This is a genomic window from Acidimicrobiales bacterium (assembly GCA_025455885.1).
Taxonomy (GTDB): Bacteria; Actinomycetota; Acidimicrobiia; order Acidimicrobiales; family Acidimicrobilacustridaceae; genus Rhabdothermincola_A.
This window is the reverse complement of the sequence record JALOLR010000018.1, coordinates 1-54971: the sequence shown is the minus strand read 5'-3', so window position 1 is coordinate 54971 and position 54971 is coordinate 1. Positions and strand designations below refer to the sequence as shown.

The following is a 54971-nucleotide window of genomic DNA, read 5'->3' as shown; positions in this document are numbered from 1 at the left end:
CGACAACTGCCCGATCGCCTCACCGGTGTCACGACGCCGCAACGCCGCGAACACCACCAACCCCGCCAACACCACGACCACGGGAACGACGATCACCAGAGGATTCATGACTGCTCCTGCGTCAGCACCATCAGAGCTCGAAGAACATCCCGCCCGTCCACGGGGCCACGAAGTTGAATCCGGGGCCTCGGAAGAACGAGCCGATGATCACGAGCACCGCCCAGAACATGAGTTGCACCGTGAAGATTGACACGGCGAACTTGCGGTCCTCGGGCTTGTTGGACGGGTTCTTGTCGATGTAGGGGGCGAGGATCAACAGGAAGATGCCCATGCCCGGGATGGTGACGCCCGCCACCATCGGGTGGAACATCGTGAGCAGCTCCTGCAGGCCGAGGAAGTACCAGGGGGCCTTCGACGGGTTCGGGGTCTCGTTGAGGTTGGCGAGGGCCAGCAGCGGGGCGTTCACGAAGATCGAGAAGATCAACGTGAAGGCCAGCACGGCCAGGGCGGCCACGAACTCGACGGCGAGCAGGTGGGGCCACGTGTGGACCTTGTCGACCGGCGTCGACTTCACGTCCTGGATCGATCCGGCCTTCACCACCGTGAGGAGGCGCTGGGTGTGACCGCCGGGGCCGGTGGCCATCGGCGGCGGCGCCGCTTCGGCGACGGCCGTGGCCACGCCACCACCCGCGGCGGGGGCCGCTGCGACCTCGGCGCCGGCCTTCTTCGACTTGGCCGACTTGGAACGCTCGAGGAGGTGGGCGGGGATCTTGCTGGCCTCGCCGCTCGGCGCGGCGGCCTCGGCAGGAGCCTCGGCGGTCGCGCCGGCGTCGTCGGCGGGCGCCGCGGCCTGCTCGGCAGCCTTGGCGCGGGCGGCCTCGGCCCGCTTGCGGAGGTGTTCGGGGATCTCGGTCATGTCCGGTCCTTTCCGATCACAACGGCCCGGAGATGCCGCCGTCCTTGCGCACCCTCCAGAAGTGGATGGCAAGGAAGATCACGGTCACGAAGGGCACGAAGAGCACGTGGAGGACGTACCACCTCAACAGCGTGTCGGTGCCGATCTCGCGTCCCCCGAGGAGGACGAAGCGCACTTGGTCGCCGAAGACGGGGGTGTAGCCCATCATGTTCGTCCCCACGGTCACCGCCCACAGGGCCAGCTGGTCCCACGGCAGCAGATAGCCGGTGAACGACAGCAGCAGGGTGAGGGTGAGCAGGATGACGCCGATGACCCAGTTGAACTCCCGGGGCGGCTTGTAGGCCCCGTGGTAGAAGACCCGGGCCATGTGCAGGAAGACGGACAGCACCATGAGGTGGGCCGCCCATCGGTGCATGTTGCGCACCAGCAGGCCGAAGGTCACCGAGGTCTGCAGGGCGTAGATGTCGTTCCACGCCTGCGCGGCGGTGGGCCGGTAGAAGAACATAAGGAAGATGCCCGTCACCGTGAGCAGGATGAAGAGGAAGAAGCTGAGCCCGCCGAGGCAGAGCGTGTAGCTGACCTTCACCGCGTGGCGCTTCACCTTCACCGGGTGCAGGTGGTACAGCACGCTGTTCATGATCACGTAGGAACGGTTCCGGGGGCTGTCGGTGTAGCCCTTGCGGAAGACCGAACCGGGCCGGAAGATCGAGTTCCAGGCCTGCGAGCCCTGCGTCTTGTCGACGATGTCGCTGAGTCGTTGCCCTGGCGTCTTCTTGTCGCCGGGGCTCTCCATGGTCTTGGCCAAGGGTCTTGCTCCGTTGCTCTCGTGACCGAAGGGGTGGCGGGTGGGGTGGGGAGAGGGCCGTCAGCCGAGGCGCATGCCGTAGCCGTAGCCGTAGGTGGTGGTGCGCTGGTGGGGATCGCCGTCGGCGGGGGCGTCGCCGACCTTGCCGAGGATGATCACCCCGGTCGGACAGCGATCGACGCAGAGGGCGCAGCGGGTGCAGACGTCGTCGTCGATGAGGAAGACGGAGTGGTCGCCGGGGTCCTCACCGGGGAGCTCGGTCCCCTCGGCCTCGTCGATGGCGGTGGTGGTGACGAGGTGGATGCACTTCCAAGGACAGATGTCGACGCAGCCCTCGCAGGTGATGCACTCCGACTGGTCGATGTGGATGAACTGCTTGGGCTTCACCGCCTTCGAGAGCCACGCCGCGTCGACCTCCTGGAGGACGTAGTCGTCGCGGAACTCCGGCATCGGCGGGTTGGCGTCGGTGCGGGCCACGGGTCAGGCCTTCCTCACCAGCGGTCGACCGAAGTCGGACTCGACCACGGCCGGCACCGCGGACTCGGCGGCCTTCTTGCCCCGGTTCTGCCAGACCGCCCAGAGCCAGATGTTGATGCCGAGGAACACGACATAGATGCCCACCGCGACGAGGTCGCGGAGCACGAGGTAGTTCAGGGTGATCGGGTTCCAACCGCCGAGGCTCTGCGGCTCGAGGATGGAGCCGGGTCCGAGCAGCAGCTTGTCGGGGCGCCACCCGAGCTCGTTGTCGGCCCAGGTGAGCCAGAGGTGGGGCACCACGCCGTAGACCCAGAACCACAGGAAGAACACGTAGGTCGCCGCCACCATGGCCTCGCCCCAGGTGAGCATCGTGCCCACGGGGCGCCGCTTGCGGTAGGGGAAGATCACCGCCACCAGCACCACGCTGAGGAGCAACGACAAGACGAACGCGACCACCCGGCTCGGACCTCCTTCGTGAACTCGATCACAAACGACGTGGACACCGACCGAGCAGCCCACGGCGCTCGATCACGAAGATTGTCTACCACCCGTCCCGCCGCCGGAGCACATCCGGGGGACCCCTGATCCGGCGGAGGACGTCGCTCCCCGTACTTGGTGCCCGCACGCGCCGATCGTTTAGGGTGACCGACGCACGGTCGCACGACCGGACGCCTGACTCACCGCCGCCCTCGGAGGAGCTGTGACCGAAGTTCCCGAGCACCTGCTCAAGCGCTCCCAAGACCGCCGTGCCGCCCTCGGGCTCGGGGGCGGGGGGGCCGGTGGTGACGGAGGGCCGCCGGCGGCGGCCGCAGCTGCTGCCTCGGACGAGCCGACGCCCGGGAGCGCGGTGACCCCTGCGGCGGGGGCGACCGCCGCGGCCCGTCCGGCCGCCTCCGTGCCGGCCGAGGTCGAAGCCCCGCCGCCTCCCCCTCCGCCCTACGTCCAGGCCGCGCTGACCCGCAAGAAGATCCCCATCTGGGCCATGCCGATGCTGGCGTTCCTGCCCGTCTGGGCGATCATCTACGTGGGCGGGCTCTCCCCCGCCGACACCGGCGAACCCACCCAGCTCGAGCTGGGCGCCGAGATCTACGCGGCCCGCTGCGCGAGCTGTCACGGCGCGGGCGGGGGCGGCGGCGTGGGCCGGGCGTTCACCGACGGCGAGGTCGTCAAGACCTTCCCCGACATCATCGGCCAGCTCGACTTCGTCTGGCTCGGGAGCACCGGGCTCGGCCCGGGCGGCACGCCCTACGGCGACCCTGCACGCGAAGGCGGCCCGCACCTCACCCTCAGCTACAACGGCAACCCGATGCCCGCCTTCAAGGACGTGCTCACCCAGGAGGAGCTCCTCGCGGTGGTCCGCTACGAGCACGAGGTGCTCAGCGGGCAGCCCGCCGACCCGGCCGACCTCGACGCCGACGGCAACCTCCTCCGGGAGGGGGAGCCGCTCCTCGACGCGGAAGGCAACCTCGTGACCCCCGAGGGCGAGCTCCTCATCGGCCCGGACGGCGCGCTGACGATCGCACCGAACTACAGCGCCGGCGGGACGCCCGCCCCCTGAACCAGCGTCGGCGCCCTTGACCGCGGTGTCAGGGCGTGACGATCGGGAAGGTCGGATCACCTCGGTCGACGAGGGCGCGAAGGCGGTCGAACACGTCGATCGGGCCGTCGACGGAGGCATCGCCGGACGAGACCAGGTCGGCCAGCGAGACGAGCCCGAGCAGCAGCGCCCCGAAGCGGTCAGCGGGCACGGCGACGGTGGCGTCGACCTCGTCGTCGTGGCGCCCGACCACATGGGTGAGCACCCCGTTCTGCAGCCGCAGCAGGTAGCGCTGGCCGGTGTCGCTCGTGGTGAGGTTGACCCGTAACCGGACGTCCCACGCCCGGGGGCCGTCGATGCGGACAGCCAGGACGTCGATCATCTGGCTGATGGTGAGCTGGCTCAACATGTCGAGCGGAAGGGTCGCCGACGACGGGACCGGCCCCTCCCGCAGCTCCTTCGCGCCCACCAGGAACACGTTGCGCCAGGTGGCGTTCTCGGCGCCGTAGGCGAGCTGCTCGAACGTCGCGGCCAGCAGCTCGCGCGCCTCGACTGGGCCCGGGTCGGCGAACACGGCGTGGTCGAGCAGCTGAGCCGCCCACCGGAGGTCGCCCTCGGCGATCGCGGCGCGGGCCCTCGCGACCACCGCGGCGTAGCCGCCCATCGCCTCGACGTAACGCCGGGCGGCCGCTTCCGGCGGATGGGGCCAGAGGCGGGCGGGATTGCCGTCGTACCAGCCCATGTAGCGCTGGTACACGGCCTTCGAGTTGTGGCTCACCGAGCCGTAGTACCCCCGGGTGTGCCAGCGCTCGGCGAGGCTCGGGGGCAGCTCGAGGACCTCGGCGATCTCGGGTCCGGTGAGCCCTCGGTTGAGGAGGCGCACGCTCTGGTCGTGGAGGTACCCGTACAGGTCGCGCTGCTCGCCCAGGAACTCGAGCACGCGGTCCGACCCCCACGTCGGCCAGTGGTGGGAGGCGAAGAGCATGTCGGTGTCGGCACCGAACAGCTCGACGGACTCGTCGAGGAAGTGGGCCCACGCCCGGGGGTCGCGGACCAGGGCGCCACGCAGGGTCACGATGTTGTGGAGGTTGTGGGTGGCGTTCTCGGCCATGCACAACAGGCGCTGTTCCGGGAAGTGGAAGTTCATCTCCGCCGGCGCCTCCGTCCCCGGCGTCAGCTGGAACACGATGCGCACGCCGTCGAGCACGACCTCCTGACCGGTGTCGGTGATGTCGACGTTCGGCACGACGAGGGAGATCGTGCCGGTCGAGTTGTAGGGCCCGAGGCCGCTCGTCATCTGCCCGAGCGGACCCTTCTCCAGGTCGGCGCCGTACATGTACGCGGCCCGCCGGGCCATGGCGGGGCCGGCAGTCAGGTTCTCGCTGACGGCGTGGGCGGTGAAGCCCTCGGGCGCCAGGATCGGGATGGCACCGGGCTCACCGCCGGGCAGCACGCCCCGCGCCCCGCCGAAGTGGTCGACGTGGCTGTGGGTGTAGACGAGCGCGGTGACCGGCCGGTCGCCACGCACCGACCGGTACAGCGCGAGGGCCGACGCCGCCGTCTCGGTGGAGATGAGGGGGTCGATCACGATCACGCCCTCGTCGCCCTCGACGATCGTCATGTTCGACAGGTCGAGGCCGCGCACCTGGAAGAAGCCGGGCGCGATCTCGAAGAGGCCGTGCAGCAGGTCGAGCTGTGCCTGGCGCCAGAGGCTGGGGTTGACCGACGGCGGGGCCTCCCCCGTCACGTCGCCGTACGCGGTGAGGTCCCACACGATCCGCCCGCCCGTCCCCCGCACCACCGGCTCGTCGAGCGCCGCGACGAACCCCCGCCGGGCGTCGTCGAAGTCCCGGCGGTCGTGGAACGGCAGCGTGGCGCGCAGCGCCTCGTTCGCCCGTCGTACGTGCGCTCCCGCGGTCATGGCCGTCCTCCCCGGTCGTCGGCGTCGTCGCGCTCCCGAAGGTAGGTCCTCCCCCGAGTGGCGAGGGGAAGCGCCAGCGACCGAGCCACACCGCGTCCCGAAGAGGCGTCAGCCAAGGAAGGCGCCGAACATCACAGCGGTTCGTGCCAGCCGCCGTACGCCGCGGCGACCGCCTCGGCCTCCGGGGGGCCCCACGTCCCGGGGTGGTACAGCCGCGTCGGCGGCGGCTCGTCGAGCACCCGCTGAACGATCCGCCACTGCTCGTCGACGCTGTCGTGGCGGCCGAAGCGCCGGGCGTCGCCCGCCATGGCGTCCTCCAGGAGGCGCTCGTAGGGCTGGGCGGTCGCGCCGACCAGCTCGTCATGGGTGACCTGGAGGTCGACGGGCCGGCTCACCAGCCGGTCGCCGGGGACCTTGGTGTGGAGCTGCATCATGATCCCCGCCTCGGCGCCGAGCCGGAAGCGCAGGTGGTTGGGGTGGGGTGCCGGGGCGCCCTCCGGGGCGAAGAGCATGCGGGGCGGCGTGGTGAACTCGACGATGGCCTCGGTGGCGCTCATCGGCAGGTTCTTGCCGGCCCGGATGAGCCACGGCACGCCCGACCAGCGCCACGACTCGATCTCGAAGCGCAGGGCCACGAACGTCTCGGTGTCCGAGCCCGGGGCCACCCCGGGCTCGTCGACGTAGGACCGGTACTGGCCCCGCACCACCTGGGCCGGGTCGAACGACGGGATCTGGCGGAAGACCTTGGCCTTCTCGTCGCGCAGCGCGTCGGCGTCGGCCGCCACAGGCGGCTCCATGGCCAGGAGGGCGACGATCTCGAGGAGGTGGTTCTGCACGACGTCGCGCACCACCCCCGCGGTGTCGTAGAACTTCGCCCGTCCCGAGGTCCCGAAATCCTCGGCCATCGTGATCTGCACGCTCGAGATGAAGTTGCGGTTCCACACGGGCTCGAGCAGCGAGTTGGCGAACCGGAACACCAGGAGGTTCTCGATGGCGTCCTTGCCGAGGAAGTGGTCGATGCGGAACACCGAGGTCTCGGGGAACGCCCGCCCGAGGACGGCGTTGAGCTCCTGTGAGGAGTCCCGGTCGCGCCCGAAGGGCTTCTCGACCACCACCTTGGCCCCCTCGGTGAGGCCGGCGGCGAGGAGGCCCTCGACCACGTCGTCGAAGAGGGCCGGTGGGATGGCCAGGAAGAAGAGCGGGTGCTCGGCGCCGGAGAGGCGCTCCCGGAGCCGGTCGTAGGTGGCGGCCTCGCGGTAGTCGCCGCTGACGTAGCAGAGCCGGTCCGAGAAGGCGGCCCAGGTGGCCGGGTCGAGCGGTCCGTGCTCGGCGAGCGACTCGCGGGCCCGCGTGCGCAGGTCGTCGTCGGACCACGGTGAGGTGGCCACCCCGACCACGGGCATGTCGAGCAGACCACGCTCGGCCAACGACCCGAGGGCCGGGAAGATCTTCTTGCGGGCGAGGTCACCGGTGGCGCCGAAGAGGACCAGCGCGTCGGTGTCGTGCACGGCGGGCACCGGCGCGTCCGTCGGGGGCATCGTCAGGGGGTCACGGATCCGGCGACCGCCTGGGCCGCCTCGCGGGCCGCTCCGGCGATGGCGTCGAGCACCTCGTCGTCGTGGGCCAGGCCGGGGAACATGATCTCGTAGGCACCGGGGGCCATCGCCACCCCTCGATCGAGCATCGCGTGGAAGAACGCGGCGTAGGCCGCCTCGTCGGTGGTGCACGCCGTCGTGTAGTCGGTGGCCGGCTCGGCTGCGAAGCGGAGGCCGAGCAGCGGCCCGAACCGGGGCACGACCGCGGGGATCCCCGCGGCCCCCAGCGCGGACGAGAACGCCCCGGCCAGGCAGTCGGCGCGTGACTCGACGAGCGCGTAGGCGTCGTCGTCGAGGAGGTCGAGGACGGCGAGCCCGGCGGCGGTGGCCAACGGGTTCCCGGACAGGGTCCCGGCCTGGTAGACGGGCCCGAGGGGGGCGAGGACGTCCATCACCTCGGCCCGGCCGCCGAAGGCCCCGACGGGCAGGCCGCCGCCGATGATCTTGCCGAAGGCGGTGAGGTCCGGGCGCACGCCCAGGCGGGCCTGGGCACCGCCACGCGCCACGCGGAACCCGGTGATGACCTCGTCGAAGACGAGCAGTGCACCGACGCGATCGCACTCGGCGCGGAGCCCCTCGAGGAACCCGGGGACCGGGGGCACGAGGCCCATGTTGGCGGCCACCGGCTCGACGATGACCGCCGCGAACGACTCGTCGAGCGTGGGCACGACGTTGTACGGGGCCACGACGGTGTCGGCCACCGCGCTGGGGGTGACCCCGGCCGACGCAGGGAGCCCGAGGGAGGCCATCGCCGTCCCGCCGGACACGAGCAGTCCGTCGCTGTGGCCGTGGTAGTTGCCGGCGAACTTGAGCAGCTTGGGACGACCGGTGAAGCCCCTGGCCACCCGGATGGCGCTCATGGTGGCCTCGGTGCCGCTGTTGACCATCCGTACCTTCTGGCAGGACGGGACCCGTTCGGCGATGGCTTCGGCCAGCTCGACCTCCCGTGGCGTGGGGGCGCCGAACGAGGTGCCGTCGGCGGCGGCGGCGGCGACGGCCTCCACGACCTTCGGGTGGGCGTGGCCGGCGATGACGGCGCCGTAGCTCTGGACGAGGTCGAGGAACGTGCGCCCCTCGACGTCGGTGACCCGTGCCCCCCGGCCGCGGGCGACGAAGTAGGGAGTCCCGCCCACGCTGCGGAAGGCCCGCACCGGGGAGTTCACGCCGCCGGGGATCACCCGCAGGCCGCGCTCGAAGAGCTCCTCGTTCGTGCGGGCGGACCCGGTGCTCATCGCCGAGCCAGGGTCTCGGCGGCCGCGCCGGCGGCGTAGGTGAGGATGACGTCGGCCCCGGCCCGCTTGATGGACGTGAGGTGCTCGAGCATCACCGCCGGACCGTCGATCCACCCGCGCTCGGCGGCGGCATGGACCATCGCGTACTCCCCCGACACGTGGTAGGCGGCCAGCGGCACGTCGAGCTCGGCGCGAGCTCGGGCGATGACGTCGAGGTAGGCGAGTGCGGGCTTGACCATCACCATGTCGGCACCCTCGGCGACGTCGAGACGGATCTCCTCGAGCGACTCGCGCACGTTGCGAGGGTCCTGTTGGTAGCCGCGCCGGTCCCCGCCGTCGGCGATCGTCACGTCGACGGCGTCCCGGAAGGGCCCGTAGAGGGCGGTGGCGTACTTCGCGGCGTAGGCGAGGACGGCCACGCCGGTGAAGTCGTCGTCGTCGAGCGCTTCGCGGATCGCCAGGACCTGGCCGTCCATCATCCCCGAGGGGGCGCACACGTCGGCCCCGGCCTCGGCCTGGGCCACCGCCACGCGGGCGTACAGGTCGAGGGTGGCGTCGTTGTCGACGGCCCCGTCGGAGCCGACCACGCCGCAGTGGCCGTGGTCGGTGTACTCGTCGAGGCACAGGTCGGCCATGAGCACGACCTCGTCGCCCAGGTCGGCGCGCAGGTCGCGCAGCGACACCTGGACGACGCCGTCGGGGTCCCAGGCGCCCGAGCCCTCGGCGTCCTTGGTGCGAGGGACGCCGAAGAGCATCACCGCCGGCACGCCGAGCCCGACGAGTCGCTGGACCTCGGCCCGCACCGAGTCGCGTGTGTGCTGGACCACCCCGGGGAGCGACCCGACGGGCGCGGGCTCGTCGATGCCCTCGCGCACGAAGAGGGGGGCCACGAGGTCGTCGACGGTCAGCACGGTCTCGGCGACGAGCCGGCGCAGCGCCGCCGTGCGGCGGAGGCGGCGCATCCGGCGTTGGGGGAAGCTCACCGGGTCAGCCTAGGCACGGCGCCTCGGGCCGCCTCCCCTGGGTCGCCGGGGGCGGGGGCGCCGCCGGGCCGGGGCCGGCGAGGGATCGGCGAGGTGCCCGACGAGGGCGTCGACGAGCCCGTCGATGGTGTGCACGTCGGCCACCACGTCGACGCGCAACCCGTGGCGGCGGGCCGTGTCGGCGGTCACGGGCCCGATGCAGGCCACGGTCGGGGGCACGGCGTCGGCGCCGAAGGCGTCGAGGAAGCGCTCGACGGTGGACGCCGAGGTGAAGGTGACGACGTCGGAGCCGGCGACGGCGTCGCGGGCGTCGGGCGGCACCTCGGCGGGGACCGTCCGGTAGGCGTCGACGACCTCGACGTCCCACCCCAGCGATCGCAGCCCGTCCGGGAGGACCTCGCGGGCGACCTCGGCACGGGCCAGCAGCACCCGGCCGCCGTCGGCGGCCGGCAGGGGGAAGGCCTCGAGCAGCGACTCGGCCACGAAGCGCTCGGGGACGAGGTCGGGCACGAGGTTGCGCCCGGCCAGCGCGTCGGCGGTGCCCGGGCCGATGGCGGCCAGCTTCACACCGGCGAGGTCGCGTCCGTCGCGGAGCACGTCGCAGAAGCGGTTGGCCCCGTTCGACGAGGTGAGGACCACCCAGTCGTGCTCGTGGACGCGGGCCACGGCGTCGCGCAGCCCGGCGCCGCCGTCAGCGGGGTCGACGATCTCGATCGTCGCCACCTCGATCGCCTGGGCCCCGAGGTCCCGCAACCGCGCCGCGAGCGTCGACGCCTGATGGCGCGGCCGGGTCACCACGACGGAGTGGCCGAACAGGGGACGCGACTCGAACCAGGGGAGCTCGCTGGCGGCGACGGCCCCGATGACGATCGTGCTGGGGGCGGCGAGGTCCTCGTCGGCGATGGCGCCGAGCGTGGAGCGGACGGTGTGCTGCTCGGGTCGGGTGCCCCATCGCACGGCGGCCGCCGGGGTGTCGGGCGAGAGGCCCCCGTCAATGAGCCGACGAACTATCTTCGGGAGGCGGCCGACGCCCATGAGGATGACGATGGTCCCGCCGACGCGGGCGATGGCCTCCCAGTCGAGCTCGCCCCCCTTGTCGGGGTCCTCGTGGCCGGTCACGACCGTGAACGACGTCGATGAGTGGCGCAGCGTGACGGGGATGCCCGCGTAGGCGGGCACTGCGATCGCGGAGGTGACGCCCGGGACGACCTCGTAGCGCACGCCGGCGCGCTGGAGGGCGAGCGCCTCCTCGCCACCGCGCGCGAACACGAAAGGGTCGCCGCCCTTGAGGCGCACGACCTCCTGGCCGGCCCGGCCCCGCTCGACGAGGAGGGCGTCGATCTCGGACTGCGGCATGACCGCCCGTCCGGCCGACTTGGCCACGCTGATGCGTTCGGCGTGCGGCGGGGCCAGGTCGAGCAGCGCCGAGACCGAGAGGCGGTCGTACACCACGACGTCGGCGCGACCGAGCACCTCCGCGCCGCGCACGGTGAGCAGGCCAGGGTCCCCGGGGCCGGCCCCGACCAGGTAGACGGTCACGCGCCGAGGTTAGCGATCGGGCCACGACCGACCCGTGGGGCAACTGTCACGCGACCGTCGGACGACGGGAGGAGGTGATCGGATCATTTAGCGCTAAATTCGACGCACAGCCCCACCACCCCCATCGGGCGCCCGGTGCGCCCCACCCGAGACCGGAGGCGTCATGGAGACGTTGGCCATCCTTGCCGAGCGAGCGGAGTGGATGGACGAGGCGGCGTGCAAGGGGCGGACCACCCTCTTCTTCGGCGTCGCGGGCGAGCGGCCCGAACGCCGCGTGCGCCGCGAGGCCACCGCCCGGCGCCTGTGCGCGACGTGCCCGGTGATGGCCCCGTGCCGGGAGATGGCCCGCCGGAACCGGGAGAACGGGTTCTGGGGCGGGGAGAACGAAGAGGAGCGGGCCGCCGCCGGCCACGCCCCCCGGTCGATCAGCCGCCGGGCCGTGCAGGAGGCCGCCAAGGCCAGCTGACGACGGGGCGATCCGGTGCCCGGCGACCCGGCACCGGGTGGCTCGGGACCGGGCGGCTCAGGCCCGGACCGCCTCGTAGGCGGCCAGCGCCCGCTCGCGACTGGCCCGCAGGTCGACGATCGGGTGGGGGTACGTCGAGCCGAGCTCGACGCCCGCGGCGGCCAGCTCCAGGGGTCCCGCCTCCCAGGGCGCATGGACGACCCCGGCCGGCAACCCGGCCAGCTCCGGCACCCACCGGCGGACGTAGCCGCCGTCGGGGTCGAACTTGCGACCCTGGAGCACCGGGTTGAACACCCGGTGGAAGGGCGACGCATCGGGGCCCGTGCCGGCGACCCACTGCCAGTTCCCGACGTTCTGGGCCACGTCGCCGTCGACGAGGTGGTGGCGGAACCACCGTTCGCCGAGTCGCCAGTCGATCAGCAGGTTCTTGGTGAGGAACGACCCCACGATCATCCGCACCCGGTTGTGCACCCAGCCCGACCCCCGGAGCTGGCGCATGCCGGCGTCGACCATGGGCACCCCGGTGCGCCCCTCCTGCCACGCCGCCAGCCCCTCGGGGTCGTGGCGCCAGGCCAGCCGGGCGAAGGCGGTCTTGAGCGGCTCGTCGACCATCTCCGGCCGCTCGGACAGCGTGTGGGCGTACCAGTCCCGCCAGGCCAGCTGGCGCACGAGGGCGGCCCGCCCGGGCGTCGCGGTGCCCACGACGTCGATGACGGTGCGGGGCGAGAGCGTGCCGAAGCGCAGGTCGGGCGAGAGCTGGGAGCTGCCCACCCGGTCGGGGCGGTCGCGGAGGTCCCGGTAGTCGTCGACCCGTTCGAGGAACCACTCGAGTCGGGCCAGGGCCCCGTGCTCGCCCGGCGTCCTCGCCGCGCCCTCCTCTCCCCCGACGAGCGGGTAGGCGCCGCCAGGGTCGGGGCGGGCCTCGTCCGGGACGTCGACCACCTCCGCCGCGCCCGATGCCGGCCAGGGCGACCGGGCGGTGGCCTCCCAGACCCGGTGGAAGGGGGTGAAGACCTGGGACAACGAGCCGGCCCGGGTGCGCACGGATCCGGGTTCGTGGACGAGCGTGCCCCACCACCAGTCGCCGTCCACACCGGCGCTGCGCAGCGCCGCGGTCGCGCCGGCGTCGCGGCGAGCCGCGAACGGGGTGGTGTCGGCGTTGGCGTGCACGGTGACGGCGCCGAGTTCGGCCGCAGTGCGGGGGACCACCTCGGCGGGGTCACCGGTCGTGAACCGGAGCGAGCCACCCAGCTCGCGGAGCCGGTCGTCGAGGGCGAGCAGGTCGTGCAGGAAACGACGGCGGCGCAGCGTCCCGGCCCGGTCGAGCAGCCGGGGGTCGAGCACGTGCAGCGCGACCACCCGGGCGTGGGTCGCGGTGGCCGCCGCCCAGGCGGGGTTGTCGTCGAGGCGCAGGTCGCGCCGGAACCACACCAGTCCGAGGTCGTCACCCATGGCCCCCGAATCTACGGACCCGCCCCTCGATCGCCCGCCTCGGGCGATCGTCGCGCTCAGCCGGGTGGGGAAGGCGGCCGGCGACCGCGGATCGCCCTCACCCCGAGGACGGCCGCTCCGGCCAGCGCGCCCCCCACGGCCATCGCCACGATGGCCCCGACACCGTCGCTGCCTCCCACGGGCGAGGACCCCTCGACCGGCGCCGACGGTGGGCCGAACGACGCGGGGACGGCCCCGTCGGCGACGGCCCGACTGCCCCCGCACTGGTTGGCCGACAGCTCGCCGGCCTCGACCTCGGGCTCGAACTCGGACGCGGCGGTGCGCCCGAAGACCAGGAACGGGCCCTCGCCGCGCAGCTCGAGCCCGCAGCTGGCGCCGTCGCGGGCGGTGACGACGCTCTGGCGGGCGAAGACCTCGCCCTTGTAGACGCCGTCGACCTCGAAGATCAGCCGGGTCGGATCGTCCGAGGCGCCGTCGACTCCGGCGAGGGCCCCGCCGGGGAGCGTCTCGACCCAGTCGCCGACGAACACCGCGTCAGCGACGTCGAAGGCCTGCTCCGCGGTCAGCGGGGCGCACGAGCAGGCGGCGGCCGGCGAGGCGTCGAGCGCCACGAGCGCGGACGAGGCCACGAGGAGCGACACGACCAGCCCGAGGCGACGCACGCACGGAGGCTAGTGACCCGCCCTCGGCGACCGGGCCCCGCACCCGGTGATCAGGCGAGGGGGCGGCCGAAGGGGACGGTGTCGGTCCAGGTGACGAGGAACCGCTCGGCCAGCTCGCAGGCCCCGAGCAGCGGGCCCGCCGGGTGGTCGGCGACGGCGGCCAACGCGGCGGTGATGGCCTCGGCGCCGGCGTCGCGGGCGCCGTCGAGGGTCGGCTCGGGGCCGTCGACCGGCCAGGCGAAGAGTGCCCCGGCGGTGGTGACGAAGTCGGGCAGCACCGTGACGTCGGCCCGGCGCAGGGCGGCGAGGGCCTTGGCGGTGACGGGGAGCGCGCCGCCGGGCACGACGGCGCGCACCTGCAGCTGGGCGGCGACATCGTGATCGACGACACCGACCTTGGATCCGGGCACGAGGACGTCGGCGGCCACGGCGAGGACGTCGCCGGGAGCCGTGGTGCCGCCGAGCTCACCGACGAACGCCGGACCGTGGGCCCGCCACGCCTCGGCGAGCTCGTCGGCGGCGACGCCCCCCTCACGCACGAGGGTGCCGGTGGGCGTGGACACGGCGACGACGACCGCGCCGCGAGCGGCCAGCGCCTCGACGAGCGCCGGACCGGCCTCGTCGAAGCCCTCGACGGCGACGGTGGCGCCGTCGGGCGCGACGGCGGTGGCGACGGCGGCGGCCACCCCGGCCCCGCGGAGGTCGTGGCGGTGATCCCACCAGAGCGCGGGCCGGGGGTCGACGGCGCGCATGGCGTCGGCCTGCTCGGCGGAGAGGCCCTTGGCCGGCTCGAGGAGCAGCGCCCCTGCGGCGAGCTCGGGGGCGAGCTCCGCCATGAACGCGGTGACCGCGTCGTCGCGGTCCTCGGGTCGGGCGTTCACCGCCGCCGACGCGCCGCCGGCCCGTCGGCCGAACGCCGCGAACTGATAGGTCTGCGATCGGGCCAGCCAGCTCGCCCCGTCGACGAGGACCTTCGGGGCGCTGCGGACGATCCCGGCCGCCGGCACCTCGTCGGGCAGGTCGGTCACGACGAAGGCGTCGGCGGTCTCGAGCTTTCGGGTGGTCACGGCCGTCGAGTCAAACACACGGGCCGGCCGGCGTCCGATCCGCGCGACCCCGCCTCCGGCCGTCCCCCGCCCCGGGTGGGGGTCACAATGGGCACCATGGAAGAGACCATCGAGGTGCTGATCGAGATCCCCCGCGGGAGCCGCAACAAGTACGAGGTCGACCACGAGACCGGTCGCATCCGCCTCGACCGGAGGCTGTTCGCGGCGACGGCCTACCCCACCGAGTACGGCTTCATCCCCGACACGCTGTCCGAGGACGGCGACCCCCTCGACGTGCTCGTCCTGACCGAGGATCCCACGTTCCCGGGGTGCTACATCGTGTGCAAGCCGGTGGGCCTCATGTGGATGGAGGACGAAGCGGGGCCCGACGCGAAGGTGATCTGCGTCGAGCCGAGCGAGCCCCGGTGGAAGGACATCGACGACATCGACGACCTGCCGGCCGAGATCCTCGCCGAGATCAAGCACTTCTTCGACGTCTACAAGATGCTCGAGCCCGGGAAGTTCTCGGTGACGGGGACGTGGGAGGACCGGACCGCGGCGTGGACCGAGATCGAGGCCTCCCGGGCCCGATACCGGTCACAGGGCACCGGGGCCTGACCATCCCGGGGAAACCCGACCCACGGGGTCGACTTTCGGGGTGGTGCTCCCTAGAGTGGCCGGCACGACACCTCACGAGCCACTGGAGGCTTGCACCATGGCCATTCGCCTCGGGGACACCGCCCCGGACTTCACCGCCGACACCACGCAGGGGGAGCTGTCCTTCCACGACTGGAAGGGCGACAGCTGGGCGGTGCTGTTCTCCCACCCCAAGGACTTCACCCCGGTCTGCACCACCGAGCTGGGCACCGTGGCCAAGCTCAAGCCCGAGTTCGACGCCCGCAACGTCAAGCCCATCGGCCTGTCCGTCGACCCGGTCGACTCCCACAGGGCCTGGGAGGGCGACATCGAGGAGACCCAGGGCCAAGCCGTCAACTTCCCGGTGATCGCCGACCCGGAGCGCACGGTGGCCGACCTCTACGACATGATCCACCCGAACGCCAACGACACGCTCACGGTGCGCTCGGTGTTCGTGATCGACCCCGCCAACAAGGTGCGCCTCACCCTCACCTACCCGGCCAGCACCGGCCGCAACTTCGACGAGCTGCTGAGGGTCATCGACTCGCTCCAGCTCACCGACGGCTACAAGGTGGCCACCCCGGCCAACTGGACCGACGGCGACGACGTCATCGTCGCACCGGCGCTCTCCGACGAGGAGGCCACGGAGCGGTTCCCCAAGGGCTTCACGACGCTGAAGCCGTACCTGCGGATGACGCCCCAGCCCGACAAGTGATCCCTCGGGGGGTCCGGGCCCCGGTCGAGGGGGAGGCGCCACCACCGGCGCCTCTCCCGCGCCGCGCCCGGGACCGCAGCGCCTGTCCGGCCGCCGCTGCACTCCCTTAGGCTCTTCGGTGTGACCGCCACCGAGACCGCCCCCCCTGCACCGCCCCCCGCCGGTTCCGACCTGGCCGCCCGCACGGTGCACGCCAGCAAGGTCTACGGCTCGGGCGACACCGAGGTCCGCGCCCTCGACGACATCACCGTCGGGTTCGAGCGGGCCCGGTTCACGGCGATCATGGGGCCCTCCGGGTCGGGCAAGTCCACGCTCATGCACTGCATCGCCGGCCTCGACACCCTCACGGCAGGTCAGGTCTTCATCGGTGACGTCGACCTGAGCGAGCTGAACGAGAAGCAGCTCACCACGCTGCGCCGCGACACCATCGGCTTCGTCTTCCAGGCCTTCAACCTGGTCCCGACGCTCACGGCGGCCGAGAACATCACCCTCCCGCTCGACCTCGCCGGCCGCAAGGTCGACCAGTCCTGGTACGACACCGTCATCGGCGCGGTGAACCTGGGTGACCGGGTCGGGCACCGCCCGAGCGAGCTGTCGGGCGGCCAGCAACAGCGCGTCGCCGTGGCCCGGGCGCTCGCCAGCAAGCCCCAGATCATCTTCGCCGACGAGCCCACCGGGAACCTCGACTCGAAGAGCGGCACCGAGATCCTCGAGTTCATGCGCACGGCGGTCGACGAGTTCCGCCAGTCGATCGTGATGGTCACCCACGACCCGGTGGCGGCCTCGCACGCCGACCGGGTGGTGTTCCTCGCCGACGGCAAGGTCGTCGACGACCTCGAAGGCCCGACGACCGACATCGTGCTGGCCCACATGCGCAGCCTCGGGGAGGACCTCTCCACCGACCAGTCGGCCTGATGCTCAAGCTCACCCTCCGCGGCCTCGCCGCGCACAAGGTGCGGCTGATCGCGACCGCCGTCGCCGTCTTCCTCGGCGTCGCCTTCATGTGCGGCACCCAGGTCCTCACCGGGAGCGTCAGCGCCAGCTTCGACAAGGTCTTCGCCGACGTCTACGCCCAGATCGACACCGTCGCCCGGTCGACGACCCAGGTCGAGACGCCCTTCGGCGACGAGCGGGCCAAGATCGACGGATCGCTCGTCCCGCTGGTCGCGGCCGTCCCCGGCGCGGCCGCCGCCGAGGGCCAGGTCATCGGCCAGATCCGGGTGCTCGACAAGACCGGTGAGCCGCTCGCCCCCAGCACCGGGGCCCCGAACTTCGGGCTCAACTGGCTCACCTCTCCGGCCCTGAACGGCTGGACCGTGGACGGCGCCCCGCCCACCGGCCCCGGCGAGATCGTGCTCGACGCGAAGTCCGCCGGCGACGGCGGGTTCGCCCTCGGCGACCGCGTGGACGTCGCCGACCAGCAGGGCATCCGCTCCTTCGAGCTGGTCGGCATCGCGAAGTTCGGTGAGCTCGAGACCTGGGGCGGCGCCCAGGCGGCGCTGTTCGAGACAGCCACCCTCCAGGAGCTGCTCCAGGAGCCGGGCCGGTTCGACTGGATCTCGGTGGCCGGTGAGGAGGGCGTCTCCCAGTCCGAGCTCACCGAGCGGGTGGCCGAGGTGCTGCCCGCCGACACCGAGGCGATCACCGGCGACGAGTTCACCGAGGAGAGCCAGACCGCCTTCCAACAGCTGATCTCGATCTTCAACACGTTCCTGTTGACCTTCGCCCTCATCGCCCTGTTCGTCGGGTCGTTCATCATCTACAACACCTTCTCGATCATCGTCGCCCAGCGCACCAAGGAGCTGGCCCTCCTGCGGGCCATCGGCGCCAGCCGCCGCCAGGTGCTGTCGTCGGTGATGCTCGAGGCGCTGGCGGTGGGCCTCGTCGCCTCGGCCATCGGCGTGGGCCTCGGCATCCTGCTCGCCATCGGGCTCAACGCCCTGCTGCGCAACGTGGGCTTCGCGGCCCCCGACACGCCGCTCATCGTGCCGCCGTCGGCGGTGATCTCGTCGATGCTCGTCGGGACGCTCATCACCCTGGTCTCGGCGGTGTTCCCGGCCCGCAAGGCGGCGTCGGTGGCGCCCGTCGCAGCGATGCGCGACGTGGCCGTCGACACCAGCTCGCGGTCGCGGATCCGTCTGGCCCTCGGCCTGGTGATCGTGGCGCTCGGTGCCGGTCTCCTCTACCTCGGCCTCTTCGGGGGCGGCGACAACTCGCTGCAGCTCATCGGGGCGGGAGCGGCGGCGGTGTTCGTCGGGTTCGCGGTGCTCGGGCCCGTCACCGCTCCCCGGCTGTCCCGGGTGCTCGGCGCGCCGCTCCCCGTCCTGAGGGGGGTGACCGGACGACTGGCCCAGGAGAACGCCATCCGCAACCCCCGGCGCACGGCCAGCACCGCGTCGGCGCTCATGATCGGCGTCGGGCTCGTCGTCTTCATCGCCGTCACCGCCGACTCGCTGAAAGCGTCGACCACCGACGCCATCGACGACTCGGTGCAGGGCCAGTACGTGGTCAACACCTCCGGTTTCGGCCCCACGGCGCTGCCGCCGTCGCTGGCCGAGGAGCTGCGCGCCCTGCCGGAGGTCGAGACCGCGGCGAGCGTCCGGGGCGGCTTCGCCACGGTCGACGGGAACGCCCAGATCGTGCTGGCCGTCGAACCCGCCGACCTCACCCAGGTGATCGAGTTCAGCGACGTCGAGGGGAGCTTCGCCGCCCTCGGCGGCAACGGCGTCGCCATCAGCGAGCAACAGGCCACCGACGACGGGCTCGCCCTCGGCGACACCCTGCCGGCCACCTTTCTCCAGGGTGGCGAGACGACGCTCGAGGTCCAGTCGATCTACCGAACCCAGTTCCCGCTGCAGGGAGCGGGGTGGATCATCGACCAGGAGCTGTACGCCCGCTACTTCCCTCCCCAGCAACAGACCGACCAGGCGGTCTACGTCAAGCTCGTCGACACGAGCCCCGAGGGCATCGCCGAGGCCCGGCCCGCCCTCGACGCGGTCGTCGCCCCGTTCCCCGGCGCCGAGCTCCAGGACCTCACCGAGTTCAAGCAGAGCCAGACCGACCAGGCCAACCAGTTCCTCGTCATCGTGTACGTCCTGTTGGCGCTGGCCCTCGTCATCGCCATCGTCGGGGTGATCAACACCCTGCTGCTCTCGGTGTACGAGCGCACCCGCGAGCTCGGGTTGCTGCGGGCCGTGGGCATGAGCCGCGGACAGGTGCGCTCCAGCGTCCGCTGGGAGTCGGTGATCATCGCCCTGATCGGCACCCTGACCGGGCTGCTCATCGGCCTCGTGTTCGGGTGGGCGCTCGTCCAGGCCCTCGAGGACGAGGGCATCACGGTGTTCAGCATCCCCGTCGGCCAGCTGGTGATCATGGTGTTCCTGGCCGCCCTGGCCGGGGTCGGTGCCGCCCTGTACCCCGCGTTCCGGGCCGCCCGCCTGAACGTCCTGACCGCCATCGCCACCGAGTAGCCGGGAGCACCAATGGCCCTCGATCCCGCCCACCTCCCCGACGCCGTCACCGAGTTCCTCCGCGAGCGCCACCTCGCCACGCTCACCACGCTGCGCCCCGACGGCACCCCCCACGTGGTGGCCGTCGGCTTCACCTGGGACGCGGAAGCGGCGGTGGCCCGGGTCATCACGTGGGCGGGCAGCCGCAAAGCGCGCAACGTCGCGGAGCGCTGGGCCGGTCCGGCCGCGGTGTGCCAGGTCGACGGGGGCCGGTGGCTCACCCTCGAGGGTTCGGCCACGGTGACGGGGGAACCGGGGCCGGTGGCCGACGCCGTGCGCCGCTACACCGAGCGGTACCGACCCCCGAAGGACCGCAGCGACCGGGTGGTCATCGAGATCCAGGTGGCCAGCGTGATGGGGCGGGCATGATCCCCGCGACGCCCGGGTGCCCCTCGGCCGGCCCGCGACGGCCCCCGCGACGCCCGGCCGGACGCGGGTCCTTGTAATCGGGGTGCGCGGCGGCGAAGCTCGACGGATGGAACTCACCGACCGGGATCGGGCGATCCTCGACTTCGAGCGCTCGTGGTGGCACGAGACCGGCCCCAAGGAGATCCAGGTCCAGGAGCGCTTCGAGCTGTCCGCGACCCGCTACTACGAGATCCTGGGCGAGCTGCTCGACAGCCCCGAGGCCTACGCCTACGACCCGCTCGGCGTGCGCCGCCTGCGCCGCCTCCGCGACCGCCGTCGGCGGGTGCGCCAGGAGTCGTCGAGCGAGAGCACGGAGCAGCAGGGGCCGTGAGCGAGGCCTCGGGCCGCACCGCCTCCGGGCCGGCTCGCGACAACCTCGTCGGCGCCCTCCTCATCGGCGCAGCCATCGTGATCGGCCTGGTCCTGCTGGTCAGGGGCTACGACCAGGAAGGGGCCCTCGTCACCACCGATGCGTCGACCGAGACGACGGCCACGACCGCGGCGCCGCCCACCACCGTCGAGCCGGTCGCCCGTCCCCCCGCCGAGGTGCCGGTGATCGTCGCCAACGGGGCCGGGGTGGCGGGCGCCGCCGGGAACCTCAAGACCACCCTCGAGAGCTCGGGCTACACCACCGTCGGCACGTCCGACGCCTCCCCGGTCACGACGACGCTCGTCTACTACGCCGAGGGCTGGCAGCCCGAGGCGAAGGCGCTGGCCACCCTGATCGGCACCGACCCGGCCGCCGTCCGGGTGCTGCCCACCGAGCCGCCGGTCGAGATGGGCGACGCCACCGTGCTGGTGGTCCTGGGGCCCGACAAGGCCACCGCGGGTTGACCCCCGCGCCGGACGACGACCCGTTCGGCCCGCTCCTGGCCGATCCGGGCGGGGCCGGGCTGTTCACCGACTTCGACGGGACGCTGGCGCCGATCGTCGACGACCCCGACACGTCCCGACCGCTGCCGGGGGCCCCCGCGGTGCTCGAGGGACTGGCCGGCCGCCTCGCCCGGGTGGGGGTCGTCTCGGGCCGGCCCGTCGACGTCCTCGAACGGTTCTTCGCACCGGCCATCGCCCTGTCGGGCCTCTACGGCCTGCAGCGGTCGATCGGCGGCCGGCGTCTCGACCACCCCGAGGCCGCGGCCTGGGGGCCGGTCGTCGACGACGCCGTCGAGCGGGCCCGCACCGCCGGCCCGGAGGGAGTGCGCGTCGAGCACAAGGGGCTCTCGGTCACGTTGCACTACCGCGAGCGGCCCGACCTGGCCGTCGCAGCGGAGGAGTGGGCCGCCGCCGAGTCGAGCCGGACGGGGTTGGGCGTCCACCGGGCCCGCATGTCCGTCGAGCTGCATCCGCCGATCGACGCCGACAAGGGCACGGCGATGCTGACGATGGCCGAGGGCCTCCGGGTGGTGGCCTTCGTCGGCGACGACGTCGGCGACCTCCCGGCGTTCGCAGCGCTCGACGATCTGGCCACCCGCGGCGTGCGCGGCGTGAAGGTGGCCGTGCACTCCGCCGAGCAGGACCCCCGTCTGGCCGACGCCGCCGACGCCGTCGTCGACGGACCGGAGGCGGTGCTCGGCCTCTTCGCCTCGTTGCTCGATCGCCTGGGCTGACCAGGCTGAGCGGCCTCAGCCGGCGGCGGCGAGCTGCTCGGCGAGCCAGTCGGCCGGGCTGCGTCGGGTGGCGACGGCACGGAGCCGTGCCGCCTCGTCGGCCCGCTCGGACCGGCCGAGCGCCAGCGCCTCGGCCATCGCGTCGGCCGTCCCGGCGACGTCGTAGGGGTGCACCGCCCTCGCCACGCCGCTCATCTGGTCCCAGCTCCCGGCCTCGGGGCTGAGCAGCAGCACGGCGTCGCGCTCGTTGACCATGGGACCTTCCATGGCGACGAGGTTCAGCCCGTCGCGGATCGGGTTCACCACGATCACGTCCGCCCTCCGCAGCGCCGCCACAGAGCGGGGGAAGGCGTCGGAGGGGTCGAACAGGACGGGGGTCCACCCGGGGGTGGCCCAGCGCTCGTTGATGCGGCGCACCATCGTCTCCACCTCCTGGCGGTAGGCGAGGTACTCGGGCAGGCCCTCCCGCGACGGGTAGCAGAAGGCACCGAAGACGACCCGCTCCCGCCACTGCGGGTGGCGCTCGAGCAGGTCGTCGTAGGCCGCGAAGCCGCGGAGCAGGTTCTTCGACAGCTCGATGCGGTCGACCCGGACGAGGAACGACCGGTCGCCGACCACCGCCTCGAGGTCGGCCAGCTCGGCGGCGCTCGCCTCGGAGGCCGCCGCGGCGGCCATGTCGTCGGGGTCGGGAGCCAGCGGGGCGACGAAGGTGGCGGGCGCGCGGCCCAGCTGCTCGGCGCAGCACGCCGCGAACGCGTCCGCCCAGCGGCCGCTGTGGAACCCGCAGGCGTCGGCGGCGGCCATGCCGGCCAGGAGCTCGGCGCCGAACGCCGGGGGGAGCACCCGCCACTGGTCGGGGCCGGCGAAGGGCGTGTGGCTGAAGTGGACGGTGTGCAGGTCCGGCCGGGTGGCCCGCAGCAGCGCGGGGACGAGGGCGAGGTGGTAGTCTTGGATCAGCACGGCCGCGCCCTCGGGCGCCTCCTCGGCGACGACATCGGCGAAGGCCTGGTTGACGTCGCGGTAGGCCTGCCACGCCTCGTGGAACCGGGTGTCGAACCGAGGCCGGCGAGCGAGCTCGAAGAGGCCGTGGTGGACGAACCACAGGGTGGCGTTGCACACGACGTCGTAGGCCATCCGGTAGGTGGAGGCGTCGATGGCGAGGGTTCGGACGCGGAACCCCTCGGCCTCGATCACCCCCTGTTCGGCGGCGACCCGATCGCCGTCGCTGATGGCCGCCGCGATCCAGGTGGCGTCGGTGCCCCGCACCAGCGGCCCCACTCCCGACACCAGCCCCCCCGCGCCGCGCCGGGCCGACAGCTCGCCGTCGTCGCCCACCGCGAACGAGAGGGGGCCTCGGTTCGACACGATCACCACGGGACGCTCGGCCATGGCTCCTGTCTACCCCGACCGGCCGAACGCCCCCACCGCCGACCGGTCGGGGTGGTGCGGGCCGTCGGCGACCATCATGGGGTGATGCGCGTGCTGGTGGCACCGGACAAGTTCCGCGGGACGGCCACCGCGCGCGCCATGGCCGACGCCGTCACCGCGGCCCTCGTGGCGGCGGGCCACGACGCCGAGGCCCTCCCGTTGGCCGACGGTGGCGAGGGCTTCCTCGACGCCCTCGGTGGGGCGAACCGCACGACCGTCGTCCGGGGGCCGGACGGCACGCCGGTCGAGGCGCCGTGGCGGTTGCACCGTCGCCTGGCGGTCATCGAGATGGCGACGGCGTCGGGGCTCGACGTGGCGGGCGGTGCCGAGGGGAACCAGCCCGTCGACGCCACCACCTTCGGCACGGGGGAGCTGATCGCCGTGGCGGTCGAGTCGGGGGCGACGCGCGTCCTGGTGGGGGTGGGCGGATCGGCCACGACCGACGGCGGCTTCGGGGCCCTCCAGGCGCTGCACCCCCCGCAACGGCTGAAGGGTGTCGACCTGGTGGTCGGGTGCGACGTGACGACGGGGTTCGTCGACGCCGCGGCGGTGTTCGGCCCCCAGAAGGGGGCGAGCCCGGCCCAGGTCAAGCTGCTCACACGCCGGCTCGAGCGGCTCGCCCAGGTGTACCGGGAGGAGTCGGGCGTCGACGTGACGGCCCTCCCCGGGGCGGGTGCGGCCGGCGGCCTGGCCGGCGGGTTGGCCACGGTGGGGGCCGAGCTGGCCTCCGGGTTCGACGTGGTGGCCGAGGAGCTCGATCTCGACGAGCACCTCGAGGGCGTCGACCTGGTGGTCACCGGGGAGGGCTTCCTCGACGACGAGTCCTTCGCCGGCAAGGTCGTCGGCGGGGTGGCCGAGGCGGCCGCCGAGCGGGGGGTGCCGGTGCTGGCCATCGTGGGAGAGATCGTCGACCCGGCGCCACCGCTGCCCGAGAACCTCACGATCGTGTCGCTCACCGAGCGCTTCGGCTCCGAGCGCTCCCACGCCGACCCGTGCGGCGCCGCCGCCGAGGTGGCGGTCGCCCACTGTGCCCTCGCTCAGGGCCGGATGGGGCGTGAGGCGTAGTCGGGCACCGTGGCGAGCGGCGGCCGCTCCCGGTAGACGATCTCGACGGCCTCGAGCTCGGGAGGGGCGAGCAGGGCGCGGTCGGGGGCGAGCCCCGGGGCGGCGCGGCGCAGCGCCGCCTGGAGGACCTGCGCGGCCATCGGCGACAGCTCGTGCAGCGGACGGTTCCGGTGCACGCGCTGGCCGAGGTCGACCTGGGCGAGCCGGTCGACGCCGAACCGGGCGGCGATGTCGATCAACAGCGCGATGTCGACGCCGTACCCCTCGACGAACGGGACCTGCTCGAGCACCTCGCGTCGGCCGCCGTACTCGCCCGACAGCGGCTGCACCACCCCGGCCAGCTCCGGGAACAGCAACGTGAGGACCGGCCGGGCGACGAGCTCGGTCACGCGGCCGCCGCCGCGCACGTGACCGTCGACGGGCCGCTCGTAGAAGCCCTTCACGAAGGCGAGCTGCGGATCGGTGAGCAGCGGCCCGAGCAGGCCGGTCACGAAGCGGGGGTCGAAGTCCTGGACGTCGGCGTCGCACCACACGACGAGGTCGCCCTGCGACGCGTAGAGGGACTTCCAGAGGGCCTCGCCCTTCCCGTGCCCGGTCCCGTGCCCGGGGAGGATGTCGGCGGCGTCCACCACGCGGGCGCCGGCGAGAGTGGCCTCGGTGGCGGTGCGGTCGCTCGAGTGGTCGTCGACGACCACGATCTCGTCGACGAGCCCGACACGGTCGACGAGCTCGGCCCGGATCGTGTCGACGATGGCGCCGACCGTCGTCTCCTCGTTGCGAGCCGGGATGCACACCGAGACAGTGGTGGTGCCCTTGGCCGCCACGAGGTCGGCCGCCGGGAACTCCGAGGCGGCGTGGGTGCGCAGACCGGGGGACACGGGGACATGATCCCACGGCCGATACCATCAGCCCCTCTCCGCCGGGACGACCCGGCGCCGGCCGTCCCGGCGCCGCCGACCGACCGACCGACCGACCGTACGACAGACTGCAAGGATCTCCCATGAGCGTGACCGTTCGCGTGCCCCCCGTGTTCCGCACCATGACCGGCGGCCAGTCCCAGGTCGCCGTCGAGGGCGCCACGGTCGCCGAGGTGTTGACCAACCTCGACACGGCCCACCCGGGGTTCTCGGCCAAGCTGCTCGACGACGAGGGCGCCCTGGTGCGCTACGTCAACGTCTTCGTCGACGACGACGACGTCCGGTTCCTCGACGGCCTCGCCACCCCGGTCCCCGACGGGGTGACCGTCTCGATCATGCAGGCCGTGGCCGGCGGCTGAGCTCCCGGCGGCGCGGAGCGCCGCTGGTGCGAGGCGGGCCGCTGGCGCTTCCCCCGCCTCGCCCGGCCCGACCCCACCCCAGGCCCACGCACCGCCGGCGGCGCGGAGCGCCGCTGGTGCGAGGCGGGCCGGCCCCGGGTTGCGATCCGGGCGCCGCGGTGGTTTGCTGTTAGCAGTCTCCGACCGAGAGTGCTAACACCCCACGGAGGGAACCACCCCAATGGCAAAGACCATCCAGTTCGACGAAGAAGCACGACGGGCGCTCGAGCGCGGCATGAACAAGCTCGCCGACGCCGTCCGCGTCACCCTCGGCCCGAAGGGCCGCAACGTGGTGCTCGACAAGAAGTGGGGCGCCCCCACGATCACCAACGACGGTGTCTCGATCGCCAAGGAGATCGACCTCGAGGACCCGCTCGAGAGGATCGGCGCCGAGCTCGTCAAGGAGGTCGCCAAGAAGACCGACGACGTCGCCGGTGACGGCACCACCACCGCCACGGTGCTGGCGTGGTCGATGGTCCGCGAGGGCCTGCGCAACGTGGCCGCCGGCGCCAACCCGATGTCGGTCAAGAAGGGCATCGAGGCCGGCGTGGCCGCCGCCGTCGAGGGCATCAAGGCCGTGTCGGCCGACGTGGAGGACAAGAGCCAGATCGCCCAGGTGGCCGGCATCTCCGCCGCCGACCCGGAGATCGGCACGATGATCGCCGAGGCCATCGACAAGGTGGGCAAGGACGGCGTCATCACCGTCGAGGAGTCGAACACCTTCGGCATGGAGATGGACCTCGTCGAGGGCATGCGCTTCGACAAGGGCTACATCTCCCCGTACTTCGTCACCGACACCGACCGGATGGAAGCGGTCCTCGAGGACCCCTACATCCTCCTGGTCGGCTCGAAGATCACCGCCGTGCGCGACATGGTGCCGGTGCTCGAGAAGGTCATGCAGGCCGGCAAGCCGCTGGTGATCATCGCCGAGGACGTCGAGGGCGAGGCCCTGGCCACCCTCGTGGTCAACAAGATCCGCGGCACCTTCAACTCGGTGGCCATCAAGGCCCCCGGCTTCGGCGACCGCCGCAAGGCGATGCTCCAGGACATGGCCATCCTCACCGGCGGCCAGGTCATCACCGAGGAGGTCGGGCTCAAGATCGAGAACGCCACCATCGACCTGCTCGGCCAGGCCCGCAAGATCGTCGTCACCAAGGACGAGACCACGATCGTCGAGGGCAGCGGCGAGGAGTCCGACATCGAGGGCCGCATCGCCCAGATCAAGGCCGAGATCGACAACACCGACTCCGACTACGACCGCGAGAAGCTCCAGGAGCGCCTCGCCAAGCTGTCCGGCGGGGTCGCCGTGCTCAAGGTCGGCGCCGCCACCGAGGTGGAGCTGAAGGAGAAGAAGCACCGCATCGAGGACGCCGTGTCCACGACCAAGGCGGCCATCGAGGAGGGCGTGGTCGCCGGCGGCGGCGTCACCCTGCTGCGGGCCCAGGCCAAGGTGCTCGATCTCGTGAAGGACCTGCCCCACGACGAGGCGACCGGTGCCCGCATCGTGGCCCACGCCCTCGAGGAGCCGATCAAGCAGATCGCCACCAACGCCGGCATGGAGGGTGGCGTGGTCGTCGAGCGGGTCCGTCACCTCGAGACGCCCAGCGAGGGCCTCAACGCCGCCACCGGCGAGTACGAGGACCTGGTGAAGGCGGGCATCATCGACGCCGCCAAGGTGACGCGCTCGGCGCTGCAGAACGCCGCGTCGATCGCCGCGCTGTTCCTCACCACCGAGGCCGTCATCGCCGACAAGCCCGAGCCGGCCGGCGCCGGGATGCCCGGAGGCATGGAGGACTTCTGATCCGACCGGGCCCGGCCCGGAGGCAGAGCCGAGAGCGAGGGCGTCCCCAGGGGCGCCCTCGCTCGCGTCCCGGCTCAGGTGGGGTCGACGCGCCGCAGTCGCGAGAGGAGGTGGTGGGTGAGCTCCACCCCGACGGCCGCCATCGCCAGGCGGACGACGAGCCCGTCACCGTCGACCGCCAGCTCGCGCTCGACGGCGGTCACCGACTTCGCGGTCGGGGTGAGCCCGACCACGTGGGACCGCAGCGCCACCACCCCGTCGGCGACCGTGCCGAGCAGCACCTCGGTCACACCGGTCGGTTGGGCGACGACCATCTCCACCCCTGCCCCGGCGGGCTCGCCGGCGACGCGCAGATAGCCCGTCTCGGCGTGCATCGGGGCTCGCGTCGCCGGGTCCCAGGTGCGCTGGGCGTACGACAGGAACGGCTTGCCGACGTGGGAGAAGGTCAGCCGCTCCACGTAGGCGAAGCTGTCGATCGTCGGGTAGCTGCCCTCGCCGGGCCCCTCCCAGGTCCCGAGGAGGTGCGTCAGGGGCTCCAACGACGGGTGGATCTCCGGGCCGGTCATCCCTGCACGCTAGGACCGACACCCCGTCGCCGCCGCGTGGGGCAGTCGCTACCGTGAGCGGATGCCCCGGGGCCGCAGCGAGACCACGATGAGCCGGCGCTTCGACGGGGTCGGCCTCCGGCGGGCGCCCGACGAGGTGATCGTCGAGGAGCCCCTCGCCGTGCACCTCGACGACACCCTCGTGGCCACCACCATGCGCACCCCCGGCCACGACTTCGAGCTGGCCGTCGGGTTCTGCTTCACCGAGGGGCTGCTCGGCGGCGCGCCGGTGATCACCTGCCGGTACTGCGGCACCGGGTCGGCGGTCGACACCGAGTTCAACGTAGTCTCGGTCGACACCGGGGGTCGTGCCCCGGCACCCACCCCTCGGCTGGGCCCGGCCACCTCGTCGTGCGGGCTGTGCGGCTCCACCTCGATCGACGAGCTGGCCGACCGCCTCACCCGCCTGCCCGCCGCCGCGAGCCCGTCTCTCGCGGTGCTGGCCGCCGCCCCGGACTCGCTGCGCGCCGCCCAGGGGCTCTTCGAGACCACCGGGGCGGTGCACGCCGCCGGCGCCTTCGCGGCCGACGGCACGATGCTGGTCGTCCGCGAGGACATCGGTCGCCACAACGCCGTCGACAAGGTCGTGGGTCGGATGCTGCTCGACGGTGCCCTTCCGGCCACCGGACTCGGCCTGGCCGTCAGCGGGAGGGCGTCGTTCGAGCTGGTGCAGAAGGCGTGGGCGGCGGGCTTCGCGGCGATGGTGGCGGTCAGCGGGCCGTCCGCCCTCGCCGTCGACACCGCCCGGCGGGCCGGGCTGGTACTGATGGGCTTCGCGCGCGACGGCGGTGGCAACCTCTACGCACCCGTCGACGGCGACCTGCCGCCCTCGGCCTGAGACGACCCGGAGCGTCCGTGCCCGACCGAACCGATCCGTTGCCCCGCTCGCGTCGCGTCGTCGCCCGCCTCGCCGACCGCCTGCCGGTCAACCCCGAGCTGTGGGTGAGCGCCCGTCCCAACGGCATCGGCCTGCAGAAGCCCAACCACTTCGGCGACATGGCGAAGATCGCCTGGGACAACCGGGGCAACCCCACCTACGCGTGGAAGGTGCTCACCCAGGGCGTGTGCGACGGGTGCGCCCTGGGCGTCGCCGGTCTGCACGACTGGACGATCGACGGCATCCACCTGTGCACCACCCGGTTGCGGTTGCTCGAGGTCAACGGCGCGCCCGCGCTCGACCCCGCGGTGCTGGCCGACGCCGAGACGCTGCGCTCCCGCAGCGGGGCGGAGCTGCGCGACCTGGGGCGGCTGGGCCACCCGATGCGCCGCCGCCGGGGTGAGCCGGGCTTCCGCCGGATCACCTGGGACGAGGCACTCGACGCGCTCGCCGACGGTCTGCGGGCGGCGGGCCCGGACCGCAGCGCCGTCTTCCTGACCAGTCGGGGCATCACGAACGAGACCTACTACGTCGCCGGGAAGGCGGCGCGTGCGCTGGGGATCGCCAACGTCGACTCTGCGGCCCGGGTGTGCCACGCCCCGTCCACCACTGCGCTGAAGGCCACCATCGGCGTGGCCGCGTCGACCTGCTCGCTCCAGGACGTGATCGAGAGCGACCTCGTCGTCATCTGGGGCGCCAACCCGGCCAACAACCAGCCGGTGTTCATGAAGTACCTGTTCCTGGCCCGCAAGCGGGGCTGCAAGGTGGTGGTGGTCAACCCGTACCTCGAGCCCGGCCTCGAGCGGTACTGGGTGCCGTCCAACGCCGAGTCGGCGATCTTCGGCACCAAGATGTGTGACCTGCACGTGCCGGTGCGCCCCGGCGGCGACATCGCCTTCGCCAACGCCGCGCTCAAGCTGCTGATCGAACGCGACGCCGTCGACCGGGCCTTCGTCGACGCCCACACCGAGGGATGGGACGAGCTGGTGGCCGCACTCGAGCAGCAGCCCCTCGACGGGCTGCTCGCCGAGGCGGGGCTCACCCGGGCGCAGGTCGAGGCCTTCGTCGACCTCTACGCCGCCGCCGATGCCGCCGTCCTGCTCTGGTCGATGGGGATCACCCAGCACCGGGAAGCCCAGCACGGCGTGGAGGCCATCGTGAACCTGGGACTCGCCCGGGGCAACGTCGGTCGCGACGGCGCGGGGCTCATGCCCATCCGCGGCCACTCCGGGGTACAGGGCGGCGCCGAGATGGGCGCGTACGCCACCGCCCTCCCAGGGGGCATCACCCCCACCGGGGAGTCGGCGGCGGCCCTGGCCGAGGTGTGGGGGTTCCCGGTGCCCGCCCACCCGGGCCTGACCGCCGCGGAGATGCCCGAGGCCGCCGAGCGGGGCGAGCTCGATGTGCTCTGGATGTCGGGTGGGAACTTCCTCGACGTACTACCTGATCCGCAACGGGTCGAGGCGGCGCTGGCCTCGGTGCCACTGCGGGTGCACCAGGACATCGTGGTCAGCTCCCAGATGCTCGTCCCCGGCGACGACGTGATCCTCCTGCCGGTGGCCACCCGCTACGAGCAGGAGGGCGGGGGCACCGAGACCACCACCGAGCGGCGCATCGCCTTCTCACCGGAGATCCCCCGCCAGGTGGGCCTGGCCCGCAGCGAGTGGCGCCTGTTCGCCGACGTGACCGCCAGGGTCGACCCCACGCTCCGCCCGTTCTTCGACTGGCCGGACAACCGGGCGCTGCGGGCCGAGATCGCCGAGGTGGTGCCCGCCTACGCGGGCATCGAGACGCTGGCCGCGACCGGTGACGCCGTCCAGTGGGGCGGCCGCCACCTCTGCGCCGACGGCGAGTTCCCCACCCCCACGGGTCGGGGCCGGTTCACGCCGCTGTCCCCGCCGCGCCACGACCTCGGGCCGGGCGAGTTCACCGTGGCCACCCGCCGCGGCAAGCAGTTCAACTCGATGGTGTTCGGCGCCGTCGACCCGCTCACCGGGGCCGGACGCGACGCGGTCTACATCGACGAGGCCGACGCCGCCGTCCTCGGCCTGGTCGAGGGCGACCAGGTGGTGCTGCGGTCGGCCACCGGGGAGTTCGCGGGGCGCCTGCGGTTCGCCCGGCTGCCCGCCCGGTCGTTGCAGGTGCACTGGCCGGAGGGCAACGTGCTCATCGCCGCCGGCGCCGAGCACCGCGACGCGGGGTCGCAGGTGCCCGACTACAACGCCGTGGTCACCCTCGAGCCGTCCTGACCCGGCCGGTTGTCAGCCCGTGAAGCGGGGGGACGACAGCCACGAGAAGGCCTGGCCTGCGACAGGGGCCGCGACCCGCTCGGCCGTACACTTCGGCCATGAGCGAGCCCGTGTCCCCGTCGGTCGGCCTGGGGGTGGTGCACCTGTTCTGCAAGGTGACGCCGCTCGCCGAGGCCGACGCCGTCGTCGCCGCCGTCGAGAAGGCCCAGGCGCACGGCGACCAGGTCGTCACCGTGGCCGTGCTCGGCCACAAGGCCGACCTGGCGTTCATGGCCCTCGGTCCCGACCTGTGGCGCCTCCGCGACCTCCAGGCCGCCCTCCAGGGCGCGGGGCTCGACGTGGTCGACTCCTACGTGTCGCTCACCGAGCTCAGCGAGTACGCCCAGGGGGTTCCCGAGCCGATGCGCCAGGCCCGCCTGCACCCCGACCTGCCCCCCGAGGGCAAGCCGGCGTGGTGCTTCTACCCGATGTCGAAGAAGCGCGAAGCCGACGCCAACTGGTTCACCCTGCCCTACGACGACCGCAAGGAGCTCATGTACGAGCACGGCGCCTCGGGGCGCACCTTCGCCGGGCGGGTGCTCCAGGTCGTCACCGGGTCGGCCGGCCTCGACGACTACGAGTGGGGCGTCACCCTCTTCGCCACCAACCCCGACGACCTCAAGGAGGTCGTGTACACGATGCGCTTCGACCGGGCCTCCGCGGTGTACGCCGAGTTCGGCCCCTTCTACACCGGCATGGTGGCGCCGGTCGGCGAGGTGCTCGCCCGTCTCGGTGTCGACTGAGCTCGTCGACGCCGACGTCGACCTCGACGAGGCCCTCGACCGGCTGCGACGACGCCTCGCCGACCTCGACCGGGTGGTCGTGGCCTTCAGCGGCGGCGCCGACTCGGCGTTCGTCGCCCGGGTCGCCCACACCACCCTGGGCGCCGACCGCTGCCTGGTCGTCACCGCCGTCTCGCCGTCCCTGGCCGGCGCGGAGCATGCCGACTGCGTGGCGCTCGCCGCCGAGTGGGGTCTGCGCTGGCAGGGGGTGGAGACCACCGAGATGACCGACGCCGCCTACCGCACCAACGACGGCGACCGCTGCTTCCACTGCAAGTCGGCGCTCATGGACGCGGTGGCGCCGATCGCCGCCGCCGAGGGCGCCACGGTCGTGCTGGGCGTGAACCTCGACGACCTCGGCGACCACCGGCCCGGCCAACGCGCCGCCGCCGAGGCCGGCGCCGTGTTCCCCCTCGTCGAGGTGGGCTTCACCAAGGCGATGGTCCGGGAGGCATCCCGCCAGCTCGGACTGCGCACCTGGGACAAGCCGGCCGCCGCCTGCCTGGCGTCACGGGTGCCCTACGGCACCGCCGTCACCGTCGACGTGCTGAGCCGTGTCGAACGGGCCGAGGCGGCGCTTCGCGGCCTCGGGTTCGGGGAGCTCCGGGTGCGCCACTACGACGACACCGCCCGCCTCGAGGTCCCCGTCGCCGACCTCCCGGCGGTCGTGGACCGCCGCGCCGAGGTGGTCGACGCCGTCCGGCGGTGCGGCTACCGCTACGTCACCCTCGACCTCGAGGGCCTGCGCTCGGGGAACCTCAACCAGGCCCTGGCGGACTGAGCCCGGCGGGTCACCAGCCCCAGGAACCGGCGCCGCCCTTGAACGGGCCCACCACCTTCGAGGTGACCCAGCCGCCGTAGAAGTCACCTTCGTTGGCCTCCACCCGCTCGTCGTCCACCCAGCAGCTGTCCATGCGCTGGGGGTAGAAGGAGACGTGGCCGGCGATGCCCGCGAACGCAGGGGTCGGTTCCGGGTAGCTCCACGCCGCGTCGACCGCGAAGGCGTCGCCCACCTGGACCGACCAGTACGAGGCCCGGCCCTTCCACTCGCACATCGAGCGGCGCTCCGACGGCACGAGGACCCCGTCGGCCACGTCGTCCAGCGGGATGTAGATGCCCGGCGCCTGGCTGGTCTCCAGCACCCGCACCGCGCGGTGGGTGTCGGCGATCATCCGGCCCCCGAACCACACCGTGACGTGGCTGTCGGTGGGCTCGACCCGGGGCGGGCGGGGGTAATCCCAGACGGACTCCTGGCCGGGGCCGGGTTCGATGCGTCGGGGGCGGGCCATGTCGGCCAGCATGGGGGGCGATGGAGCCCGATGCCAACCCGGGCGGGCCCTCGGCCGACGACCTCGCCGCCCTCGCCCGCTACGCCACCAGGCTGGCCGACGGCGTGGAGGCCGCCCTCCCCGGCTGGGTCGTGGCGACCGTTCGTCGGGTGCACCGGGCGCAGACGGCCGTGGACGCTCCGCCCGCGGTGCTCGCCGAGGCCGAGCGGGCCGGCGCGGAGGCCGCCGCCGAGGTCGGGCCGAGGGTGCGGGCGCTGTTGGCCACCGACGTCGACGCCCAGACCACCAACCCGCTGTCGGTGGTGCGCAGCGCCACCCGCTACCCGACCGAGGTGCTGCGCCGCGCCGGCGTCGCCCCCGTCGAGCGCGATCACACGGCGCAGCGCCAGTTCCCCGACGACGACTACGACCTCACCCCGGCGTCGTTCGCCGACCTCGACCCCGACCTGCACGAGCCGGGGCTGATCTGGGGCGCCGCGAAGGCCCACGTGCACCTCGCCCGCCGGCGCGCCGAGGGGCGGCGATGAGCGTCGTCGCCGTGATCGCGGACCTCATGGACCGTTCCCGCCTCACCGCCGTCGACGCCGACGTCACCTTCGTCCGCGACCACAGGGCGCTGACCGCCGCCCTCGAGGGGAGCGACGCCGGGGCGGTCACCGTGGTGGTGGACCTGGCCCGACCCGACGCCCTGGACTCCGTCGGCGCGGCGGCCTCGGCAGGGGCGCGGGTGATCGCCTACGGGTCCCACGTCGAACGGGACCGCCTCGACGCCGCCCGCCGGGTCGGGGCCGAGGTGCTGGCCCGCTCGGCCTTCTTCTCCCGCCTCGCCGACCTGCTCACCAGCTGACCGGCTGAGGGCGCCGCGTCAGTCGTCGTCGTCCTCGTCGGCGATCCGCCAACCGGCTTCGCTGACGGCCCGCGCCTCGAGGAACACGCAGTCGTCGGGGCAGGCGAACGGCGCCTCCAGGTTGGCCCCGAGGCGGCAGCGCTGCACGAGGTCACCGGTGCCGGTGCTGCGGCTCGAATAGTGACGGCAGTCGTCGCGCACGGCCATGCCGAAGTCTGGCACCCGCCGGGGCCCGTCCGGTGCCGACGGATCGGGCGTTAGCGTCGGGGCATGGCTGAGCGACTGGTGGTGATCGGCGGTGACGCGGGCGGGATGGCGGCGGCATCGGGGGCCCGGCGGGCCCGCCCCGATCTCGAGATCGTGGTGTTCGAGAAGGGGGTGCGCACCAGCTACGCGGCGTGCGGCATCCCGTTCCACGTCGGCGGCGAGGTGCCCGACGTGGAGTCGCTGGTCGCCCGCTCCCCCGAGGCCTTCCGCAGCCGCCAGGACATCGACGTCCGCCTCCGCCACGAGGCCGTCGCCATCGACCTCGACGCCCGCACGGTCGAGGCCCGCGACCTCGACGGCGAGACGAACGTGGTGCTGGACTTCGACCAGCTCATGTACGGCGCCGGGGCCCGGCCGGTGCGCCCGGACTGGCCCGGCGTCGACCTCCCCCACGTGCACATGGCCCACACCCTCGCCGACGCCAGCGGGCTGGCCACCGCCGCGGCCGGGATCGCCGGGCGACCCGTCGCGGTGGTGGGCGGCGGGTACATCGGCCTCGAGATGGCCGAGGCCTTCCTCGCCCGCGGCGCCCGGGTCACGGTGTTCGACATCGCCCCGCAGCTGCTGCGCAACCTCGACGCCGACATGGCGGCGCTCGTCGCCGCCGAGGCCGAACGCCTGGGGGTCGAGCTGCTCCTCGAGCACCACATCTCGGCCATCGAGGCCGACCGGGTGGTGACCGAGAAGGGGGAGTTCCCGGCCGACCTGGTGGTCCTCGGCATGGGCGTCACCCCGAACGGCGAGCTGGGCGCGGCCGCCGGGCTGGCCACCGGGGTGCGCGGCGCCCTCGTCGTCGACGACCACCAGCAGGCCGCCCCCGGGGTGTACGCCGCCGGCGACTGCTGCGAATCGGTGCAGCGGGTGACGGGCCGGCCGACGTGGATCGCCCTCGGCACCGTGGCGAACAAGCAGGCCCGGGTCGCCGGCGCCAACCTGGGCGGCGGCGACGCGACGTTCCCCGGGGTCCTCGGCACGGCGATCACGAAGCTGTGCGACACCGAGGTCGCCCGGACCGGGCTCACGATGGCCGAGGCCGCCGACGCCGGGATCGACGCCGTCGCCACCGTGGCCGAGGCCAGCACCAGGGCGCACTACTTCCCCGGCAACGGGCCGATCACGGTGAAGCTCGTCCACGAGCGCGGCACCCGGCGGCTCCTCGGGGGGCAGATCGTCGGCGCGCCGGGCTCCGGCAAGCGCATCGACACCGTCGCCACCGCGCTCTGGGCCGGGCTGGCCGTCGACGACCTGGTCAACCTCGACCTCGCCTACGCCCCGCCCTTCTCGCCGGTCTGGGACCCGATCAACACCGCCGCCCGGCGAGCCGACTGAGCGGCGACCCCCTGCGGCAAGGGCGGGCGGTTCGCCCGCACCGGAGGTCCCGCGGGAGACTCCGGGCATGAAGCTGATCACCGCCATCGTGAAACCGAACATGCTCGACCGCGTGAAGGACACGCTGAAGGAGGCCGGCGTGAACGGTCTCACCGTCGAGGAGGTGAGAGGCGTCGGACGCCAGGGCGGAAAGACCGAGATCTACCGCGGTGCGGAGTACGTCGTCGACCTCCTCCCCAAGGTGCGCATCGAGATGGTCGTGGCCGACGACCAGGTCGATCGTGTCGTCGGCGCCATCTGCGCGAGTGCCCGTACGGGCAACATCGGGGATGGCAAGGTGTGGGTCAGCCCGGTCGACCAGATCGTGCGCATCCGCACCGGCGAGCTCGGCCCCGACGCCGTCTGACGCTCGCGGCGACACGGTCGCCGACGTCCTCCGCCCCGCCACCGGGAGAACCGTGACCCCCCGCCTCGACCGCCAGAGCGTCCTCGACGACCCGACCCTGCGGGGCACCGAGCTGTGCCGGGCCCTGTCCGACGCCGTCGACCGGTGGATGGAGGCGCTGTGGGTGCACGCCGGCGCTCCGGCGACGGGGGCCGCCCTCGTCGCCGTCGGGGGCTACGGCCGAGCGGAGCTCGCCCCGGGGAGCGACATCGACGTGTACCTGCTGCACGACAGCGCCGTCGACGTGCACGACCTGGCCCAGAAGATCTGGTACCCGGTCTGGGACGAGAACCTCAAGCTCGGCCACGCGGTGCGCACCGTGAAGGAGACGCTGAGCCTCGCCGCCGACGACCTCGACACCGCCACCGCGGTCCTGACGGTCCGCCTCGTCGCCGGCGACGCCCGCCTGGCCGACGAGCTGGCCGAGAAGGGCCTCGCCCTCTGGGAGAAGCGCAGCCGCCGGTGGCTGGGCGAGCTCTCGACGCGGGTCGCCGACCGCCACGCCGACGCCGGCGAGGTGGCCTTCCTCCTCGAACCCGACCTCAAGGACGGTCGGGGCGGCCTGCGCGACGTCCATGCCATCCGGTGGGCGGAGAAGGCCCAGGCCGCCCTGCTCGACGGCGACAGCGCCGAGATCGACGCCGCCTACCTGACCCTGCTGTCGGCCCGGGTCGAGCTGCACCGGCGCACCGGACGGGCCGGCGACCGGCTCCTCCTCGAGGAGCAGGACGGGGTGGCCGCGGCGCTCGGCTACGCCGATGCCGACGCCATGATGCGCTCCCTGTCGTCGGCCGCCCGGTCGATCGCGTGGGTGAGCGACGACCTGTGGGCCCGCGTCGACTCGTCGCTGGAGGGCATGTTCCGGCGCCGGTTGTTCCGGGACCGCGACGTGGCTCCCGGGGTCATCCTGCGCGAAGGCACGGTGCAGCTCGCCCTGGGCGCCGACCCGGCCACCGACCCGCTGCTCGTGCTGCGCGTGGCCGTGGCCGCGGCGCGCCACGACGCCCGCATCGAGCGCAGCACCCTGAACCGCCTCGCCGGCGCGGCGCCCATCGAGACCCCGTGGTGCGAGGAGGCCCGCCGGCTCTTCGTCGAGCTCTTCCTCACCGGGCGACCGGCGGTGGAGGTCGTCGAGACGCTCGACCAGCGCGGGCTCTGGGAGCCGATCATCCCCGAGTGGTCCGACGTGCGCTGCAAGCCCCAGCGCAACGCCTACCACCGCTTCACCGTCGATCGTCACCTCGCCGAGGCGGCGGCCAACGCCGCCGACGTCGTCGACCGGGTCGACCGTGCCGACCTGCTCGCGGTGGGGGCCCTGCTGCACGACATCGGCAAGGGCTACCCCGGCGACCACGTCGAGGTGGGCATCGAGAAGGTGGCGGTCATGGGACCCCGGATGGGCTTCACCGACGCCGAGACGGCGACGCTGCAACAGATGGTCCGCCACCACCTGTTGCTGCCCGACGTGGCGACGCGGCGCGACCTCTCGGACGACGACACCATCGCCCACGTCGCCGAGGCCGTCGGCGACCTCACCACCCTCCGCCTCCTCGACGCGCTGACCGAGGCCGACTCGCTGGCCACCGGTCCCGCGGCCTGGGGGACCTGGAAGGAGGAGCTGGTGGCGGTGCTCGTGTCGCGGACGGCCCACGTGCTCGAGGGCGGGGAGCTGGCCGAGGTGGCGTCGGCGGCCTTCCCCAACCCCGGCCACCTGGCGCTGCTGGCGCAGCGCCGGCGCATCATCGAGGCGGTCGACGACCGCCTCACCGTGGTCTTCCCCGACCGGCCGGGGATGTTCGCCCGGGTGGCGGGCGTGCTGTCCCTGCACGGCCTCCAGGTCCTCGAGGCGGCGGTCCACACCGACGAGCACGGCATGGCCCTCGAGGCGTTCCGGGTCGAGCCGGGCTTCGGCACGACCATCCCCTGGGACCGGGTGATCCGCGACATCGAACGGGCCCTCGACGGACGCCTGGCCCTGGAGGCCCGGCTGGCCGAACGAGCCCGGGTGTACGCCCGCCCCCGGCGCCTCCCGGGTCTCATCACCGCGCCGGAGGTGATCGTCGACAACGCCCTGTCCCGCTCGGCCACCGTGATCGAGGTCCGGACCCCCGACACCATGGGTGTCCTGTGGCGCATCACCCGGTCGTTGCACGACCTCGACCTGGGCGTCACGTCGGCCAAGATCCAGACCATGGGCACCGACGCCGTCGACTCGTTCTACGTGACCGACGCCGAGAACCGGAAGGTCACCGACAGCGTGTACCTCGAGGAGGTCGAGCGGGCCCTGCTCTTCGCGCTGGGCGACGTGGGCTGACCCCGCCGCCGGTAGTTTCTGGGGCCATGAGCGACGCGGCTGGCGACGATCCGGCGGTCACCCCTCAGGACCTCGTCCGTTGGAGCGAGGCCCTGGCGGGAGTGGCCCGGACCGGCCTCGGCTTCACCGAGAGCCTGTACGAGCGGGAGCGCTTCGAGGAGGTGCTCGGGATCGCCGCCGACATGCGCGTCGCCGCCGGGAGCGCCTACGACGCCGAGTCGCTGGTGCACGAGTGGATGAGCTCGGTCGGCCACGGGGTGCCCGGCTACCAGACGCCCAAGGTGGCGGTGGGCGCGGTGGTCGGCAACGAGGCGGGCGAGATCCTGCTGGTCCAGCGGGCCGACTCGGGCGTGTGGCTCTACCCCACGGGGTGGGCCGACATCGGCTACTCGGCATCGGAGGTGGCGGTCAAGGAGGTGGCCGAGGAGACCGGCATCGAGTGCGAGGTCGTGCGCCTCGTCGCGGTCCTCGACGGCCTGCGCCAGGGGTTCACCCGCATCCCGCTGTACTCGCTGGTCTTCCACTGCCGGGCCGTGGGCGGCGAGCTGACCGCCCACCCTCTCGAGTGCCGCGACGTGGGGTGGTTCCCCCTCGACGACCTCCCTCCGCACACCGTGGGCGTGCAGCAGTGGGGTGAGATCGCCCGCCAGGCGCTCAGCGGCGGCCCGGTCGACGTGCACTACGACCGGCCCCGGTCCCCCATGTGGCGGGGCATGCACGACCTCTGACCGGGTGGCCCGCCGCCCGGCACCGGGTGGGTCGAGGTCGGGTCGGTCGAGGTCGGGTCAGTCGAGGTCACGGAGGAACTTCTCGACCTCGTCGACGAGGCTCTCCCCGTCGTTGATCGAGTCGGGCTCGGTGTCGTAGCGCTGTTCGAGCTGGGCGACGTACTCGATGGTCTCGTCGTCCTCGCCGACCAGCTCGGAGACCTGCTGTTCGTAGGTGGCGGTGGCCAGCTCGAGCTCGGGAGCGGGGATGGCGACGTCGAGCAGCCGCGCCGCCCGCTCGACCAGCGCCAGCGCCGCCTTGGGCGAGGGTGCCGACGGCACGTAGGTGGGCACCGCCGCCCACAGCCCGGCGGAGCGCAGGCCGGCGGCATGGCAGGCGGTGTGCAGCACGCCGGTCATGCCGGTGGGGCCCTCGTAGCGCGAGGGGACGAGGTCGAGCTCGCCGACGAGGTCGTCGTCGTAGGCGGTGCCGAACACCGACACCGGCCGCGAGTGGGGGACCTCGGCGAGGAGGGCACCGAAGGTGACGACCATCCGCACGTCGTAGGTCCGGGCGACGGCGATGACGTGGTCGCAGAAGGTACGCCAGCGCAGTTGGGGCTCGACCCCGACGAGCGTGATCACGTCGAGGTCGGCGCCGAGCACCGACGCGGCGGCGAAGACGTTCTCGGGCCAGTCGACGGTGCGGCTGCCGTGGTCGTCGAAGCGCACGGTGGGGCGGGTGTCGGTGAAGTCGAAGAAGACCTCGGGGTCGATCGAGGCGAAGGGACGGGCGGACCAGTGCCGGCCGAGGAACTGCACCGCGGTGGTGGCCGCGTCGCCGGCGTCGCTCCACCCCCCGAACGCCACCAGCATCACCGGTCGGCGCAGGGCGGGGCGGGCGTCCCAGCGCAGGTGCTCGTGGGGCTCCGGGGTGCCACCGGGTCGATCGGCCATCGCCCCGGAGGCTACCGGAGCGGCCCGGACCGACCTCGCGGTCCCGCCCGACCCGCGCCCGGTGCGGGGTACGGTCGGCCGGTGACCTCCATCGAGATCGTCGAGGCCGTCGACGTGACCCCGGAGCTGGTCGAGGCGTTCGGCCGGCTCGTCCCGCAGCTCTCGTCGTCCAACCCGCCGCCCACCGCGGAGGAGCTCGGCGCGATCGTCGGGTCCGAGGCCAGCGTGCTGCTGGTGGCGGTGGACCGGGACACGGGCGATCGCATCGTGGGCAGCCTCACGTTGGCCTGGTTCCGCATCCCCACCGGGGTGCGGGCGTGGATCGAGGACGTGGTCGTCGACGGCGAGGCCCGGGGCCGGGGGGTGGGTGAGGCGCTGAACCGCCACGCGCTGGAGGTCGCCCGCGGCCTCGGTGCGAGGACCGTCGACCTGACGTCGCGGCCGAGCCGGGAGGCGGCCAACCGCCTCTACCGACGCCTCGGCTTCGTGGCCCGGGAGACCAACGTCTACCGGTTCGACCTGACCACCTGACCCGGTCCCACCGACCCGGACGTCCCGACCGTCCTGACCGGCCCGGCCCGCCGACCGGCGGGGGCCGCAGCCCCTGGTCAGATGGTTGGACGTCCGAGTATCGTACGGGCGACGGAAGGGACGGTTCCGGTGACCGAGCTGCACACCCCGACCCACCCGCTGCGGGTGGTCACGGCCACGTCGCTGTTCGACGGCCACGACGCCGCCATCAACGTGATGCGCCGCATCCTCCAGAGCCAGGGCGCCGAGGTGATCCACCTGGGTCACAACCGCTCGGTGGCCGAGATCGTCGACGCCGCCGTGCAGGAGGACGTGCAGGCGGTCGCGGTCAGCTCCTACCAGGGCGGCCACGTCGAGTTCTTCCGGTACCTCGTCGACCTGCTGCGTGAGCGTGGCGCCGGCCACATCCGCGTGTACGGCGGGGGCGGCGGCGTGATCGTGCCGGAGGAGATCGAGGAGCTGCACCGCTACGGGGTGGCCCGGATCTTCTCCCCCCAGGACGGGGCACGGTGGGGCCTGGCGGCGATGGTCAACGTGATCGTGCGCGAGTCCGACGTCGACCCCCTGGCCGAGGGGCCCAAGGTCTCCGTGGAGGCGGTCGCCGCCGGGCAGGTGGGATCGCTCGCCAGGATGATCACCGCGCTCGAGCTGGACGCCGTCGACGCCGACACCCGAGCCGAGCTGGCCCGGGCCGCCGCCGACCGCACGATGCCCGTGCTCGGGATCACCGGCACCGGCGGCTCCGGGAAGTCGTCGCTCACCGACGAGGTGCTGCGGCGCTTCCGCCTCGACCAGGACGATCGCCTGCGCATCGCCGTGATCGCCGTCGACCCCACCCGTCGACGGACCGGAGGGGCCCTGCTCGGCGACCGCATCCGCATGAACGCCATCGACGGCGGGCGTGTCGTCTTCCGGTCGCTCGCCACCCGCTCCGGGCGCTCGGAGGTGCCCTCCTGCCTCGACGACGTGCTCCTCGCCTGCCGCGCCGCCGGGTACGACCTCACGATCGTCGAGACCCCCGGCATCGGCCAGGGCGACGCCGGCATCGTCGACCACGTCGACACCTCCCTCTACGTGATGACCCCCGAGTTCGGGGCGGCCAGCCAGCTCGAGAAGATCGACATGCTCGACCTGGCCGACGTCGTGGCCGTCAACAAGTTCGACCGCCGCGGCGGGGCCGACGCGCTCCGCGACGTCCGCCGCCAGTTCGCCCGCGACCGCGGGCTGTTCACCGCCGACCTCGACGAGCTGCCGGTCTTCGCCACGATCGCCGCGCAGTTCGACGACGACGGCGTGACCGCCCTCTACCAGCACCTGCGCGACGTGCTCGCGGCGAAGGGTCTCGCCGTCACCGAGGGTCGGCTGGACCCGGTCACGACGCGCGCGTCGTCCCGGACGACGGTGGTGGTGCCCCCCGACCGGGTGCGCTACCTCGCCGAGATCGCCGCCACGGTGCGCGCCCACCACGCCGGGACGGCCCGACTCGCCGAGGCGGCCCGGGCCGCCCAGCGCCTCACCTGGGCCGAGACCCACCTCGCCGCCCTCGGGGCCGACCCGGGCGGTCTCCCCGCGGCCGCCGAGGCGGCCCGCGCCGCCGTTCCCGACGCCGTGCGGGCCGAGATCGCCGGGTGGCCGGAGGTCGTCGAGCGCCTCCACCGGCCCGACCACGCCCGCCCGTCGCTGTCGGGCACGCCGGTCCCCCGGGTGGCCGTGCCCGCCTTCGCCGACGACGGCGACCTCGTCACCTTCCTGCGCTCGGAGAACCTGCCCGGCCGGTTCCCGTTCACCGCCGGCGTGTTCGCCCTCAAGCGCGACGACGAGGACCCGACGCGGATGTTCGCCGGCGAGGGCGACGCCTTCCGCACCAACCGCCGCTTCCACCTGCTGTCGGCCGGGCTGACCGCCACCCGCCTCTCGACGGCGTTCGACTCGGTGACGCTCTACGGCTGCGACCCCGCCGAACGGCCCGACATCTACGGCAAGGTGGGCAACGCCGGGGTGTCGGTGTGCACCCTCGACGACGTGAAGGTCCTCTACGACGGGTTCGACCTTTGCGACCCGGCCACGTCGGTCTCGATGACGATCAACGGGCCGGCGCCGACCGTCCTGGCCATGTTCCTCAACGCCGCCGTCGACCAGCGTCTGGACCGCTTCACCGCCGACCACGGTCGCCCCCCGACCGCCGTGGAGGCCGACGAGGTGCGCGCCGAGGCGCTGCGCACCGTGCGAGGCACGGTGCAGGCCGACGTCCTGAAGGAGGACCAGGGCCAGAACACCTGCATCCTCTCGACGGAGTTCGCCCTCCGGCTGATGAGCGACGTGCAGGAGTGGTTCGTCGCCAACGACGTGCGGAACTTCTACTCGGTGTCCATCTCCGGCTACCACATCGCCGAAGCGGGCGCGAACCCGATCTCCCAGCTCGCCTTCACCCTGGCCAACGGGTTCACGTACGTCGAGTCGTTCCTGGCCAGGGGCCTGGCCGTCGACGCGTTCGCCCCCAACCTGTCGTTCTTCTTCAGCAACGGCATGGACCCCGAGTACACGGTGCTCGGCCGCGTGGCCCGGCGCATCTGGGCGGTGGCGATGCGGGACCGCTACGGCGCCGGCGAACGGGCGCAGAAGCTGAAGTACCACGTCCAGACCTCGGGCCGGTCGCTGCACGCCCAGGAGATGGACTTCAACGACATCCGCACCACGCTGCAGGCCCTCATCGCCGTCTACGACAACTGCAACAGCCTCCACACCAACGCGTTCGACGAGGCGGTGACCACCCCGACCGAGTCGTCGGTGCGACGGGCGCTGGCCATCCAGATGATCATCAACCGCGAGTGGGGGCTCGCCACCAACGAGAACCCCAACCAGGGCTCCTACGTCATCGACGAGCTCACCGCCCTCGTCGAGGAGGCGGTCCTGGCCGAGCTCGAGAGGATCAGCGAACGGGGTGGCGTGCTCGGGGCCATGGAGCTCGGCTACCAGCGGGGCCGCATCCAGGACGAGTCGATGCGCTACGAGCAGATGAAGCACGACGGCTCGCTGCCGATCGTCGGGGTCAACACCTTCACGAACGAGGAGGCCGAGGGCGACGCCGCCACCCGGCCGCTCGAGCTGGCCCGGTCGACCGACGAGGAGAAGCACCGCCAACTGGAGCGCCTGGCCGACTTCCGGCGCCGCCACGACGCCGACCGCCCCGCGGCGCTGGCCCGGGTGCAACAGGCGGCCCTGCGCGGGGAGAACGTCTTCGCCGAGCTCATGCACGCCGTGCGCTGTTGCAGCCTGGGCGAGATCACCGAGGCCCTCTACGAGGTCGGCGGGCGCTACCGCCGCAACGTCTGATGGTCGAGCGAGGCGCCGACCCCCGAACGCTCGGGTTCGACCCCATCGCCGAAGCCCGCCGTCAGTGGGAGGAGCGGGGCTGGGACCAGGCCGCACCGGGCATGGAGGTGGTGACCTCGGTGATGCGGGTGCACCAGCTCGTCCTCGCCGCGGTCGACGAGGTGCTCGAGCCGCTCGGGCTGACCTTCGCCCGCTTCGAGGCCCTCGCCCTGTTGTCGTTCACCGCCAGGGGCGAGCTCCCCCTCGGCAAGCTCGGCGCCCGCCTGCAGGTGCACCCGACCAGCGTGACCAACGCCGTGGACCGCCTGGAGCGCGAAGGCCTGGTCCGGCGTGTCCCCCACCCCGGGGACCGACGCACGACCCTGGCCCGCGTCACGCCGAAGGGTCGCCGGCTGGCCCGACGCGCCACGGAGGCACTCAACGAACAGGTCTTCGCGGCGCTCCCCCTGTCGGGGGCCGAGCTCGACCGCACTGCCGCCGCCCTGCGTCGCCTGCGGGCGGCGACCGGCGACCCCGACGCCACGGGCGCGCCCCGGACCCGCTGAGACGGGGCGGCGGCGCCCCCGGCGGCCGGACGCCGTCAGCGCAGGCGCCACTCCACCCGACGGCCGGCCGCGAACTCGGCCTGGTTGTCCTGGAGGACATCGAGGTCGGTGCCGATGTTCGTGTAGAGGTAGCCGAGCTCGATGGCCTGGCTGCGGGGCACCTCCTGGGCCATCCAGATCGCCCGCAGGGTGCCCTGCACGACCAGCGGCGGAGCCGAGGCGATGGCCTCCGCGGCCCAGGTGGCGGTGGCCTCGAGGTCCTCCTTGGGCACGACCTGGGTGACGAGGCCGACCTCGCTGGCCTTCTGGGCCGACATGCGCTCGTGGGCCCCGAGCAGGGCCAGGCGCAGGACCTCCTGGAGGGGCATCTTCTGGAGCAGGTGGATGGGCTCGTAGGCCGCCGTCATGCCGTAGGTGACGTGGGGGTCGAAGAACGTGGCGTGGTCGGCGGCGATCACGAAGTCGACCTCACCGAGGAAGTAGAACGCCCCGCCGCAGGCCATGCCGTTCACCGCGGCGATGACCGGCTTCCAGAGCTCGTTGGACTTCGGCCCGAGGTGGTGGCCCGGGTCGTCGTACCACCACTGGGTGACGTAGCCGGGCTTCTTGCCCTGCTGCATCTCCTCGTTGCCGATGGTCTCGGAGCGGTCGATGCCGACGCAGAAGGCCTTGTCGCCGGTGGCGGTGAGCACCGCGCAGTTGACGTCGTCGTTGCGCATGATCGACTTCCAGATCGCCGACAGCTCCTCCTGCATCTTCAGGTTGAAGGCGTGGAGCACCTCGGGGCGGTTCAACGTCACCCAGGCGACGCCGTTGCGCTCCTCGTACAGGACCGTCTCGAACTCGGGCATCGGCCGAGCATAGGACCCGGGCCCGCGGTGCCCGACCGTCGATCCCGGTCGCGCCGATCCCGATCGGCGACCGGCACCGGTACCGTGCCCGGCATGGCCATCGCCCCCTCCGAGGCCGCCGGCACGGCCCCGGTCACCGACCTCGACCGCCTCGCCTTCGACAACCGGTTCACCCGCGACCTCCCGGCCGACCCGGACCCGGAGAACCGCCGGCGCCAGGTGCACGGCGCGGCGTACTCCCGGGTGCGGCCCACCCCGGTGGCCGCCCCCCGCACACTGGCCTGGTCGCCGGAGCTGGCCGGGCTGCTGGGACTGAGCGCCGAGGTGTGCGACTCGGACGACTTCGCGGCGGTCTTCTCGGGGTCGCGGGTGCCGACCGGCGCCGACCCGTTCGCCATGGCCTACGCCGGCCACCAGTTCGGCAGCTTCGCCGGCCAGTTGGGCGACGGGCGGGCGATCGCCCTGGGCGAGGTCGTCGCCGTCGACGGGAGCCACCAGATGCTCCAGCTGAAGGGCGCCGGGCCGACCCCCTACTCCCGCACGGCCGACGGGCGGGCGGTGCTGCGCTCGTCGCTGCGCGAGTACCTGTGCAGCGAGGCGATGGCCCACCTGGGCATCCCCACCACCCGCGCGCTGTCGTTGGTGGCCACCGGTGAGGACGTCGTGCGCGACATCCTCTACGACGGCCGGCCGGCCCCCGAACCGGGCGCGGTGGTGTGCCGGGTGGCGCCGTCGTTCACCCGCTTCGGCACGTTCCAGCTCCCGGCGTCGCGCGACGACATCGACCTGCTGGGTCGCCTCGTCGACCACACGGTGCGCCACGACTTCGCCGACCTGTCCCCCGCCTGGGGCGCGGCTGCGACCGAGTACGTGCCGGCGCTGTTCGCCGAGGTGTGCCGGCGCAGCGCCGAGCTGGTCGTCGACTGGATGCGGGTGGGCTTCGTCCACGGGGTCCTGAACACCGACAACATGTCGATCCTCGGGCTGACCATCGACTACGGGCCCTACGGGTGGCTCGAGGACTTCGACCCCGGCTGGACGCCCAACACCACCGACGCCGGCACCCGCCGCTACCGCTACGGCGCCCAGCCCCAGGTGGTGCACTGGAACCTGTTGCAGCTCGCCAACGTGCTCATCGCGCTGACCGACGACCCCGACCCGCTCCAGGAGGGCCTCGACGGCTACGCCCGGGCGTACTCGGACGGCTTCCGGACCATGACCGCGGCCCGGCTCGGGTGGGGTGCGCCCGCCGACGGCGACGACGAGCTGGTGGAGGGCCTGTACGCGGTGCTCACCAGCACCGAGATCGACCAGGTGCGCTTCCACCGCGACCTGGCCGACGTGCCGGTCGACCCCGACGGTTCGCTGCCGGACCGGGCGCTGCTCGAGCCGTTGGCGGCGGCCTGGTACCGGCCCGAGGAGATGACCGGTGAGGTGGCCGAGGCGCTGGCCGCGTGGCTGCGGCGCTGGGGTGCCCGGGTGGTGGCCGGCGGATTCGACGACGCCCAGCGGCGGGCCCGCATGGACGCCCTCAACCCCCTGTTCGTGCCGCGCAACTACCTCGCCCAACAGGCCATCGACGCCGCCGAGGCGGGTGACCTCGGCGAGCTGCACGAGCTGCTCGACGTCCTGCGCCGCCCCTACGACGACCAGCCCGGACGGGAACGCTTCGCCGAGCGCCGCCCCGACTGGGCCCGCGACCGGGTGGGGTGCTCACAACTGTCCTGCTCGAGCTGACCTCGTCGGGGACGGCCGCGTACTGTTCGCCTCGTTCGTCGCCCACCGCACACGAAGGAGCCGTTCCCATGGCCGAGCAGGATCCGCAGTCCCTGGTGGTCCTCGGGTTCAAGGACCAGATGGCCGCCGACGAGATGCTCGTCGCGCTGCAGCGGATGACGGGGGAAGGCACCCTGTTGCTCCGCGACGCCGTGTTCGTCACCAAGAACGACAAGGGGAAGATCAAGGTCGTCCAGACCACCGATCCCTCGCCGGGCCAGGCCGCGTGGGGAGGTGCGTTCTGGGGTCTGCTGTTCGGCATCTTGTTGTTCGTCCCGGTCATCGGGATGGCGATCGGTGCGGGGACGGCGGCGCTGATCGCCAAGTTCGTCGACACCGGGATCTCCGACGACTTCGTGAAGCAGCTCCGCCAGGACATCGAACCCGGCAACGTGTACCTGGCGGTGCTGGTCAGCCACGTCAACGCCGACAAGGCCCTCGAGGAGATGAAGCGCTACTCGGGGATGGCGACGGTGATCACCACCACGCTGCCCGCCGAGGGCGTGGAGAAGCTCGAGGCGGCGCTCGGCGAGGTCGAGGTCACCCACGGCGTCTCCGAGGAGGAGTCCACCATCGCCCCGGCCTGACCCGGACGAGCGCCGGCGGCGTTGCGGCCACGGCCGGCCGGGTCGGGACCCTCGGGGGCCCGACCGGGCCGGCCGCCGCCGAGGCTCGACCACCGCGGGTTGAGAAGGGAAACGGCCGCTAAACTTTCTCAACTGGCTGGGTTGGGAAAGGGTGGCGTGCGATGCGGACCGTCGAGGTGGCCTGGCAGGGGCGCACGGTGGCCGCCGCCTTCCCCGAGCCGTTGGTGGGTCGCCGGTGGCAGTGGACGGAACGCACGGTGCGCGCCGTGGAGCGGGCCCGGGCCGAGACGCTCGTCGCCGGGGAGCTGGCCGGCGGCGGGTTGGAGGTGGCGGCGCGGCTGCTGTTGCGCTCGGAGGGGGTGGCGTCGTCGGCCATCGAGGGGGTGCGGGCCCCGGTCGCCGACGTGGCGGTGGCCCGGGCCGAGCCTGCGGCGGTCGGCGAGACGGCGGCGTGGGTGGCCGACAACCTGGCGGTGGTGGACGAGGCGGTGGCCGACACGGCGCCGCTCACCACCGAGCGGTTGCACGGGTGGCACACCCGGTTGATGCGGCACGGGTCGCTCGCCGCCGACCTGGTTGGGTCGTGGCGTGATCGGTTGGTGTGGGTGGGGGGCGCCAACCCGTTGGTGGCCCGGCACGTGGGCACGCCGCCGGACCTGGTCGACGGGTGCATGGCCGACCTGATCGCCTTCGCCAACGGCTCCGAGCTCGACGCGGTCTCCACCGCGGCGTTGGTGCACGCCCAGTTCGAGACGATCCACCCGTTCGCCGACGGCAACGGCCGCCTCGGGCGGGTGCTGGTCGGGTGGGTGCTGGCCCGACGCATCCCGGTGCGGGTGCCGCCGCCGGTGTCGTTGGTGATGGCCCGCGACATCGGCGGCTACTTGTCGGGGCTGCACCTGTTCCAGGACGGCCGGATCGATCTGTGGGTGCGGTGGTTCGCCGAGGCGGTGGAGGCGGCGGCGGGCCGGGCTCGGGTCGCGTTGGGCACGGTGCGCGAGGTCGTGGCGGGGTGGGACGACGCCGTCGCTCCCCTGCGGGCCGATGCCGCCGCCCGGCGGCTGGTGCCGTTCCTGCTCGAGCACCCGGCGCTCACCACCGGTTCGGTGCGTGGCCTGTTGGACGTGTCGGCGCCGACGGCACGCACGGCGCTCGACGAGCTGACCCGGCTGGGCGTGCTGGTCGACCTCGGCCCCATCCCCGCCGGCCCCGGCCGCCCGTCGCGCTGGTGGGTCGCCCAGTCGGTGCTCGACCTCCTCGGCCCCTAGGGAAACGTTCGGGCGAGGGCGGGGACGTCGGCCGTCGGGACGAGGCGGCAGCGGGGTTGGTCGGCGGGGTCGGCGTGGAGCCAGCGGAAGAACATGGTGCCGACGTGGTGGCCGCTGGTGTCGAGCCAGTTGGGGTGGCCGGGGTCGCCGTCGGCGAGGACGAGGCGGACCGATCCGTCGGCCTCGGGGACGACCTGGCGGTCGTTGAGGTTGGTGCGGCGGTCGGGGAAGCACTGGAACCAGCGGTCGCACACCTGCAGCGCCCAGTAGTCGGTGGCTGGTGGGGTGAGCTCGACGACGAGGGCCTGGCCGGCGGGGACGTGCCACCAGGTGAAGGAGTACATGACGTCGGGGTTGGGGATGGCGGCGGCGATGTCGTCGGGGGTCTGGCGCACGAACGTGTTGGGGGTGGCCCGGCGTTCGGGGGTCCACAGCCGGTTGAGCTGGGCGTTCCAACGGATCGACCGGGCTGCGTTGGCCACCCGGGCCTCGACGCCGACGACGGTGGGCCGCACGGGGGCGGGCGCGGGCCGGGTCGCCTCGGCGGATGCGGTCGGGTGGACGGGGTCGATGGTCCAGTGGCCGCGGGCCTGGGTGGCGCGGTCGTGGAAGTACTGGCGCACGATGACCCGGGCGGCGTCGGGGTGGGAGAGCTCGTAGGTGAAGGTGCCGTCGGGGGCGGCGAGGTCGTCGACGTCGACGGAGTCCACGATGCGGACCGCGCCGGTGTCGGTGGTGGTGCCGTAGACGGTGATGCCGACGAACGTGGCCCCGCCACGGGTGCCGGTCACCCGGTAGGGGGTGTCGGGCAGGACCAGGGCGACGTCGTAGTCGATGTCGGGCCCGGCGGCACCGAGGTGGCGGACCGACTCGAGCATGGGCAGGAACGCCGGCCGCTCGGGGTCGAAGGTCAGCAGCGAGCTCTCGCTGACCGCGGTGAGGATGCGCATCACGTACTGGTGCCCGTCGGCCGCCTCCCGCTCGTTCAGCGGGTCAGGGTCGTGCTCGATCCGCTCGACGGCGAACGCCACCGCTGCGGCCAGCTGGGCCCACGCGTCGTCCATGGTCATGGCCGGGACGCTAGTGAGGGTGTCGGTTGTGGCTCGGCGTTCGGGCTCAGACAGCCGACACCGAAGGCCAGCCGGAGTCGAGGCCCACGCCCCACGTGGAGCTGGTGGAGCATCTCCCGCGGATCGAGCACTGCCGGCGAGAACGGACCGGGAACCAGCTCTCGGACGGTTCGCCGGACCCGCTCCCCAGGACCCTCGAAGTCGACCACGGCGTCAGGGGCGAGCTCCAGCATCACCTGCCGGCACGCGCCATACGGCGGGCCGGGTTCGCGACGCCGCCGCGACCCCGACGGCACCGCGGCCACGACTCGGCCGACCGGCTGGCGGTCGGGAACACTCCATCTCATGGCCGCGGACATCTCGACGGGTGTGCCGGCCCCCGCCACCGGTGAGGACACCGCGGTGCCGTTCGTCGCGCGCCATCTCCGCCACCTCGTGTGCGACGACGTGCGGGGTGCGGTCGGGTTCCGGGGCGGGCAGGCCGCCGCCGACGCCGCCCTCGCCGCGTTCGACGTCACCGGGTACGCGGCACGACGCAACCAGGTCGCCCCCGCCTCCGCCCGGGGCGCGTCGCAGCTCTCCCCCTACATCCGCCACGGCCTCCTCGGCCTGCGCGACGTGTGGGACCACGTGGCCGGCGGTCCGGCCCGAGACGTCGCCAAGTTCCGCGACGAGCTGCTCTGGCAGGAGTACGGCCGCCACCTCTACGCCCGCCTCGGCCCCCGCACCGGCCGGGCATTGCGCCGCGACCTCACCCCGCCCGCACCCGGCGCGTCGACCGAGACGGCGGCACGCCAGAGCACCGACCCGTGGGACACCGACCTGGCCTGCGTGGCCATGGTGATGGACGAGCTCCACACCCGGGGCTGGCTGGTCAACCAGACCCGCATGTGGATGGCCAGCCACTGGTCGGTCCGCCACGGCGCACCGTGGCGCGACGGCGAGGACCGCTTCTTCGCCCACCTGCTCGACGGGTCACGCGCCGCCAACCGCCTCGGCTGGCAGTGGACGACCGGCATCGGCTCGTCGAAGCCCTACGGGTTCTCCCGCAGCCAGGTCGAGCGGCGGGCCCCCGGGCTCTGCGGGCAGTGCCCGCACCGTGACCGCTGCCCGATCCAGGAGTGGCCCGATCCCCCGGCCCACCGGGCCGTCGACCGCCCCGCCGCCCTGCGTGCCGACCCCCGCCCCGGGTTCACCGCCGGTCCCGACACCGTCGAGACCACCGGAGTCGCCGACACGGTGTGGCTCACCGCCGAATCGCTGGGGAACGACGACCCCGCCCTCGCCGCCCACCCCGCCCTCCCGGTCGTCTTCGTGTTCGACGAGCCGCTGCTGGCCCGGCTGCGCCTGTCGTCCAAGCGGCTGGTGTTCCTCGTCGAGACCCTCGCCGAGCTCGGCACCACCCGCGACCTGACCGTCGCCGTCGGCGACCCCGTCGCCGTGCTCGCCGGACGTCGCCTCGCCGTCACCCACGCCCCCGTGCCGGGCTTCCGCACCCGGGCACGACGACTGGACGTCGTCGAGACCCACCCGTGGCCGTGGCTGGTCCGCCCGCCCTCCGGGTCGCTGGCCTCCTTCAGCGCCTGGCGCCACCAGATCCGGCTCCCGTCATGACCCCCGAGCCCAAGACGTGCGCCTCGTGTGGGCGGACGATGACCTGGCGCAAGGCGTGGGCGGCGGACTGGGACGAGCGTCGGTACTGCTCCGAGCGGTGCCGGCGGCGGCGGGTCCGGCCCGTGGACACCGCCCTCGAAGAGGCCATCCGCACGCTGCTCGACCAGCGCGCGGCCACCGCCACCATCTGCCCCAGCGAGGCCGCCCGCGCCGTCGACCCCGACGGGTGGCACGACCTCATGGAACCGGCCCGCTCCGCCGCCCGCCGCCTCGTCGCCGCCGGCGAGGTCCAGATCACCCAGGGCGGCAAGGTCGTCGACCCCTCCACCGCCAAGGGCCCCATCCGGGTCCGTCGGACCCGCCCCTGATCTGATCACGACCTGGTCGTGAGCTGGCGAACCACCTGCGGCGCCACGGCCGGCATCGCCCGGGAGCGGAGGCGGGCCGGCCGGGGCGCCGGGTTGGTCAGCTCGCCGCCCGCAGGCCCTCAGGGACGTCAGCGCTCAGCACCGACGCGTGCCAACGGGCCTCGCGCCAGCCGTCGGGCGTCGACTTCCACACGATCGTGGCGATGCAGTCGAACGTCGCCGTGAGACCAGCCGCGGTGAGGGTCTGGCGGAACTCGAGCACCGAGAACCCGAGGTCGTCGGCGATCGTGGCGTCATAGGCCAGGATCTCGCTGTCGGTGTCGGCGTCGAGCGCGGTGAGGGTGGCGAAGAGGTCACCGAACCACCCCTCCCACTCGTCACGGGAACGCACCGCCACCGACCCGCCGGACGGATCGACGTCCACGATCCCGAAGTCGTCGTCACACAACGCAGCGAGCGTCTCGAAGTCGTGGTCGCGCACGCAACGCAGCAACGTGCACGTCTCGGCGAAGAACGGGCGGCCCTCGAGCTCGGGGTACGGACGGTCGAGCGGCGAGGTGGGGACGAGCTGGGTGACGTTCATCGGTGGGCTCCGATCGGGAAGGGCGGCTCGGTGACGAGCCGGGGAGGAGGGGACGGCCGGCCCGGGAGCACCCGGGCGGGCCGATGGGGCGGGTGCACGGCCCCGGTCCGGCGAACGGACCGGACCGGGGCCGCACCGGGGGGACCGTCAGACCCTGTCGACCTCGGACGCACGGGGCAGCCCTTCGGCCACCAGCTCGTCGTCGGCACGGGACTTCGTCAGGGCGATGGACAGGATGAGGATCCCGAACAGCGGCTTGGCCAGCACGTCGGCGACGGAGTAGCCGACCTGGCGCACCACCTCGGCGGTGGCCTCGTCGCTGATCACCGACGGGGCGATGTAGGCCAGCGGGTACACACCCCAGGTGATGAGCACGATGTAGCGCAGGGCGTCCACCAGCTTGCGCACCCGCGGGCTCTGGCGGTCGAGCGACCGACCGAGCTCCACGAACAGCACGTAGAGGATATAGAGGAACGGGATCGTCGACAGGATCCCGAACACCGTGCGGGTGGCCGAATCCGCCGCCGCGATCTCGCCCGGGTAGCCGAGGCCGATCATCAGCACCGCCGCCACCGTGAGGCGGATGATGAGGCTGCGGGTCGTGTCCTTGGCCAGCTTCAGCACGAGCACCAGCTCCGCCAGCAGCAGCGGCACCGTGAGGAGCCAGTCGACGTAGCGGTAGCCCTCGTTGAACGGCGGGCCGTCCTGGACGAACCGGCCGTCGGTGAACGTGAAGGCGTCGGCCCACGAGTTGAAGATCCGCAGGTAGTGGTACAGGGCGATGGCCACCACGAGCGTGGAGATCGTGACGGCGATCCGGTAGGTCACGTGGACCTGGTTGCGCATCAGGAGGAACAGCAGCAGCGATGCACCCATCGCCGCGATGGTGAACGAGAAGGCGTTGTAGACCAGGTCGTACTGACCCTGGCTGAGTTCGAGTGGCATGAGCATCTCCTTGGGAGCATTTCGGGTTGCCACACCGTTTCAGCATTGTTTAGTTCTAATTATTCCCGTTCAGTTCCCAATTCGCCGGTGCGGTAGCGTCGGGGGTCGTGGACGGCGACAGCGATAGCGACAGCGACTCCGTCGACCTGGCCACCGCCGCCGAGCAGCTCGGCGTCCACTACCAGACCGCCTACAAGTGGGTTCGCGCCGGCACGCTGCCGGCCCGTCGGGTCGGCGGCCGCTACCTCCTCGACCCCGCCGACGTGGCCCGCCTCGCCGACGAGCGCACCCGGCCCGCTCCCCCACCCCGACGCCGCCCCCGCCGCGGCTTCGACGACCTCGCCGCCCGCATGCAGACCGCCCTGCTCGACGGCGACGAGCGCACCGCCCGCTCCCTCGTCGACGGGCTCGTGCGCGACGGCGTGCCGCTCACCGACGCCATCCAACAGGTCATCGCCCCCGGGCTGCGCCACATCGGCACCGAGTGGCACGACGGCCGCCTGCCCATCTGGGTCGAGCACCGCGCCGCGGCGATCGTCGACCGCATCCTCGGCGAGCAGCACCCCACCCCCCGCGGCCGCCGGCGCGGCACCGCCGTCGTCGCCGCCCTCTCCGGCGACACCCACACCCTGCCCACCTCCATGGCCGCCGCCGCCCTGCGCGAGGACAACTGGCGCGTCCACCACCTCGGCGCCGACATGCCCCCCGACGAGCTCGTGCGCTTCGGCGCCGAGCACCCCGTCGACCTCGTCGTGCTGACCGTCACCGTGCCCGAGGTCGCCGACGACGCCGCCGCCACCGCCGCCCGCCTCGAGGCCGACGGCGTGCGCACCCTCGTCGGCCGCCCCGGCGCCACCCTCACCGACCTCGTCACCGACGCCCGCGCCCGCTGACCCGGTGCCCGGTCGGCGGTCGGGGGTCGGGGGTCGGGGGTCGGGGGTCGGCGGTCGGCGGTCGGAGGTCGGAGGTCGGGCTGACGGGTAGCGGTCGAGGGGTCGACGGGTGGATGGGACGCCGAACCCCCGGTTCCCCGATCCGGGCCGGTCGAAGAGAACTTCCCCGTGGGGGTTGCGAACTGGCGTTCGTCGTACTACAGTTCGGGTTCTTCCCCTTTCGGGGCCGCTCCTCGAGTCGGTGCCCGCCCGTTCGTTCGAGGTCGAGGAGCACGGCGATGGCCGTCGGGGAAGCCACCACGAGCACACCAGCCGGTGCGGCGACCGCCGACCAGACATTGGCGTCGTCACCCGGTTCGTCCACCCCGGGACCCTCGAACGGCGCACCCTCGGGTGCCGGACGCTCGACTGCCGCACCTTCCGGTGCCCGGTCGTCCGGTGCCGGACCCTTCGGTGCCCGGTCGTCCGGTGTGCGCGCTGCGACTGCTGCTCGCCCTGCTGCCGGGTCGGCGGTGCTGGTCGACGCGCTGTTGTCGACCGTGCGGGCGCACTTCGGGGTCAACGACGGCGAATGGGCTCGCCTCGACGCCGCCGGTCTCCGAGCGGCCGCCGAGGGGCTGCAGCGGGGCCTGTCGGCGCTGGAGCACCAACAACGCGAGGTGCTGCGGTTGATCGACGACCACCGAGCCTTCACCGTCGACGGATCCCGCGACGCCGCCGACTGGTCAGCGAACAACCTCGGCATCACCCGCAAGGCGGCCAACGACCGCCTGCGCCTGGGACGC

General features: G+C 73.1%; 55 protein-coding genes and 1 pseudogene. 34 read left to right on the top strand and 22 right to left on the bottom strand.

Annotation, left to right across the window (positions count from 1 at the left end):
- Positions 1-130 precede the first annotated feature (130 nt).
- Genes MUE36_14265 through MUE36_14250 form a run of 4 tightly spaced genes read right to left on the bottom strand, consistent with a single transcriptional unit; the run spans position 131 to position 2654 of the window.
- Positions 131-916 (bottom strand): menaquinol-cytochrome c reductase cytochrome b subunit, encoded by a 786-nt coding sequence (locus tag MUE36_14265; protein MCU0312095.1) that lies wholly within the window; start codon positions 914-916, stop codon positions 131-133.
- Between the two features lie 16 nt (positions 917-932).
- Positions 933-1721: a cytochrome b N-terminal domain-containing protein gene (locus MUE36_14260; GenBank protein ID MCU0312094.1), complete on the bottom strand. Its 789-nt coding sequence runs from the start codon at positions 1719-1721 to the stop codon at positions 933-935.
- 60 nt (positions 1722-1781) lie between these two features.
- Positions 1782-2198, bottom strand: coding sequence for a 4Fe-4S binding protein (locus MUE36_14255; GenBank protein MCU0312093.1), 417 nt, complete (start codon positions 2196-2198; stop codon positions 1782-1784).
- 3 nt (positions 2199-2201) lie between these two features.
- Positions 2202-2654: a hypothetical protein gene (locus MUE36_14250; protein ID MCU0312092.1), complete on the bottom strand. Its 453-nt coding sequence runs from the start codon at positions 2652-2654 to the stop codon at positions 2202-2204.
- Positions 2655-2898: 244 nt separating this feature from the next.
- Between MUE36_14250 and MUE36_14245 the strand changes: the two genes are divergently transcribed.
- Positions 2899-3756 (top strand): cytochrome c, encoded by an 858-nt coding sequence (locus MUE36_14245; protein ID MCU0312091.1) that lies wholly within the window; start codon positions 2899-2901, stop codon positions 3754-3756.
- A 28-nt stretch (positions 3757-3784) separates the two neighbouring features.
- On the opposite strand, the gene MUE36_14240 is transcribed toward MUE36_14245, so the two are convergent.
- From MUE36_14240 to cobA, 5 genes are all read right to left on the bottom strand, one after another.
- Entirely contained in the window at positions 3785-5656 is a 1872-nt protein-coding gene (locus MUE36_14240) for an MBL fold metallo-hydrolase (GenBank protein MCU0312090.1), read from the bottom strand.
- 131 nt (positions 5657-5787) lie between these two features.
- Positions 5788-7194 carry a glucose-6-phosphate dehydrogenase gene (gene zwf, locus MUE36_14235; protein ID MCU0312089.1) on the bottom strand — a complete coding sequence of 469 codons (1407 nt, stop codon included), beginning with the start codon at positions 7192-7194 and terminating at the stop codon, positions 5788-5790.
- 2 nt (positions 7195-7196) lie between these two features.
- Positions 7197-8483 carry a glutamate-1-semialdehyde 2,1-aminomutase gene (locus MUE36_14230; protein MCU0312088.1) on the bottom strand — a complete coding sequence of 429 codons (1287 nt, stop codon included), beginning with the start codon at positions 8481-8483 and terminating at the stop codon, positions 7197-7199.
- Positions 8480-9466: a porphobilinogen synthase gene (hemB, locus tag MUE36_14225; GenBank protein ID MCU0312087.1), complete on the bottom strand. Its 987-nt coding sequence runs from the start codon at positions 9464-9466 to the stop codon at positions 8480-8482. The genes MUE36_14230 and hemB overlap by 4 nt, the downstream gene beginning before the upstream one ends.
- Positions 9467-9475: 9 nt before the next feature.
- Positions 9476-11005: a uroporphyrinogen-III C-methyltransferase gene (gene cobA, locus MUE36_14220; protein MCU0312086.1), complete on the bottom strand. Its 1530-nt coding sequence runs from the start codon at positions 11003-11005 to the stop codon at positions 9476-9478.
- Between the two features lie 163 nt (positions 11006-11168).
- Between cobA and MUE36_14215 the strand changes: the two genes are divergently transcribed.
- Positions 11169-11471, top strand: a complete 303-nt coding sequence (locus MUE36_14215; protein MCU0312085.1) for a WhiB family transcriptional regulator — start codon at positions 11169-11171, stop codon at positions 11469-11471.
- A gap of 57 nt (positions 11472-11528) precedes the next feature.
- Here the strand turns inward: MUE36_14215 and MUE36_14210 are convergent, their stop codons facing one another.
- The 3 genes from MUE36_14210 to MUE36_14200 are packed head-to-tail and all read right to left on the bottom strand — an operon-like array spanning position 11529 to position 14652.
- A complete protein-coding gene (locus tag MUE36_14210; protein MCU0312084.1) occupies positions 11529-12923 on the bottom strand; it encodes a DNA photolyase family protein in 1395 nt (464 codons plus the stop codon).
- A 56-nt stretch (positions 12924-12979) separates the two neighbouring features.
- Entirely contained in the window at positions 12980-13585 is a 606-nt protein-coding gene (locus MUE36_14205) for a hypothetical protein (GenBank protein MCU0312083.1), read from the bottom strand.
- A gap of 50 nt (positions 13586-13635) precedes the next feature.
- Entirely contained in the window at positions 13636-14652 is a 1017-nt protein-coding gene (locus MUE36_14200; GenBank protein MCU0312082.1) for a hypothetical protein, read from the bottom strand.
- A 96-nt stretch (positions 14653-14748) separates the two neighbouring features.
- Here MUE36_14200 and MUE36_14195 point away from each other — a divergent pair, with 96 nt between their 5' ends.
- From MUE36_14195 to otsB, 8 genes are all read left to right on the top strand, one after another.
- On the top strand, positions 14749-15249 hold the full coding sequence (locus MUE36_14195) for an inorganic diphosphatase (GenBank protein MCU0312081.1): 501 nt from the start codon (positions 14749-14751) through the stop codon (positions 15247-15249).
- A gap of 97 nt (positions 15250-15346) precedes the next feature.
- On the top strand, positions 15347-15982 hold the full coding sequence (locus MUE36_14190) for a peroxiredoxin (protein MCU0312080.1): 636 nt from the start codon (positions 15347-15349) through the stop codon (positions 15980-15982).
- Between the two features lie 120 nt (positions 15983-16102).
- Positions 16103-16897: an ABC transporter ATP-binding protein gene (locus MUE36_14185; GenBank protein MCU0312079.1), complete on the top strand. Its 795-nt coding sequence runs from the start codon at positions 16103-16105 to the stop codon at positions 16895-16897.
- Entirely contained in the window at positions 16897-19452 is a 2556-nt protein-coding gene (locus MUE36_14180; protein ID MCU0312078.1) for an FtsX-like permease family protein, read from the top strand. Before MUE36_14185 ends, MUE36_14180 begins: the two co-directional genes overlap by 1 nt.
- 12 nt (positions 19453-19464) lie before the next feature.
- Positions 19465-19860 (top strand): TIGR03618 family F420-dependent PPOX class oxidoreductase, encoded by a 396-nt coding sequence (locus tag MUE36_14175; protein ID MCU0312077.1) that lies wholly within the window; start codon positions 19465-19467, stop codon positions 19858-19860.
- A 106-nt stretch (positions 19861-19966) separates the two neighbouring features.
- On the top strand, positions 19967-20230 hold the full coding sequence (locus MUE36_14170) for a DUF3263 domain-containing protein (protein MCU0312076.1): 264 nt from the start codon (positions 19967-19969) through the stop codon (positions 20228-20230).
- Positions 20227-20733: a LytR C-terminal domain-containing protein gene (locus MUE36_14165; GenBank protein ID MCU0312075.1), complete on the top strand. Its 507-nt coding sequence runs from the start codon at positions 20227-20229 to the stop codon at positions 20731-20733. Before MUE36_14170 ends, MUE36_14165 begins: the two co-directional genes overlap by 4 nt.
- Entirely contained in the window at positions 20730-21506 is a 777-nt protein-coding gene (gene otsB / locus MUE36_14160) for a trehalose-phosphatase (GenBank protein ID MCU0312074.1), read from the top strand. The genes MUE36_14165 and otsB overlap by 4 nt, the downstream gene beginning before the upstream one ends.
- Before the next feature lie 15 nt (positions 21507-21521).
- On the opposite strand, the gene MUE36_14155 is transcribed toward otsB, so the two are convergent.
- Positions 21522-22895, bottom strand: a complete 1374-nt coding sequence (locus MUE36_14155) for a trehalose-6-phosphate synthase (GenBank protein MCU0312073.1) — start codon at positions 22893-22895, stop codon at positions 21522-21524.
- 84 nt (positions 22896-22979) lie between these two features.
- On the opposite strand from MUE36_14155, the gene MUE36_14150 reads away from it, so the two are divergent.
- Entirely contained in the window at positions 22980-23999 is a 1020-nt protein-coding gene (locus MUE36_14150; GenBank protein MCU0312072.1) for a glycerate kinase, read from the top strand.
- On the opposite strand, the gene MUE36_14145 is transcribed toward MUE36_14150, so the two are convergent.
- On the bottom strand, positions 23972-24877 hold the full coding sequence (locus tag MUE36_14145; protein MCU0312071.1) for a glucosyl-3-phosphoglycerate synthase: 906 nt from the start codon (positions 24875-24877) through the stop codon (positions 23972-23974). The two genes, MUE36_14150 and MUE36_14145, sit on opposite strands and share 28 nt — an antisense overlap.
- A 122-nt stretch (positions 24878-24999) precedes the next feature.
- Between MUE36_14145 and MUE36_14140 the strand changes: the two genes are divergently transcribed.
- Positions 25000-25275 (top strand): MoaD/ThiS family protein, encoded by a 276-nt coding sequence (locus MUE36_14140; protein MCU0312070.1) that lies wholly within the window; start codon positions 25000-25002, stop codon positions 25273-25275.
- 220 nt (positions 25276-25495) lie between these two features.
- On the top strand, positions 25496-27115 hold the full coding sequence (gene groL / locus MUE36_14135) for a chaperonin GroEL (protein ID MCU0312069.1): 1620 nt from the start codon (positions 25496-25498) through the stop codon (positions 27113-27115).
- 74 nt (positions 27116-27189) lie between these two features.
- Here groL and MUE36_14130 read toward each other — a convergent pair whose 3' ends face one another.
- Positions 27190-27681: an FABP family protein gene (locus MUE36_14130; GenBank protein ID MCU0312068.1), complete on the bottom strand. Its 492-nt coding sequence runs from the start codon at positions 27679-27681 to the stop codon at positions 27190-27192.
- A 61-nt stretch (positions 27682-27742) separates the two neighbouring features.
- Here MUE36_14130 and MUE36_14125 point away from each other — a divergent pair, with 61 nt between their 5' ends.
- From MUE36_14125 to larE, 4 genes are all read left to right on the top strand, one after another.
- The gene (locus tag MUE36_14125; protein MCU0312067.1) at positions 27743-28558 is read left to right on the top strand and encodes a formate dehydrogenase accessory sulfurtransferase FdhD; all 816 of its coding nucleotides are present in this window, start codon (positions 27743-27745) and stop codon (positions 28556-28558) included.
- Between the two features lie 17 nt (positions 28559-28575).
- A complete protein-coding gene (locus MUE36_14120) occupies positions 28576-30846 on the top strand; it encodes an FdhF/YdeP family oxidoreductase (GenBank protein ID MCU0312066.1) in 2271 nt (756 codons plus the stop codon).
- Positions 30847-30944: 98 nt separating this feature from the next.
- Positions 30945-31628 carry a chlorite dismutase family protein gene (locus MUE36_14115; GenBank protein ID MCU0312065.1) on the top strand — a complete coding sequence of 228 codons (684 nt, stop codon included), beginning with the start codon at positions 30945-30947 and terminating at the stop codon, positions 31626-31628.
- Complete coding sequence (gene larE, locus MUE36_14110; protein ID MCU0312064.1) at positions 31618-32448, top strand: ATP-dependent sacrificial sulfur transferase LarE; 831 nt, start codon at positions 31618-31620, stop codon at positions 32446-32448. The genes MUE36_14115 and larE overlap by 11 nt, the downstream gene beginning before the upstream one ends.
- Before the next feature lie 10 nt (positions 32449-32458).
- Here larE and MUE36_14105 read toward each other — a convergent pair whose 3' ends face one another.
- A complete protein-coding gene (locus MUE36_14105) occupies positions 32459-32956 on the bottom strand; it encodes a DUF427 domain-containing protein (protein ID MCU0312063.1) in 498 nt (165 codons plus the stop codon).
- 20 nt (positions 32957-32976) lie between these two features.
- On the opposite strand from MUE36_14105, the gene MUE36_14100 reads away from it, so the two are divergent.
- Complete coding sequence (locus MUE36_14100; protein MCU0312062.1) at positions 32977-33483, top strand: hypothetical protein; 507 nt, start codon at positions 32977-32979, stop codon at positions 33481-33483.
- Positions 33480-33803 carry a hypothetical protein gene (locus MUE36_14095; protein ID MCU0312061.1) on the top strand — a complete coding sequence of 108 codons (324 nt, stop codon included), beginning with the start codon at positions 33480-33482 and terminating at the stop codon, positions 33801-33803. Before MUE36_14100 ends, MUE36_14095 begins: the two co-directional genes overlap by 4 nt.
- Before the next feature lie 18 nt (positions 33804-33821).
- Here MUE36_14095 and MUE36_14090 read toward each other — a convergent pair whose 3' ends face one another.
- Positions 33822-34025 (bottom strand): hypothetical protein, encoded by a 204-nt coding sequence (locus MUE36_14090; GenBank protein ID MCU0312060.1) that lies wholly within the window; start codon positions 34023-34025, stop codon positions 33822-33824.
- 48 nt (positions 34026-34073) lie between these two features.
- On the opposite strand from MUE36_14090, the gene MUE36_14085 reads away from it, so the two are divergent.
- From MUE36_14085 to MUE36_14070, 4 genes are all read left to right on the top strand, one after another.
- Positions 34074-35399, top strand: coding sequence for an FAD-dependent oxidoreductase (locus tag MUE36_14085; protein ID MCU0312059.1), 1326 nt, complete (start codon positions 34074-34076; stop codon positions 35397-35399).
- Positions 35400-35466: 67 nt separating this feature from the next.
- A complete protein-coding gene (locus tag MUE36_14080) occupies positions 35467-35805 on the top strand; it encodes a P-II family nitrogen regulator (GenBank protein ID MCU0312058.1) in 339 nt (112 codons plus the stop codon).
- 52 nt (positions 35806-35857) lie between these two features.
- Positions 35858-38158 carry a [protein-PII] uridylyltransferase gene (locus MUE36_14075; protein MCU0312057.1) on the top strand — a complete coding sequence of 767 codons (2301 nt, stop codon included), beginning with the start codon at positions 35858-35860 and terminating at the stop codon, positions 38156-38158.
- Positions 38159-38184: 26 nt separating this feature from the next.
- Positions 38185-38886, top strand: coding sequence for an NUDIX hydrolase N-terminal domain-containing protein (locus MUE36_14070; GenBank protein ID MCU0312056.1), 702 nt, complete (start codon positions 38185-38187; stop codon positions 38884-38886).
- 57 nt (positions 38887-38943) lie between these two features.
- Here MUE36_14070 and MUE36_14065 read toward each other — a convergent pair whose 3' ends face one another.
- Positions 38944-39822 (bottom strand): PAC2 family protein, encoded by an 879-nt coding sequence (locus MUE36_14065; GenBank protein ID MCU0312055.1) that lies wholly within the window; start codon positions 39820-39822, stop codon positions 38944-38946.
- Between the two features lie 81 nt (positions 39823-39903).
- Between MUE36_14065 and MUE36_14060 the strand changes: the two genes are divergently transcribed.
- From MUE36_14060 to MUE36_14050, 3 genes are all read left to right on the top strand, one after another.
- Positions 39904-40353: a GNAT family N-acetyltransferase gene (locus MUE36_14060; protein MCU0312054.1), complete on the top strand. Its 450-nt coding sequence runs from the start codon at positions 39904-39906 to the stop codon at positions 40351-40353.
- 129 nt (positions 40354-40482) lie between these two features.
- Positions 40483-43686 (top strand): methylmalonyl-CoA mutase family protein, encoded by a 3204-nt coding sequence (locus tag MUE36_14055; GenBank protein MCU0312053.1) that lies wholly within the window; start codon positions 40483-40485, stop codon positions 43684-43686.
- Positions 43686-44231, top strand: coding sequence for a MarR family transcriptional regulator (locus MUE36_14050; protein ID MCU0312052.1), 546 nt, complete (start codon positions 43686-43688; stop codon positions 44229-44231). The genes MUE36_14055 and MUE36_14050 overlap by 1 nt, the downstream gene beginning before the upstream one ends.
- 35 nt (positions 44232-44266) lie before the next feature.
- On the opposite strand, the gene MUE36_14045 is transcribed toward MUE36_14050, so the two are convergent.
- Positions 44267-45082, bottom strand: coding sequence for an enoyl-CoA hydratase/isomerase family protein (locus MUE36_14045; GenBank protein MCU0312051.1), 816 nt, complete (start codon positions 45080-45082; stop codon positions 44267-44269).
- Positions 45083-45111: 29 nt separating this feature from the next.
- Between MUE36_14045 and MUE36_14040 the strand changes: the two are divergent.
- From MUE36_14040 to MUE36_14025, 4 genes and pseudogenes are all read left to right on the top strand, one after another.
- Positions 45112-45227: pseudogene (locus tag MUE36_14040) on the top strand (polymer-forming cytoskeletal protein).
- Positions 45176-46819 carry a YdiU family protein gene (locus tag MUE36_14035; protein MCU0312050.1) on the top strand — a complete coding sequence of 548 codons (1644 nt, stop codon included), beginning with the start codon at positions 45176-45178 and terminating at the stop codon, positions 46817-46819. Before MUE36_14040 ends, MUE36_14035 begins: the two are co-directional and overlap by 52 nt.
- A 68-nt stretch (positions 46820-46887) precedes the next feature.
- A complete protein-coding gene (locus MUE36_14030; GenBank protein MCU0312049.1) occupies positions 46888-47445 on the top strand; it encodes a DUF1269 domain-containing protein in 558 nt (185 codons plus the stop codon).
- A gap of 161 nt (positions 47446-47606) precedes the next feature.
- A complete protein-coding gene (locus MUE36_14025) occupies positions 47607-48713 on the top strand; it encodes a Fic family protein (GenBank protein ID MCU0312048.1) in 1107 nt (368 codons plus the stop codon).
- Here MUE36_14025 and MUE36_14020 read toward each other — a convergent pair.
- The gene (locus MUE36_14020; GenBank protein ID MCU0312047.1) at positions 48710-49783 is read right to left on the bottom strand and encodes a DUF1254 domain-containing protein; all 1074 of its coding nucleotides are present in this window, start codon (positions 49781-49783) and stop codon (positions 48710-48712) included. The two genes, MUE36_14025 and MUE36_14020, sit on opposite strands and share 4 nt — an antisense overlap.
- Before the next feature lie 345 nt (positions 49784-50128).
- Here MUE36_14020 and MUE36_14015 point away from each other — a divergent pair, with 345 nt between their 5' ends.
- Positions 50129-51397, top strand: a complete 1269-nt coding sequence (locus MUE36_14015; protein ID MCU0312046.1) for a hypothetical protein — start codon at positions 50129-50131, stop codon at positions 51395-51397.
- Positions 51394-51765 (top strand): DUF2256 and DUF3253 domain-containing protein, encoded by a 372-nt coding sequence (locus MUE36_14010; GenBank protein MCU0312045.1) that lies wholly within the window; start codon positions 51394-51396, stop codon positions 51763-51765. The genes MUE36_14015 and MUE36_14010 overlap by 4 nt, the downstream gene beginning before the upstream one ends.
- Before the next feature lie 97 nt (positions 51766-51862).
- Here the strand turns inward: MUE36_14010 and MUE36_14005 are convergent, their stop codons facing one another.
- On the bottom strand, positions 51863-52348 hold the full coding sequence (locus MUE36_14005; GenBank protein ID MCU0312044.1) for a nuclear transport factor 2 family protein: 486 nt from the start codon (positions 52346-52348) through the stop codon (positions 51863-51865).
- Positions 52349-52495: 147 nt separating this feature from the next.
- Entirely contained in the window at positions 52496-53293 is a 798-nt protein-coding gene (locus MUE36_14000) for a bacteriorhodopsin-like (protein MCU0312043.1), read from the bottom strand.
- A 107-nt stretch (positions 53294-53400) separates the two neighbouring features.
- On the opposite strand from MUE36_14000, the gene MUE36_13995 reads away from it, so the two are divergent.
- Together MUE36_13995 and MUE36_13990 are read left to right on the top strand one after the other, a co-directional pair.
- Positions 53401-54186, top strand: a complete 786-nt coding sequence (locus MUE36_13995; protein ID MCU0312042.1) for a helix-turn-helix domain-containing protein — start codon at positions 53401-53403, stop codon at positions 54184-54186.
- Positions 54187-54698: 512 nt separating this feature from the next.
- On the top strand, positions 54699-54971 hold a 273-nt coding region (locus tag MUE36_13990; protein MCU0312041.1), incomplete at its 3' end, for a hypothetical protein.

Bases quoted from the DNA above. Each gene is read 5' to 3' on its own strand.
- MUE36_14265 (MCU0312095.1), bottom strand. From the start codon at position 916: ATGACCGAGATCCCCGAACACCTCCGCAAGCGGGCCGAGGCCGCCCGC.
- MUE36_14240 (MCU0312090.1), bottom strand. From the start codon at position 5,656: ATGACCGCGGGAGCGCACGTACGACGGGCGAACGAGGCGCTGCGCGCC.
- zwf (MCU0312089.1), bottom strand. From the start codon at position 7,194: ATGCCCCCGACGGACGCGCCGGTGCCCGCCGTGCACGACACCGACGCG.
- MUE36_14230 (MCU0312088.1), bottom strand. From the start codon at position 8,483: ATGAGCACCGGGTCCGCCCGCACGAACGAGGAGCTCTTCGAGCGCGGC.
- MUE36_14215 (MCU0312085.1), top strand. From the start codon at position 11,169: ATGGAGACGTTGGCCATCCTTGCCGAGCGAGCGGAGTGGATGGACGAG.
- MUE36_14210 (MCU0312084.1), bottom strand. From the start codon at position 12,923: ATGGGTGACGACCTCGGACTGGTGTGGTTCCGGCGCGACCTGCGCCTC.
- MUE36_14195 (MCU0312081.1), top strand. From the start codon at position 14,749: ATGGAAGAGACCATCGAGGTGCTGATCGAGATCCCCCGCGGGAGCCGC.
- MUE36_14190 (MCU0312080.1), top strand. From the start codon at position 15,347: ATGGCCATTCGCCTCGGGGACACCGCCCCGGACTTCACCGCCGACACC.
- MUE36_14180 (MCU0312078.1), top strand. From the start codon at position 16,897: ATGCTCAAGCTCACCCTCCGCGGCCTCGCCGCGCACAAGGTGCGGCTG.
- MUE36_14175 (MCU0312077.1), top strand. From the start codon at position 19,465: ATGGCCCTCGATCCCGCCCACCTCCCCGACGCCGTCACCGAGTTCCTC.
- MUE36_14170 (MCU0312076.1), top strand. From the start codon at position 19,967: ATGGAACTCACCGACCGGGATCGGGCGATCCTCGACTTCGAGCGCTCG.
- MUE36_14155 (MCU0312073.1), bottom strand. From the start codon at position 22,895: ATGGCCGAGCGTCCCGTGGTGATCGTGTCGAACCGAGGCCCCCTCTCG.
- MUE36_14150 (MCU0312072.1), top strand. From the start codon at position 22,980: ATGCGCGTGCTGGTGGCACCGGACAAGTTCCGCGGGACGGCCACCGCG.
- MUE36_14140 (MCU0312070.1), top strand. From the start codon at position 25,000: ATGAGCGTGACCGTTCGCGTGCCCCCCGTGTTCCGCACCATGACCGGC.
- groL (MCU0312069.1), top strand. From the start codon at position 25,496: ATGGCAAAGACCATCCAGTTCGACGAAGAAGCACGACGGGCGCTCGAG.
- MUE36_14130 (MCU0312068.1), bottom strand. From the start codon at position 27,681: ATGACCGGCCCGGAGATCCACCCGTCGTTGGAGCCCCTGACGCACCTC.
- MUE36_14125 (MCU0312067.1), top strand. From the start codon at position 27,743: ATGCCCCGGGGCCGCAGCGAGACCACGATGAGCCGGCGCTTCGACGGG.
- MUE36_14115 (MCU0312065.1), top strand. From the start codon at position 30,945: ATGAGCGAGCCCGTGTCCCCGTCGGTCGGCCTGGGGGTGGTGCACCTG.
- MUE36_14105 (MCU0312063.1), bottom strand. From the start codon at position 32,956: ATGGCCCGCCCCCGACGCATCGAACCCGGCCCCGGCCAGGAGTCCGTC.
- MUE36_14100 (MCU0312062.1), top strand. From the start codon at position 32,977: ATGGAGCCCGATGCCAACCCGGGCGGGCCCTCGGCCGACGACCTCGCC.
- MUE36_14095 (MCU0312061.1), top strand. From the start codon at position 33,480: ATGAGCGTCGTCGCCGTGATCGCGGACCTCATGGACCGTTCCCGCCTC.
- MUE36_14085 (MCU0312059.1), top strand. From the start codon at position 34,074: ATGGCTGAGCGACTGGTGGTGATCGGCGGTGACGCGGGCGGGATGGCG.
- MUE36_14080 (MCU0312058.1), top strand. From the start codon at position 35,467: ATGAAGCTGATCACCGCCATCGTGAAACCGAACATGCTCGACCGCGTG.
- MUE36_14070 (MCU0312056.1), top strand. From the start codon at position 38,185: ATGAGCGACGCGGCTGGCGACGATCCGGCGGTCACCCCTCAGGACCTC.
- MUE36_14065 (MCU0312055.1), bottom strand. From the start codon at position 39,822: ATGGCCGATCGACCCGGTGGCACCCCGGAGCCCCACGAGCACCTGCGC.
- MUE36_14050 (MCU0312052.1), top strand. From the start codon at position 43,686: ATGGTCGAGCGAGGCGCCGACCCCCGAACGCTCGGGTTCGACCCCATC.
- MUE36_14045 (MCU0312051.1), bottom strand. From the start codon at position 45,082: ATGCCCGAGTTCGAGACGGTCCTGTACGAGGAGCGCAACGGCGTCGCC.
- MUE36_14035 (MCU0312050.1), top strand. From the start codon at position 45,176: ATGGCCATCGCCCCCTCCGAGGCCGCCGGCACGGCCCCGGTCACCGAC.
- MUE36_14030 (MCU0312049.1), top strand. From the start codon at position 46,888: ATGGCCGAGCAGGATCCGCAGTCCCTGGTGGTCCTCGGGTTCAAGGAC.
- MUE36_14025 (MCU0312048.1), top strand. From the start codon at position 47,607: ATGCGGACCGTCGAGGTGGCCTGGCAGGGGCGCACGGTGGCCGCCGCC.
- MUE36_14020 (MCU0312047.1), bottom strand. From the start codon at position 49,783: ATGACCATGGACGACGCGTGGGCCCAGCTGGCCGCAGCGGTGGCGTTC.
- MUE36_14015 (MCU0312046.1), top strand. From the start codon at position 50,129: ATGGCCGCGGACATCTCGACGGGTGTGCCGGCCCCCGCCACCGGTGAG.
- MUE36_14010 (MCU0312045.1), top strand. From the start codon at position 51,394: ATGACCCCCGAGCCCAAGACGTGCGCCTCGTGTGGGCGGACGATGACC.
- MUE36_14005 (MCU0312044.1), bottom strand. From the start codon at position 52,348: ATGAACGTCACCCAGCTCGTCCCCACCTCGCCGCTCGACCGTCCGTAC.
- MUE36_14000 (MCU0312043.1), bottom strand. From the start codon at position 53,293: ATGCCACTCGAACTCAGCCAGGGTCAGTACGACCTGGTCTACAACGCC.